Genomic DNA, 57,541 nt, shown 5'->3' with positions numbered 1-57,541 from the left:
CAGACGTGGTCCACCAGTTGCGTCGCGTGCTTCCAGCCTTCGTAGGAAATCGCTTCGCCGTATTTATTGGCCAGATACACCGCATCCATCAGCTCGCCGTAGATATCCAGCTGGGTCTGCTTGTAAGCCTCGTTACCGATACGTACCGGGGTCGCGCCGCCATGGCCAGTCAGGTGTTGCAGATGCTCTTCAGGCAACTCTTCGCGGCCATCCAGGGCATAGAGAATGCCCAGCCTGGTCGAGTCCGCACAACAATCGCCCATGCGCCCCTTGACCCATCCCATGAAGGCATTGGCTTCGTCGGCATAGCCAAGGCGCATGAAGGCGTACACGGTGAAGGACGCGTCACGGATCCAGCTGTAGCGATAATCCCAGTTGCGCTCGCCGCCACGGGTTTCCGGCAGGCCGAAGGTGGCTGCGGCAACGATGCCGCCATGCTTGCGCGACGTCAGCAACTTCAGCGTCAGGGCCGAGCGATTGACCATTTCCCGCCAGCGCCCGCGATACTCCGACTGCCCGCTCCAGCGCCGCCAGAAGGCCAGGGTATCGGTGAAATAGCGGCTGCAATGCCCGGCCGCGACCTGAGGGTCGTCGATGCCACCGAGAATGAACTCGATGATCTGGCCCTGCTCCATGGCAAACTCGGCCACGGCGGTATCCTGCTCAAGACGCAAGCCGGCAGTGGCCGACAGGCGCATGCCCGGCTGGCCCTGGGCAACGAAGCAGACATCCTCGCCGTCCATATAGGTTTCCATCTGCGCGCGGCTGTAGTCCATGCGCACGCGGCAGCGCATGCGTACATTGGCCTTGCCGTAGCGCACCTCGATGCGCCGCACCACGCGAGGCAGATCATCTTCATTGTGACCGACGGGCATCAGGTCAGTGACTTCCACCACCGCGTCCTGAGCGATCCAGCGCGTCTGCAATACGTTGGTGTCCGGCAGGTAAATCTGCTGACGACGAGCGTCGGGCAAATCCGGGGCGAGCTGAAAGATCCCGGCTGCGGTGGTGTCGAGCAGCGCACTGAAAATCGATGGGCTGTCAAAATCCGGCCAGCAACAGAAATCGATGCTACCGGTATCCGCCACCAGAGCAGCGCTGCGCATATCGCCGATGATGCCATGGTTCTCGATGGGGTTCTGCGCTTCTTCGAGGAGATCAGCCATTGCCGCGAAACTCCGGATACAGGCTCATGCCACCGTCGATAAACAGCGTCGTGCCGTGCACATAGTCCGACAGATCGGACGCCAGCCAGACCACGGCATTGGCGACATCTTCGGCTTCACCGACGCGGCCATAGGGGATCAGCTTCAGCATTTTGGCCTCGCCGTCGCCCTGCATCGCCTGTTGATTGATCGCGGTACGGATCGCGCCGGGGGCAATACTGTTTACCCTGATATGCTGCTCGCCGACTTCCTGGGCGATGCTGCGCATCAGCAGATCGACACCGCCCTTGGAAGCCGCGTAGTTGGCATGCCCGGCCCAGGGAATCAGCTGATGTACCGAGCTCATATGAATGATCTTGCCCATGGCCCGGGATACCCCGGGGCGCATGCCCTGGCTGATGAACTGACGCAGGGCGGCACGGGCGCAGAGAAACTGCCCGGTCAGGTTGACGTTGATCACCGTGTTCCAGTCCGCCAGGCTCATATCGACCAGGGGCGCATCCTTTTGCAGCCCGGAATTGGCCACCAGAATATCCAGATGACCGAAGTGTTCCAGCGTCTGGGCAAACAGTTTTTCGACCTGTTCTTCCTGGGAAACATCGGCGCCAATGGCTACCGCCTGGCCGCCCGCTGCACGAATTTCCTCGACCAGTTTTTCCGCAGGCTCGGCGTGGCTGTTGTAGTTGACCACCACTGCGGCCCCGGCAGCGGCCAATGCTCTGGCCGCCCCTTCGCCCAATCCGGAACTGGCACCGGTCACCAGTGCCACTTGCTGCTGCAACGAGATCTGCATGGATTTATCGCCTTATGATCGTCATACAGAGCTGACTGGCGAGCATCGGGCGAAGTTCAGTAAAAGCTTTTGCGCAAACCCTGGCGGCCTTAACTCATCACGCGAACGTTCGGCTGGCTGCAGGAAAAGCACTGCATCGTCAAGCGCGTCGACAAGCTCGCAACAGGTTAGCGATAACTGTCCACTGGCTTGGCCAGTATCAGCTTCACCGGCTTCGACCGATCCAGCATGCAAATCTTGTAGTTAGCGCCCTGATAAGCGCGATAGGCACCTTCGACGGTGACACTGCCTTTTGCAGCAATAACCTTGTCGAGCAATGCCAGTGTCTGCGCATCGAATGAGCCCCGCTCACCCACGACATAATAATCATCCGGGCTGTAGGTTCTGAACATCACATAACCAGCCCACTGACCTTCCCCCTTGTAGGGAGAAAGAGCCATGCGGATGCGCGACTCCCGGATGAATTTGTCGGCGGGGTATTGCCAGCCGCCAATGGGCGAAAGATTGACCTCCCGCGCATCGGTCGCGGGTGCATTGCCCTTGACGATGCTATCGATGGTGCGCTGAGTCAGTGCTCCACTTTTCAAATACCCTTGTGCATAGCCCGGAAGTTGGCTGGCAACTTGTGCAATCACGTTGCCCAGACCGACTTCCCGGGCAAAAAAGTTCTTCTGAAACGGCTCAACACTTTGGTCAGTCAAGTATTTATAAACCGTCTCATCATGGCTGTAGCCGATTTGAGTGAAGACCCAGTTTGAGTAGCGCCCGATGACTTCGGCAGTTTTTTCGGGATCACCTTTCACGGCGTTCAGTTCTCCATTGAACTGATTTTCTACAGGCGCGAAAGCGGCATTGATTTTAGCCACCGTTGTATCGTCCATCGGTGCCGCTGGTAGTGCCGCAAATACGGAAAACGACAGACATGCACATAGCGCAACAACGAAGCTTCGTAGCATTGGGGACGTCCTTGATTGCGGTGATATAGCAAGCTTTAGCCTTGCATCTTAATGAGATAGACCCGCTCACTCAAACTCACCCTGCACCCTTAGACGAGGTATCGTTGACGAAGGAGACTTACACACGTTGACTGTCAACCACTCAAACCCGAACAGCACAGGCCAGACGCATGCGCTGCACAGGGCCAGTCAACCATTCAAATGGTCATTTACGCGCCTCCAGAATCAGATTGAAAGGGGTCTCACAGGCGCGCCGAAAGTGGCTGAAGCCTGCGTCGGTAAATACCTGGCGCAACCGCGCTTCACCGGCCTGTGCGCCCAGCCCTAACCCCACCTCCTGTGACAACGAATTGGGCGTGCAGATAAAGGTTGATGCCGCATAGAAAAGCCGTCCCACCGGGTTGATATTGAGGTCGAGTGTGTCGTTGGCAAAAGGCTCCACCAGCAGGATCGTGCCGTCGTTTTTCAGCGCCTGATGGGCATGTTTCGCCGCACCGACCGGGTCGCCCATATCGTGCAGGCAGTCGAAGTAGCAGATCAGGTCGTAATCCTGGCCGGGAAAGTCTTTGGCCCTGCCCTCGACAAACCTGACCCGGTCGCTGACACCCGCCTCTGCGGCACGCTGGCTGGCCGTGACGATGGAGGGCGCGTGATAGTCGAAGCCGACAAAATTCGAGGCGGGAAATGCCTGGGCCATGACGATGGTTGAAGCCCCGTGCCCGCAGCCGATATCCGCTACCCTGGCCCCCGCCTTGAGCTTGTCGACCACGCCGTCCAGCGCCGGCAGCCATTGGTCGACCAGATAGGCCTTGTACCCCGGCCGGAAAAAACGCTCGGTGCCGCTGAACATGCACGGGTGATGATCGCCCCAGGCCAGGGCGCCATCACCACGCATTGCCGCTACCAGCTTGTCCTTGTCGTGAAACATCGACACCACCACCATCACGCCACCGGCTGCATAAACCGGTGAGTCCTCGATAGCCAGGGCGAGAGCCTGTTCTTCGGGTAATACGAACTGGCCGTCGTGATGCTCCATATAGCCAGAGGCTACGTGGGCGCTGAGCCATTCGCGAAGCAGCCGCGCGTTACAACCGGTCCTGCTGGCCAGGACCTCGGGAGTAATCGGTTGGCTGTCAGCCATGGCCTTGTACAGCCCCAGCTCGTCGCCAACCATCACATTGGCCAGCAGGCCGGCCGCGCCCATATCGGACACCAGCTTGCCCATGAACGCATGAAGTTTTGCCTCGTCCATTGCATAACCTCCTGTCAGAAGGCCACCGTCGGCACGGGCGTAGAGAACCTGACAACTGTTGGCGGTGGTCGAGTGAATAAACCACGTATTGGAAGTCCCTGTGAGGGGGACGGAGTTGAGTTTAGTTGCTGATCAGGCAAGGTGCAGGACCGGCTTTAGCCGCGAGAGCGCTTTAGTGCTTCGCACTCGATCGCCAGCAAGCCGTCTCCTACAAGTTCTGCGTTTGTTGCACGACATCGCAGTATCGCCCTATTCCCCCTATGGCATGTCAGCGCGAGGATTGAGCGTCAGCAGACTGCTTTGAAGATGATGCGCTACTTGTTCTGTCGTACTGCCGAGCCATTTGCTCATCGCACTGCGATGCACCGTTCCCATTACGATCACGTCAACACCATGGGCCCGGGTGAAGGCTTCAATGACTTTCGCCGGGTTGCCCATTAATAAATGTTTGCGGTCGGCAGGCACACCGAAACGGTCGGCCAGGTGGTCAAAGGCCTCCTTGTCCAGATCGTAGATCTGCGCCTGGGCCTCGGAAGAAAACGCCATGTCACTTTCCCAACCAAAAACGGTGGACAAGTCGTAGGCGTACAGCAGGTGCAGGTCGGCGTTGCACTGCTGCGCCAGCTTTTCCGCAGTGGAGATAATCCTGTCGTTCAAGCCGTCATGCTGCTCTTCAGGACGAAAAGGGTCGACCGCCGCGAGGATCTTGCGCGGAATGGCATGGGTCACTTGAGCAACGAGATGCAGGGACACCGGGCAATCATGGAGCAGACGCTCATCCAGAGAGGTGAACATCACACGCGACAGCCAGGATTGCCGTTCCAGATCCTTGATCACAAGGGACGGTTTCATTTCACGAATGTGCTCCATGATTTCGTCAAACGGACGCCTCACCCAGACCACTTCCTGGGTGACCTGAACGCCGGAATGACGCATTGCCACGGCCTGCTGCTCCAACCATTCACGATGACCAGCCAGATACCCCTCCTTGATTTCATGCAGTGCCTGGTCGTTCACCAGCCCGGCCGTCGCCAGGGCTTCCACATAGACAAACGCGACAATGTGCAGGGCGGCTGCCTGCGCCTTGGCCAATGCCAGAGCGCGGTCAAATGCGGGCGTTCTCTCCATCAGCGGCGACGCGACCAGCAGTAAACGTTCGACTTTGGACATTTCACACCTCCTTGCGGGGCTATGTTCTGGCTTATGGGTGCGCAGGGCTCATATTGCCCATGGCAGTGGAGCTATCGGCGCGGTAAAGGTCGTCGAGGTCATCCGGATTGTCGCCAGGCTTGACGATCAACACACTGCAAGGTGAGTGTGTCAGCAACAACTCGGCGGTATTGCCGATGACTTTTTCCAGGCGGGTCCTCGGCAGGCTGCCCATGACCAACAGGTCGATATCCTGCTCGCGGGCGAAGCGACTGATGGTTGGTTGGGGCGTACCGACCAGGAAATGACGGCATTCGACCGGGATTGCGTGGCGCTCGCATAACGCGGCAAACGCCTCGGCATGGGCCTCGCCCAAGGCCTCATGAAAGCCAGTCTCGACCGGCAAGGCGCCAAGCAGGGTCACCCTGGTGGCGTAGAACGCCGACCAGTCAAAGCTGTACAACACATGAGCACTACCTGCACATTGCCGGGCGATGCGCGATGCCGTCTCGATCAACCTGTCGTTGAGTCTCAGATCGGCGTCGTCATAACGATAGAGGTTGACGGCCGCCAGGGTCCTGCGTGGCAAAGGACGATGACCCTCGCTGACAAACTGCACCGCGCACTTGCAGTCGCGCAGTAAATGCCAGTCAAGGGGCGTGGAAAATAGCCGCGCGAAAAGCCGCTCGTGATGGACATCCTTGATCAGCATCTGCGGGCAAATCGCCCTGACACAGGACGCTATCGCGTCGAAGCGGCTATCCGTCCACAGTATCTGCACCGAGCATTCAAGGCCCTTGGCACGTTCCTGCGCAGCCTGTTGCTCCAACCATTGACGGTGGGCTCGCAGATAGTCGTCACGCAAGCGCGCCAGGGCCGTATAGTCGAAAACCCCCATCACATCCAGGGCCTGGAAGTCGTCCAGCGCCACGATCCGCAGTGACACGCCGAACGCTCTGGCCAGCGCAACGGCGCGGTCGAAAGCCGGGGTACGCTGCATCTTTGATGAAGCGATCAACAGAAATTCCGACGATTCGTTCATGGCGCCCTCGCTCACCGCCCCGGCAGCCCTTGTTACGCGCTACATACCGCAGCGCCGACAGGATCCGGCTTGCAGTGTGAAGAGATCCCGGCAGCCGGATCTGATCTAAATCAGAAAACTGCGTCTGCTCAGTCTGACCTGTCATTATTCTGGTCATAATCAGGCGTCGTGCGGTATGACGCCACGCCAATCACCACCGAGCTGAGACGTTTCCATGGTCCTTGTTACTCTGATCAATACGCTGATCATCATCACCGTTGTGATCATCCACTATGAATGCCTGATGCGCCTGAATCTGCTCCTGCCCAGGCTCAAGATCTGGCATCGCTTCAGAATTGTCTTCGGTGTACTGGGCGCACTGGCGGCCCATGCCGTTGAAGTCTGGGTATTTGCACTGGGTTACTACTTGATGACCCGGACCGTGACGCTGGGCAGCCTGACCGGCAACTTTGACGGCAGCTTCATGGATTCGGTGTATTTCTCCTTCACCACCTACACCACCATCGGCTTCGGCGACATCTCGCCCATCGGCCCACTCAAATACCTGACCGGGCTCGAAGCCCTGACGGGCCTGGTGTTAATTACCTGGACAGCGTCTTTTCTATTTCTTGAGATGCAGAAATATTGGAGCATCCAGGACACACCCACCCTGCCCAGCCCATGACCAACCGGCATCGTCCCGACCTGAACGGCTTGCGCCCAGAGCCGCGCAAGGCAGCCTGAAAGCCAGGGGCCAGGGCTGGACGCGGCCGTCCATCCGGCAACCAACGCAGAATGACCTTGAGGGCGTATCGTCATCGCCGGTAGTACCTGCAACTGCCCGAAGGCTTTCGCCATGGCCCACTGTCCATCGCTACGCAGCGAGAGCTGTGTCAACTGTCGAGTGCGAGAGCTTTGTCTGCCGGGAGGTGTCGACTCCGCAGACGCACAACGTCTGGCTAACCTGATCCCGCAGCGTATGAAGATCAGAAAAGGCGCCGCCCTGTTTCATCCCGCAGATCCATTGCGCTTTATCTACGTCGTGCATCATGGTTTCTTCAAGACATCTTTCTTGTCCGCGGACGGACGCGAGCAACTGACAGGCTTTCAGATGTCCGCAGACCTGCTAGGCATCGACGCCATCAGCAGCGGGCGCTACACCTGCGATGCCATTGCCCTTGAGGACAGCGAAGTCTGCCCGATCCATTTCAGCCAGCTAGAGGTTCTCTCGCGAGAACTGCCCTCGCTGCACCACAAACTGAACCGGATCCTGAGCCAGGAAGTGGTGCGAAACCAGCAATTGCTGATGTGGATGGGCAACCTCAACGCAGAAGAACGCCTGGGGGCATTTCTGCTTGATCTATCCGCCCGAATGCAAGAGCGCGGCTACTCACCCCATGCGTTCTTGCTACGCATGACCCGCGAAGACATTGCCGCCCACCTGGGGCTGCGCCTCGAAACTGTGTGCCGTGCTATCGCGTACCTGCGAGGCAAGGGCCTCGTGCGAATATCCGGCCGCGCCGTCGAGATCGTCAGCCATGAACGCCTCAAGGCTCTGGGGACCAGTGGCAGCACACCGCGCAAACTGCGTTTGGCACCGGTGAACGCCGGTTAAGAGGCTCAAGGCGTAATCGCAACCTTCATCACGCCGTCTCGCTGATGAGCGAAAAGGTCATACGCCGCCTCGATATCGTCAAGCCTGAAACGGTGGGTCACCAATGCTGAAAGATCGACGGCACCGCCTCCCACGACAGCCATTAACCGCCGCATCCGCTCCTTGCCACCGGGGCACAGCGTCGTAACGATGCTGACGTCGCCCAGTCCCGCAGCGAAAGCCTGCAAGGGAATGTGCAGGTCCGTGGAATACACGCCAAGGCTGGACAATAGACCGCCAGGTCGCAGAACCCGCAGCGCGGATTCAAACGTGGCCTGGGTACCCAGCGCTTCGATGGCGACATCGACGCCGCGCCCGTCGGTCAACGCCATGATCTGCTCTACCACATCGCCGTTCTTGAAATCGACGACATGGGTTGCGCCAAGGCGCCGGGCGACGGTCATGCGGCTCGCCACCGTATCCACGCCAATGATGCACGATGCTCCTTTGAGACGCGCACCAGCCACCGCGCACAAGCCGATAGGGCCGAGGGCAAATACCGCCACCGTATCACCGATCTGCACGCCGCCTCGTTCGGCGCCGGAAAATCCGGTGGACATGATGTCAGGGCACATCAGCACTTGCTCGTCGCTGAGGCCGGCAGGGATCGGGCACAGATTGACCATTGCATCAGGCACTCTGACGAACTCGGCCTGGCAGCCATCGATGGTATTGCCGAACTTCCAGCCGCCTATGGCACGAAAGCCATGGGCAGTGTCCGGGCTATCCTGGGACGCGCAACCGCACAGGCAGGCATAACTATGGCCGCTGGGGGTAATGGCGCCGGCAATCACCCGCTGCCCCTCAAAGAACCCCCGGACCTGCGACCCGAGCCGCTCGATCACACCCACCGGCTCATGACCTATGGTCAGCCCCCTGGCGACCGGGTATTCGCCGCGCAATATATGCACGTCTGTACCGCAGATAGTGGTCGTGGTGATGCGCACCAAAGCGTCCTGCGGACCGATTTCCGGAATGGGCTTGTCTTCCAGAACGATGCGATTTTTTTCAACGAAAATTGCCGCGTTCATGCTGGCCATGATGATCCTCAAGAGGTCCGCCGGAACATTCCGATCAGCCTTTAGCCTGAACGGGGCCGACCTGAACCGCTTGATCCTTATCAAAGATTTGCGCATTGGCCGGCTCAACCGCCACCGCATGTCGGAATACTCATCAGCCGTGACCATGATCTGATTCAAGTCAAGTCTGCGACGGGCAAAGGCCGCAGCATCAGCCTTCACGGCAAGTCATAACGGCAAAGGCAATGTGATACCAACAGGGGATTCCTGTCATGTATGAGCAACCCCGCTTCATGCTGATCGCCTCATCGCAATTACAAACCAGCGCGATATTGGACAGAGCGGCTGCACTGGCTACAGCTCATGACGCCGCGCTGCATATCGTTGCGTTCGATTACCTCGAAGGTCTGGCGACGGCCGATCTGGTCAGCGAACAGGTCCGGGAGGTGATGCGCGCTAATTACCTCGAGCGACATCGTGACTGGCTTGAACAGCATGCCAGCCTGTTGCGCGAACAGGGCCTGAGCGTGACCACTGAAGTGATCTGGGTCGACAACCCTCTGGATGAGATCCTGATCCACCTCCAAGAACAGCCGATGACCGCGCTAATCAAGCCGATCGAATACCAGTCGCAACTATCGCGACTGTTCTTTACCCCTCTGGATATCCAGCTGCTGCGCAAATGCCCGACTCCCTTGCATTTCGTCAGCGACGTAAAGCATGCCCTGCCCCGCCGGATACTTGCGGCTGTCGACCCCTTCCACCGCGATGGTCGGTATCAGGATTTCAATGATCGGATCCTGCACGAGGCGGTCAAGCTGGCAACCGCCTGCGACGCCACGATCCATGTGCTTTACGCCCATGATCTTTCCTCGATCAGCGCGCAAGAGTTCGGTTTTGACAATGGCTCACCGTTCTTTTCCTCCAAGGGCGCCAGGTCCCTGTTCGACGCGCAGTGTGATGCCTTCACTGAACTGGCCGAGCGCAATCGCATCCCACCGGAACAACGCCACATGATCCTGGGCGCCCCCACTAGCGTGTTATGCAGCTATGCGTCGGCCTATGACATCGACGTGATCGTCATGGGCCGTATCGGGCACGGTGATCAGGGCCATCTGATCGGCAATACGGTCGAGAGTCTGTTGCACAAAATGCCTTGCAGCCTCTGGGTACTGGCACCGCAACCGATGGACTGAGTGTCGCGCGACGGGTTGACCATCGGCCCGCATCATGGCTGCCTGCCCTTGAGGCGCCAGCCTGGTCTGCGTGCTCCGCTGTAAATCAGCTTGGTCAACTCGACAACCGCAACAGGCACTACCGAACAACCAATTATCACTGCCCAGTCCTCGACTTGCAGGGCCGTCGTCCCCAGCACCACACGCAGTGCTGGCACATTCACGGTCAGCAGTTGCAGCCCCAGGCACACCGCCATTGCGCTCCATAGCCATTTGTTGGTGAAGAAGCCCCGTGTCAATGCCGAGCGGCGCCTGGAGCGCACGTTCAACGCATGGAGAATCTGCACCAGTGCGAGGGTCATGAACGCCATCGTGGCCGCGTGTTCGACGTGCTCCGGGTACCAGCGCAGACCGATGTAAAACGCCACCAGCGTAGTAATCGCAAGTAATAAGCCCTGCCACGCAATAACCAGCATCAACATCGGTGTGAGGAGTGCCGAGTCCGGCGATCGAGGACGGCGCTTCATGATTCCGGGGGCCTGAGGCTCCAGCGCCAGGCCCAAGGCAGGGAAGATATCAGTGACCATGTTCAGCCAGAGGATCTGCAGTGGCGCCAATGGCAGCGGCCAGCCAAACATGATTGCCAAAAATACCGTCAGCAGCTCAGCAAAATTGCACGACAGCAAATAGTGAACAAAATGGATGATGTTGGCGTAAAGCACTCTCCCCTGCTCCACGGCACGCACGATGCTGACAAAGTTATCGTCCGTTATGACCATATCGGCGCTCTGCCTGGCAACGTCAGTGCCGCTCCTGCCCATGGCAATTCCGATATCGGCCTGCCTCAGCGCTGGAGCGTCGTTGACCCCGTCGCCGGTCATGGCGACGACATGCCCTGATTGCTGCAAGCCTTTGACGATTTCGAGTTTGTGCCTGGGTTCTGCACGGGCAAATACAGCGGTGCGGGCCAGAAGCGTGTTGAAACGCTGCGGGTCCGGCTGCGCCAGTGCCTGCGCATGGACCGTTTCCAGCACAGAGCCGTCGGCGGCGCGATCAATTCCCAGCCGACTGGCGATGCCCCGTGCTGTTGCCACCTGATCACCGGTAATCATGATCGTCGCGATGCCCGCTTCACGACAACGAGTGATCGCCGACTGCGCTTCGCTGCGCAGTGGATCGATCATGCCGACCAACCCGGCAAACGCCCAGTGCTCGGCCCCATCGCCATGCGGCTCCTGCGGGCTGCTCTCGCGACAAGAGAACCCGAGGACTCGCAATGAATCGTTCGCCAGACGCGTATTGGCATCCTGCCACCACTGCCTGCGCTCGACAGTCAAGGGTATAGCACCGCCCGGCGCGGCCTCGAAATCGCAAAGTTCCAGAATCCGTAACGGAGCACCTTTGGCGAAGCCGATGGGTGGCAGGCCTTGCAGACAATGTTCCGTCATCATCCATTTCTTTTCGGTTGAAAACGGGATTTCGCCGACTCGCGGATACAGGGCGTGGAGAGCCGGGAGGTCAATGTCGGCTTTTTCCGCCAACACGATCAATGCCGCCTCGGTGGGATCGCCCATAACCACGTCATTCCCGGTGCTATGCCTGACACTTGCGTCGTTACATAAAACGCCAACGCGCAAGAGATTGATCACCAACTCATCCTTATGCACATCCACGAAAACTGCAGACTCGGAAAAGTCGCCTTGCACCTTATAGCCATTGCCGGTGACGCTCAGGGTTCGATCGCCAACAATCAGCCTTTCAACCGTCATCTCGTTGCGAGTCAGCGTACCGGTCTTGTCAGTGCAAATAACCGTAGCGGCACCCAGGGTTTCCACTGCCGCCAGGTTGCGGATCAACGCCCCCTTCCTGGCCATGCGCTGCATACCGATGGCCAGCGTCATGGTGGATACAGCCAGCAAGCCTTCTGGAACAGCTGCAATCGCGAGAGACAAGGCGATCTGTAACATCTGCATGAAGGGCATTGCCCGGAGCGTTCCAGCGACAACCATCACGGCACACAACACCACGACGATACCCGCCAGGCTGACACCCAGGCGTTGCAGGCGCCTTTCCAGAGGACTGCTGCGCTTGCTGGCTTCGTCGATCAACCCACCGATTTTGCCGAGTTCGGTCCGGGCGCCGGTTGCCGTCACCAGCATCCGACCATGACCGCTGTTGATAAACGTCCCCATGAATCCCATGTTGACCAAGTCACTCAGGGAAGGCATGGGCTCGGCCAGTACAATCGCTGCCTTTTCGACGCAGATGGATTCTCCGGTCAACGCAGATTCATCTATCTGCAAACCCTGACTCGCAAGGATACGGCCGTCAGCCGGTATACGATCACCCGCTTCGAGTAATACCAAATCCCCAGGCACCAGATCGACGGTGGAAATTCGTTGCTGTGCGCCATCACGAATAACCCGGCACTGGTGAATATCCTGGGCCTGAAGATTGATGAGCGTTCGTTGAGCCCGCCATTCAGTGAAAAAGCCAATGGCGGCATTGATCAACACCACGACCAGAATCATCAGGGCTTCCAGGACGCCATCCATGTAATAAGCCAATACCGTGGCAACCAACAGCAGACCGACAATGAGGCTCTTTAACTGATCCAGCGCAATCTTGAGCGCTGGTCGACCCGGGTGGCGCCTGAGTTGGTTTGTGCCGTAGAGTTTCTGGCGTTGCTCCGGCTCACCGCCTGCAAGCCCCAGGCTGAGGTCGGACTTCAACACAAGAGCTACCTTTTCGATCGACAAAACAGACCAGTTTTGCAGTGTGGGATCCTCTGGCGAATTGCCTCGGCTCGTAGCACTTGGGGTGTCAATCGTTGGCGTTAACCGGATGACCATGAGCACAGGCCCTTGAGCAGATCAGGCTGCTCGCCAGGAGGGGGGGGACAATGAAGAGGGGTGTATCAATGGACAACAGGGCAAAACGCCGCTTGGCGGGTCCTGGTCCTTTGCATCAATCAGTTGCCATGATCGCCCGGTATGTCAGCGGCTGCCTGACTTACATCAACACATCACTCAAAGCCCTGCGCAGCGGGCGACGGATGAGCAAACAGCAAGAGCATCAAGCCGCTGATTTCTGGATCTCTGACAAAGCTCAACGTTTTCTGGCTAAAACCCATATTCAATGGCCCGTCCCCCAACGCATCATTACCCGCAGGTGGGTGGCGGATGGATGACATAGCAGACAGCCAGTTTCCTGCACAACAGCAGGACTCAATCGAGTCTGTAATGGAGCGAGCATGCACTTCCTGGCCCTGGCAGTGGACTACGACGGAACCATTGCTGAGAACGGCAGCGTTGCGCCGCACGTTCAGGCATCACTCATGGTGCTGAAGGCAAGCGGTCGCAAACTGCTGCTGGTGACAGGCCGGGAATTGCAGGCGCTTAAACATAACTTTCCGCAACTCGATCTGTTCGATCTGGTGATCGCCGAAAATGGCGCGCTCCTGTATGACCCGCTGGAGGATGTCGAAGAGCTGATTGCCGAGGCTGCCTCGATCGACCTGGTCAGCCGTCTGCGCGACAAAGGAGTCTCGCCTCTCTCGGTCGGTCGATCTGTCGTCGCGACCTGGCACCCCTTTGAAGAAGCCGTGGTCAGCACTATCCGGGAACTGGGCCTGGAACTGCAGATAACGTTCAACAAGGACGCGATCATGGTCTTGCCACCCAGCGTCAACAAGGCATCCGGCCTCAGTGCCGGCTTGCGCAAGCTGGGGATCAGCGAACTGAATGTGGTGGGCGTGGGTGATGCAGAAAACGACCACTCTTTTCTGTCGATCTGTGGCTGCTGCGCCGCAGTCAGCAACGCAATCGAGTCCATCAAGGCCAGTGCCGACCTGCTCCTGAGCCTTGATCATGGCCGCGGCGTCTGCGAGCTGGTGGACCTGCTGCTGGAGAAGGACGCAGGGCTGGTTCCCGTCGAGCGTATCGGCATGTGCCTCGGCCAGACCGTCGAGGCACGCAAGATGTGGCTGCCCCCGGAGTCGGTGTTGCTGGTGGTGGGCAACTCGGGAGCAGGGAAATCCAGCTACGTCACCTGGCTGACGGAGCGTATGGTCGAAGCGCGCCAGGGGTTTTGTGTCATTGATCCCGAGGGAGACTATCTGACCCTGGAAGACGCAGTGACCATAGGCGGGCTCACCGTCCCCCCTACGACGCAAGAGTCAGTACAACTTCTGTTACAGGCGCAGCTCAATGTCGTCGTCAGCTCTCTTGCACTGGATCCTCCAGCGCGGGTGCGGCTGTTTGGTGACCTGTTGCCGTTTATCCAGAGGCTTCGCCACGCTTCGGGACGTCCCTACTGGCTGGTGGTGGACGAAGCCCACTATATGCTGCCCCACTGTGCGACCTGGCCTCCGGGTTTTCTCGCAGACATCGGCGCCATCATCGTTGCCTTGGACTTTGACCAGGTATGCCCGGCATTGCTGGAGGGCGTGGATGTGCTGGTAACCCTCGGCAGTACGGCCAGAGAGTTGGTCGAGCGGTTTGCCCGAGACAGACGGCGCGAATGTCCCGACTTTCCCGGCCGCCTGCCTGGCAGCGAATATGCCTGCCTGTGGAACGTGCGGGATAACGAAGACGTTGTACTACTTGAGCAGGTACAACCCCATCAGCAACACCACCGGCACAGCGGCAAATACGTCTCGGGTGATGTGGGCGTTTGGCACGCCTTTTATTTCCCTGCTCATGGCCAACGCGCCTGCAACCTCACAGAGTTTGTTTCCTCGGCAGCCCGGCTGGACGACCAAGCCCTGAGCGCGCACATGAACGCCGGAGATTTTTCCAACTGGTTCCGCCAGGTGATTCGGGATGATGTGCTCGCCAACAAGACCCGTCTTGTTGAGGCCAATAAAACGCTGCTCGCGCATAACGCCCTGGAGCACATCGTGCGCCTGGTGCAATCGCGCTATCATCTTCAATGAACCGCGCTTTGCGGCATCAACCGTGTAACTGAACAAACACCCTGTTACAACTGATAACAGCTCGGCAATCCTCGATTGCAGTTCACGGCGAACCTTTAGCCGACCAACGGCGTCCGATCCAGAGCATCTGTGTTTTTGCTCATCGTGAGGTTTCCGTTTGAAAGCTGCCATCGTCAAGAAGTACCGTCTGATCATCAAGACCATGGGTTACGTTGGCTGGGCGCTGTTCTGGCTGTTGCTCTGGGATATCGCCGTCACCGTCGATTTCATGTTGGTGCTCAATACCAAGATCAATCTGCCGCTGATGCCTCTGACCCTGCTCGGTTCGGCACTGGTGGTGCTGATCAGTTTCCGCAACAGCAGCGCCTACAACCGCTGGTGGGAGGCGCGCACTCTGTGGGGGGCGATGGTCAATAATTCGCGCAGCTTTGCCCGCCAGGTGCTGACTCTGCTGGATGATCACGGCGCTGAAGTGAACCCGGTGAAGTCCACTTTGCTACGCCGCCATGTCGCCTATATCAATTGCCTGGCGGCCCACCTCAAGGGTCAGCCTTGCCCGACGGAAATTCAGGCCTTCATTCCCGCCGACGAGTTCGCCCGCAACGGTACAACCAATAATTTCGCCAACGACATTCTCAACGGTTCGGCCGCCCTGCTGGCCCAGCAGTACAAGGCCGGTAGCCTGGACAGCATTCGCCTGGCGCGACTGGAATCGACCATGGTCGAGCTGTCCAACGCTCAGGGCGGCATGGAGCGGATCGCCAATACACCGCTGCCCTACCCCTACGTGTATTTTCCGCGCCTGTTCATTTCGCTGTTCTGCCTGATCGTACCGGTGGGCCTGGTGGAATCCCTGGGCTGGTTCACCCCCCTGGCCTCCACCGTGGTCGGCTTCATGCTGCTGGCCATCGAACGCATCGGCACTGACCTGCAAAGCCCGTTTCACTCCAGCGAGCACCAGATCCAGATGGAAACCATCTGCGAGACCATCGAGAAGAACCTGCAATCGATGCAGCGCGATGCGTTGGGGGGTGGGCGGATGGGGTGATGATCTCACCCGCAATGAAGAGCGTTTTGTGTGCCCTACGCGGGACTTTGCGCCCGTGTCGCCAATGCCTCGATCACCCGCCGCACCACATTGAGCTGCTGAATCGCCGAGCGCGCCAGGGGGCGGTATTCGAGGGTGGAGTTTTCAGCGGTTTCGTAGACGATGGCGGCGACGCCGTCGAGGTACTCGGAGGCGAAGATCAGGGCGTCTTCGGTTTTGATATCCGGGTTCAGGGTGAACAGGTCGTTAATTGAATGATTCATGGCTATTCCTCGTAGAGTGAAGCCACCTGTTACGCGACTAAACGATCGGGTGGCGGCTGTGCACGGGTTAGTCGACCGGTCCGAGGCATCCGGCGCACCCGAAGGTGCCCCGTACACAGCCACCATAAAACACCACTGCGGCATCAGGGACACCGGTGACTAATGGCGACAACTTGCCAACGAAATCGGGCGACTAAACCCTGTCGCTGAGTTCAACGACAGGCGGCAAATTAGTCGCCTGCGAAGGCATCTACAAGCGCTGACAGAGCATATCGGGAAACTTCAGAATCGTCCTACAGCCCTCGATATTCGGGGCTTACAAGTGTTGCGGGTTATGTCGCAGTCCCAACTTGTGGGAGCCGGCTTGCTGGCGATGAAGGCAGGTCGTTCACTGATGATGTTTTGAGCGCTACGCACTCGATCGCCACCAAGGCGGCTCCCACGACCGGCAAATCAGCTCTAACAATTCAAGAGCGCCGAATCATATCCGCCGCCTTCTCGCCGATCATAATGCACACCGAGTTCGGGTTGCCGGAGATCAGCGTCGGCATCACCGAGGCATCGGCCACGCGCAGGCCCTGGATGCCGTGAACCTTGAGGTCCGGCCCGACCACCGCCCGTTCATCCACACCCATGCGGCAGGTGCCGGCAGGATGCAGCGCGGCATGGGCCTGTTCGTGGCAGAACTTCTTCATGGCTTCTCGGGAGCGGACGCTGCCATCCGGGACATGGCGCCGGGCGATAAAGGGCTTGAACGCCGCCTGGGACATGATTTCTTCACCGATCAGGCAGCCGTCGACCAGGCTTTCGATATCGTAGGGGTCAGAGAAATAGTTGGGCACGATGCGCGGCGGTGCCATCGGGTCGGACGAGTACAGCTCGACGTAGCCTCGGGATTTCGGCCGGACCTGCCCCAGGTTAAGGGTGCAGCCGTTGCCGCCAGGCACGCTGTCAACGCCCTCCTCGATGCCCGCGCCGACCACCATGAAATACTGGATATCCGGGTTTACCGAGTCCTTGTCGCCCCACCAGAACGCGCCACCTTCGATCAGGTTGGAGGCCGCCGGCCCCTGGCGGAACAGTGCGTACTGCAAACCGGCGACGGCCTTCCAGTGCAGCTTCTTGTATTTGTCGTAACTGTGTGGACCGGTCAACTCGTAGACCAGTGATATCTCGATATGGTCCTGCAGGTTCTGGCCCACGCCCGGCAGATCCTGAATCACTTCGATACCGTGTTTTTGCAACTGCGCCGCCGGACCTATGCCGGACAGCATCAGCAAACGTGGCGAGTTGATCGCCCCGGCGCAGAGAATCACTTCCTTGTTGGCGTGCATCACCTGATGCTTACCGTCCTGCACATACTCCACCCCCACCGCCTTGCTGCCCTGCATGAGGATGCGCAGCACCTTGCACGAGGTCTTGACGCTCAGGTTCTTGCGCGCCCGGGCCGGCGCCAGATAGGCCACGGCGGCACTGCTGCGCCTGCCGTTTTTGGCGGTGATCTGGTAAAGCCCGCAGCCCTGGGGCGTACCGGAGTTGAAGTCTTCGTTATAGGGCAGGCCGTACTGCTGGCAGGCTTGCAGCCAGGTGTTGGTCAAGGGATGAACGTTGATCGGGTCCGAGACGCCCAGCGGCCCACCAACGCCATGGGCGTCGTTACAGAAGCGCTGGTTGTCCTCGGCTTTTTTGAAGTAGGGCAGCACATCCCGGTATGACCAGCCCGCCGCGCCCTGTTCGGCCCAGCCATCATAGTCAGCAGGCACCCCACGGATATAAATCATCGCATTGACCGAGCTACCGCCGCCAAGCACGCTGGCCTGGACCATGGTCGGGGTTTCGCTGCGGTGCTGCTCGTCGGTGGGTTCCCATTCATAGCGCTTGAGCAACGGCCCCTGGGCAGTCTTGTAATAGGCGCCGGGAATGTGGATGTAAGGGCTCAGGTCGCGCGGCCCTTCTTCGAACAGGACCACGGAGGCTGCCGCGTCTTCGCTCAATCTCGCGGCCACTGTGCAGCCCGTCGAGCCCCCGCCGATGACGATGAAATCTACCATTGCGATCACAACCTTTTTTAAAGTAATTACCCGCGCCTTAGCGCCCGACCAGCTCGCTCATCAGCGCTTTAAGCTGCGTCGCGACCTCGTAGCTGTTGGCCTGTTGTTGCTTCTTGCAGAACAGCTCGCAGCTCCACCAGCCGTGGTAACCCGTCGCCTTCACCGCATCGGTCCACTCCCGCAGGTTCAGCACGCCTTGCCCGGTGGGGATATCGCGCAACACCTCTTCATTGGGAATACCACCGGCGAACGGCAGCGAATCGCAAATATGCACGCCGTAGATACTGTCCTTGTGCAAGCGCGCGACTTCTTCCGGCGTGACCCCGCAGGTGAAGTAGTGCCAGTAATCGACCACCAGCTTGATGTTGCTGCGCCCGGCGCGGTCGATCAGTTGCAGCTGTTGATCGAGGCGGCCCAGGGGCGTCCACGACAGCGCTTCGAGATACAGCAGCACACCGTATTGCCGGGCCAGGTCGGCCAGTGCAGCGAGGTTCTTCGCGGTCACTGCATACAGCTCGGCCTCGTCGCGTCCCAGCAAGCCGCTGTAGTACTGGCTACTGCCGCGTTGTTGATAGTCGATGACGGCCTGCACATTGATCGGCCCGGTCAAAACCTGAACGCCCTTCGCCCCGGCCAGATTGGCCAGTTGGAACAGCCGCTCGGCTTCCTTGAACAGCTCATCGCGCTCAGCCCCCTGGCGCTCGATATCACGCAGATAGCCGATGCCGGTGACCTCGACGTCCTTGAGCAAGGTCTTCAGTTCATCCTCCGAATAACCGGCCTGCAGGTAGGCTTCCAGCTTGCCACCGTACATCTCCACGGCGTCGAAACCCACCGTGCGGGCAATGTCGAGATCCATGGCCAGGGTCGAATGTTTGGCGACGGTGGAATGCAGGGCCAGGGTGTTTTTTACCGATTGCATAGGACCTCCCGAACCTTAGGCCGTCGCCAGGGCGGCGTTGCGGACCTGTTGTGCGGCAGCCAGCAGGACCTCGGCCTTGAGCACGCCCGCTTCAACTGCTGCGACAATCGCTTCGGCGACCTCGTCCAGCCCAGCCTCGCTGGACAACAGCAACAGATGCGCACCGGCTACCAGGGACGCTACCGCCGTTGCCGCCACCGAATTGCCACGGCTGATGGACACCGCATCCAGGTCGTCAGAAATGATCAAACCGCCAAACCCGAGGGTATCGCGCAGCAGGGCCAATACCGCCGGGGACGTGGACGCCGAGTGTTGCGGGTCAATGGCGGTCACCACTGCAGGGCCAGGCATGATCGCCCTGACCCCGGCAGCGATGGTCTTGCGGAACACCTCGATGCCTTCTTCAAGCAACTCAAGGGGGCCGGGCACTTCGGCTTCGGCAATGGCCGGATCCCGCTCGGTGATGCAGTGGCCGGGGAAATGCTTGGCGGTAGCGATCACGCCGCCACGCTGTACGCCGTTGATAAAGGCACAGGAAATCCTCGCTACTTCGGCAGCGTCCGTGCCCAGGTTGCGCCCTTCAAGCCAGGGGTTCGCGCCGGTGACCACGTCGACGATGGGGGCAAGGAACAGATTCACGCCCAAGGCACGGGCAGCCGTTGCCACTTCGAACGAGCGCTGTTCGATTTGCGCCGAACTCAAGCCATGCAGCTCATCCTTATTTGGCAGCGCTGGCACCAGTTCATGCAGACGCTGGATGCCGCCCAGTTCCTGATCCACGGCGACGATGATCGGCACACCGGCCAGTTCGGTGGCGGTACGGGTGATAGCAGCAAAGTGCTCGGCGGTCTCATGACGGCGGCGTTCGATACTCATGCTCCTGGCCAGATACTCGTCACGAGTTTCGCCAAGCAGGATGGACACACCGCCACGCCGCAGAAAGCGGCTGACCGCATCATCCAGCTCAAGGCCGCCGAACGCTGGGAAGAGCACGGCATAAGCCGCTTTTAACAGATCACTGGACATACATACCCTTGAGCAAGTGAGAGGTTGTTGAGGCAAATCATTCATCGGGAAACGCCACCCAGGCACGGGCCCGGCTGGACTCGACACAAGCCTGGGACAGCAGCACCCCACGCACGCCCTGTTGAATATCCGGCAGCGGCATCGTCGTTGCGCCGCGCCAGTGCGCCCCGGCTTCCAGGGCATCGGCAAAATCCGCGTAGAGCACGGCCAGGGCTTCGATATAACCCTCGCTATTGCCGGCCGGGAGGCTGCTGAAGGTCAGGGTCGAGGCGGCGTTATCGCTCTGACCGCGGCGATAAATACGGTCGGCGGCATCGACCGGGGTAAACAGCAAGGTTTCCGGGGATTCCTGCCGCCATTCAAGGGACGCCTTGCTGCCGACGATCTTGAAGCGCAGGCCGTTGCGATGCCCCGGCGCGGCGAAGCTGGCCCAGAGCAAGCCGTCCACGCCACCGTCGAACTCCAGTTGTGCCACGCAGGTATCGTCCAGGCCCCAGCCGGGTACGACGGTGGTCAGCTTGGCGTTGAGGCCTGTACATTTCAGCCCGCTGAGGAACTCCAGCATGTTGAACGCATGGGTGCCGACATCGCCCAGTGCCCCGGTGCTGCCCGCCTTCGCCGGGTCACCGCGCCAGGCCAGGCTGTCCGGCAGGTCGGCAACGCCGTTGGCCAGCCATTCCAGCAAATACTCAACGTACATGAAGCGGACCTCACCCAGTTCACCGGCGAGGATCCGTGTCCTGGCGTCCCGCACCATGGGGTAACCCTGATAGGTGTAGGTCACGGCGAAAAAGGTCCCGCGCCGGGCCGCCAGTTCAGCCAGCAGGCGCGCTTGTGCCGGGTCATTGACCAACGGCTTGTCGCAGATCACCGCGATGCCGGCTTCGAGAAACAGGCGACACGGCTCGAAATGCAGATGGTTGGGCGTGACAATTACCACGACTTCAACCGGGTCGGCGCGTGTTGATTCCTGCTCGGCCATTTCGGCGAACGACGAATAAATACGCTCGGCGCTCAGGGAAAACGCCTCACCGGCTTCTCGAGACCTGGCAGGATCGGAAGAAAAAGCCCCGGCCACCAGCTCGAATCGATTGGCCAGACGCATGGCGGCGCGGTGGAAGCTGGCAAAGTACGCGCCCCTGCCACCGCCGACCATGGCGGCTTTAAGCTTGCGCCGCGCGGGTATATCCCCCGTCAGTCTTGCCATATCTGCGCATCCTCTTCCCGGGTAACTTTCTCGCTATAAAGCCGATATGTAACGCTGCAGGCTTATTAATGTGTCTGGAGTATCCGCCGAGGCACAAGCCGCCTCAATTTCGCATGTGCCGCTCTAACCGACGCAGACTGACGCACCCGCTGCGTCAATGGTTATAAAGCTGTGTTACCGGGAGATTTCTGAGCGTTACCACAAGAGCGTTTATGTAACGAATGTCCAGCCTTGGCAGCGCCTTTCTTCGCTCAGACAGCGGCTGTCGATATTGAAAAAGCCTGAAAATTGCTTATGATCCGACGCACTCAGCCACATGAATTGCCCCGCCAACGAGGAGCTTTGGTCGATTCAACCCGCAGTCGACCCAATCTGCGCCACAACTGCGTCACCTCGCACCAAGAGGATGCGGAGGTTATATTTAATGTTTTCTATAACCTGACTCCATAACGGCAAAGGCCATTAAAAAGTTACACCACGAGCGGCACGATACTTGCTGCATACATAAGGTTAATATCCAACCCGAAATATAACTAAATATATAAGTAAACCTGCTGTCACTCGACACTTTCAGCTGCACGACCCGGAGACTTTAATACCATGCCTTCAACAGGCTCCACTTCTCATCCTGAACGCCAGCAAATTCGCAGCGATGCCCAGGCCAATGTGCAGAAGAACCTGAGCACCCTGGTCGAGTCGTGCCGTTCAGTTGCAGACATGTGTCGCAAGGTCGACGTCAATCGCCAGCAGTTCAACAAGTATCTGGTCGGGCAGCACGTCCCGTCGCAGAAGATCCTGCAGAAGATTGGCCGCTATTTCATGATGGAGGCCGAGGACCTGTTTCGTCCGCCTGGCGAATTCAAGAAGTTCTACGAAGGGTTTGAAAACGAGCTGCCTACTGACCTGCGCGCCTCGACGCAATTCAATCACTTCCTGCCCCTGGCCAAAGCCTCGGCCGACCAGTTGGAAGACTACCTGGGCGTTTATTACCGCTATCACAACTCGTCAATCTACAAGGGCCGCATCCTGCGCTCAGTCACTTGCCTGTATCGCGCCGACTCCATGGTGCAATACGTGACGGTGGAGCGCTTTCCGCTGCTCGATGGCAGTGGAAAAATCGGCTACTCCTTTACCTACCACGGCTTCTGCCTGCTGATGGGCGACCGCCTGTTCCTGGTGGACTTCGAGGGCAAGCAGCGCAACGAGATGACCTTCTCGATTCTCACGCCCCAGCACCGCCGGCCCATCCGCTTTCTTTCCGGACTGGTGACTGGGGTGGCGTCATCTTCGTTCCGTCAGCCGTTTTCCACGCGCATGGTTCTGGGCCTGGTGGACAAGGGCAAGATCCGCAAGCATCACCTGCGCAACGCCACCGTGCTGTTGCCCAGCGATCAATCGTTGCCGCTGGAAGTGCGAGAATACATGACCGGGGAAAACTCGGCGATCATCTGGGGCGGCCAGGCCTGATCGTCAACTGCGCACTTGTGGCTCGTCGGCGGCATTGACCTTGTTCAGGGATACGCCGCCATCGCCATGGGCAACGGCGTCACCGTCTTCGTTGACCGCCTTGCGAAAACCCTTGATGGTTTCGCCGACGTCCGAACCCAGGGTCTTGAGTTTCTTCGTGCCGAAGACCAATACGACGACCACCAGAATCACTATCCAATGCTTGAAATCAAAAAGGCCCATGTGAATCCCCTACAGATTAATCGTGAACGGCAACGTTGCCGCGTGCGGTAATGATCTCGACCAGCGATGGCCCCTTGCTGTTGATCGCCTTGGATAATACCGCTTTGAGCTGCGAGCCGTGCTCGACCCGCCATGCCTCAAGGCCAAAGCTTCTGGCGATCACAGCAAAGTCGGGCGAGTACGGCCTGCCATCGGGCAGATTGAATTCGCCGCCCGGATGGTTTTCATTGCGCTCAAGTTGCAGCTCGCTCATCGACGCATAACCGCTGTTATTCAGCACGACGAAGACTACGGGAATCGTGTGCATCATGCAGACCGCCATTTCCTGCATCGACTGCAAAAAGTCGCCATCCCCCACCACGCATACGACCTGCCGCGCGGGCATCGCCAGCTTGGCGCCGATGGCTGCCGGAACGGCCCATCCCACCGCCCCGGCCCCACCGACGCACAGGTGGCTGCGGGGCATATACACGGGAAAAACCTGACGCACCGCCGCCTGCACGCTGCCAGCGCCCACGACCACAATGGCGTCGCGCTCCAGCAACAGGCGCAGTTCGCGCAGGGGACGCTGGACCGGCAAGGGTGTGAGGTCGATGGCAAGGCTGGCATCAAGACGGCTATCCCGGGCCTTGCACCGCGCCGCGATGGCCTTGCGGTAAGGTCCGCGATGCAGCTTGAGGGCCTTGCGCGCCGGGGCATCGGGAAGCTGCGCGAGATGCTGCAACGCCTCTTTAAGCCCTGTTGAAAGGCTGATCCCGGCAAGCTTGCCTGAACCTGTGGCCGGGTCGCTGCTATCGATAAGGATCAACGCCGCGTCAGTCATGTGAGTCAGCCGCGCGCCGGGCAAGGTTGGCATGACCTCGCTGTCCCGGGCACAGCCGATCGCAATCAGCAGATCGGCAGCACTCAACAGCGCATTGCCAGCGTCGCGGGATTGCCGACCCAGGGTTGCGCCGCTCAGCAGGTGATCTTCCGGGAACGCGCCTTTGGCCAGAGTGGTCGTCACCACAGGCAGCAAAAATGCCTCGGCCAATAGCAGCAATTGCGCACCGGCCTCATCGGCAATGACCCCTGAGCCCGCCAGGATTACCGGCCGTTGGGCCTGGCTGACCTGCTCTGCAATCTGCTCAAGCACATCCACATTCAAGGATACGGGTTCACCGAGGCTGGCCTGACGGCGACTGGCGCCTTTGGCTTCAATGCTGTCGGTCTGGACACGAACCGGGATATCGATGATCACCGGCCCGGCAAGGCTGCTGAGCATGCTGTCGAAAGCCTTGCGCAGGGTTGCCGACAATTTATCCGCCGACGTCACGGCCAGCCGCGACTTGCCGGCCTTTAACCCAGGCGCGGCAGCACTCTGCGTATCCGTAAAAGACTCAAACAAGACAGTCGCCGCCGGTTCGGGCGCCCCGGCGCTGATCACCAGTATTGCCGAGCCATCCACCCGCGCCGTCTCGATGCCGCCCAGGGCTTTGCTGCGGCCAAGGGAGGTGGGCAGCAACGCCGCCATTGGCCGACCACAGGCTCGAAAATAACCGTCAGCCATATGCACGGCGCTTTGCTCCTGCATGACCTGAATGAACGGAATCGCCGTGCCCGGCGCCAATAGCCCGTCGACCAGTGCCCATGAGCCCTGGCCGGGAATTCCGGCGACATAGTGGATGCCGAGAGACTTCAGCTCTTTTGCAAAAACCTGACTACCGGTGAGCTTCACTGGCACCTCCAAGCATGAGGACGATGGATGGGCGCAAAGGCGCTGCAGCTGCGCCTGAGTATTGGTGGACGCCACTTGGTACTCAATTTCGCACTTGGGAGAAAAGCGACGCAGGGTGACGCGTTTTGGCAGTTCTCTACGCCGGGCTTTAGCTCTACACACACCAGCTCTACACACCCGACCGTAGGACCGGCTTTAGCCTGGAGAGCGACATCGACTTCAAAGGCCTCCTCCCGGATAAAGCCGGTCCTACAGAATCGCGCTCCCCTTCAGAGGGTTGAGTTTTGTCCGGCAGGAACCAGCAAGCCTGGCCCCTGCCGGGTTCTGTGTTTACAGCAATACAGCTGCGCAGGTTCGGTCACTTCGATGCGTCAGAGTGCGTCGCTTTTAAAAGCGGTGCGAAATTGAGCGGCCACGGCAACCGGGCCAATACTCGAACCATGAAAACAACAAGCCGAGCCTATCAAGAGCCAGGCGCGAATCCGGGATGTGCCGTGTTCATTCAGCAGTCCCCGCTCGCCGCTCAGCATTAGAAGAGTCAATCGGAACCGTGGAAGCGCACGTGTGCCATCGGGCCACAGACCTGATCGTGACGCACAACGCTCCAGCTGCAGGGATACCAGGCTGGCCATAACACTGCCGATGTAAACCGCTGCAAACGTTGCCGCCTGCCGGACATTCCAGGTCGCAGCGATTGCCAGCCGCTCAACCCTTTCAACACCCCACCCTAGGCAGGAAACTCAGAATGAAAAAAGAATCAGAGATGGGTTATGGATCATCTGGCATCGATCTTCTGGACTCGATAGCGCTCAAGCGTCGTACATTCTTGCTCGGCGCTGCGGCGTCGGCCGCCGGTCTGTATCTGGGCTCGTTCGTGCCCAGCGCCTTCGCTGCTGCGGGCGGTCATCTGGAAATCCTTGGCTGGGAAGGCGAAACCGGCGATGCGGAACTGGCCGAGTGGCGCAAGAAACGCGGGATTACCGTGCGTTCCAGCTATGCCAGCAACCAGGACGACATCACCGCGCGCCTGGCAGGCAGCGATCCGGTGCAGCTCGACCTGACCATGTACGCCCTCGGTTACGAAACCATCTATAAGGAAATGGGCATTCTGCGTGAGATCGACACCTCGAAGATCCCCAATTATTCGGCAGAAAACACCTTCCCGCTGTTCTACAAGGGCAGCCGCTGGTACTGGGACGGCAAGCAATGGGGCATCCCGCTGCTGTGGGGCATGAACACCATTGTCTACAACGTCAAAAACATGAAGAAGCCGACGGTCTACACCGATCTGCTTGATCCCAAGCTCAAGGGCAAACTGACCTTCGTCGACGACGGCACCTCGAACTGGTCGCTGATCGCGATCCTGGCCGGTTACGGTGACAAGTTCCCCAACCTGACACGCGCCGAATTCGACGACGCCTTTGAAAAGCTCAAGCCGTATCGCGATCAGTGCCGCGTGTTCGCCGCATCTCAGGGCGATGCTGTGTCGCTGCTGGTGTCCGGTGAAGTCGACGCGGTGTTCTCGCTGTCCGCCAACGGCCCAAGCGAAACCGCCAAGCGCGGTGTGGAAACCGCCCTGGCCGTGCCCAAGGAAGGTGCCGCACTGTGGTGCGACGCGCTATTCGTCCCCAAGACCGCCAAAGACATTCCCCTGGCCCTGGAATTCATCAACAAGGTCCTGGAACCCGAGACCCAGGCGAAGATGGCCACCACCATGTTCTCCGCAGTCACCAACCCCAAGGCCGTGCCGCTGCTGCCCGCAGAGCTGCGCAACACCTTCGGCTATGACCATCTGGACAGCTTCTTCGAGCAGTCGAAGCTATACGGCCAACCGCCCCTCAAGTCGGACAAATACGTGACCTACGCCGAGTGGATCGATGAGTGGGCCAACTTCAAGGGCTCGTTCTAAACGTCGGCAAAGCTCTGTTTGAGACAACCGTAAAACCCGCGCATGCCCCTGGCATGCGCGGCTCATCCGGGGTCCTCATCTTGAAAGAACACGTATAGGCAAGATCATCATGAACGTAATCAACAACAGCGATTCCGTCGCACTGGATACCCCGACTCAGGAGCCCCGCCAGCGAGCAGCCATGGACAAGAAAACCCTCACCGGCTACCTGCTCGCGTCGCCGCCTTTTGTCTTTCTATTGGTGTTCTTTCTGATCCCGTCGATCCTGCTGCTGGTCGCCAGCTTCTGGAAGGCCCAGACCTTCAGCATGGAGCCTGCGGCAACGCTGATCAGCTACTCTCGTGCACTCAGCGCCAGCGGCTTTTACAGCTCGCTGTGGATCGCCATGCAGAACGGCTTCTTCACCGCCGTACTGTCCACGGTCATCAGTGCGCCGGTGGCTTACTACATCGTCTACCACACCCGCTCCAACGCGGTGTTGTACCTGGCCCTGATCTCGTGGTTTTCCAGCTACCTGGTGCGGGTCTACGCCTGGCGCTCGATCCTCGGCACCAATGGCGTGATCAACTCCACGCTGATGCACTTCGGCCTGATCGATCAACCCATGGAATGGCTGGTGTTCAGCAAGTTCGCCGTGGTGCTGACCCTGGTGCACATCATGCTGCCCTTTACCCTGCTGCTGTTGGTGTCCGGCCTGCGTGACGTGAAGCGCGATTACCTTGAAGCGGCGGCCGATCTCGGCGCCAGCGGTGCGGCGACCCTGTGGCGGGTGATCGTGCCCATGTCCCACAAGAGCATCGTCAGCTCGTTCATGTTCACCTTCGTCCTGGCAGCCAGTGACTACGTCACCCCGCAATTGCTGGGCGGACGCGATGCCATGACCACCGGCCTGGTGATCGCCAACCAGTTCCGCTCGGTGGGCAACTGGCCTTTGGGTGCGGCCATGGCCTACATCCTGCTCGTGGTGTTCATGCTGGTTTATGCGTTGCTCCTTGGCACCTTGCGTATCGCGCGCCTGGCCCCAGGCAAGCGCTATCACGACTGAACATCGCCACATCAACACCTGAGGTAGCTCGCCATGATCAGATTATTCACCTACGTCTACATGCTGTTCCTGTACGCCCCGATTGCGATCATCACCCTGTTCAGCTTTCACGCTTCGGCGTCGCTGTCGTTCCCCTTCGAAGGCTTCTCCAGCCAGTGGTTCGACGAGCTGTTCGGCAGCATCGACTTCATGACCGCGCTGAAGAACAGCGCAATCGTGGCTATTGCTTCGTCGGTCATCACCACCCTGCTGGGGACCTGCTCGGCCCTGGCGTTGATGCGCATGAAGGGCCGCGCCAAGTCGGTATTCGCCTTTCTCAACTTCGCGCCCATTGCCTTGCCGGGGCTGTTTCTCGGTATCGCCCTGGTGATTTTCTTTTCTTTGATCGGCGTGTCGCGTTCGCTGCTGACCGTCATTATCGGTCACACCCTGTTCACCTTTCCGTTCTTCGTCGAATCGGTGCGCTCGCGTCTGGAGTACTTCGACCTGTCCTTCGAGGAAGCCGCCCGGGACCTCGGTGCTTCGCCCTTGCAGGCCTTCTGGCTGGTGACCCTGCCGATCATTGGCCCGACCATCGCCGGTGCTGCGATTCTGGCCATTGCCCTGTCTCTGGATGAGTTCCTGATCACGGTCTTCGTCACTGGCAGCGACACCACCCTGCCACTGATGATCCTTTCCATGATGCGCCGCGCCGTGAGCCCGACCATCAACGCTGCCTCGGTGTTCATGCTGACCGTGACCATCGCCATTATCGCCATCGCCGGCCTGGTCATGACCCTGCGCCGCCGTCGTCTCGAACTTGAACGCGCTGAACCTGCGGAGTAACAGCCATGACCAACAGCATTGAACTGAGCGGCATTTCCAAGAGCTACGGCGGCCTCACGGCGCTGGGCAAACTCGACCTGACCATCAAGCGTAATGAGATTCTCACCCTGCTCGGCCCCAGCGGCTGCGGCAAGACCACGCTGATGCGCATCATCGCCGGCTTCGAAGAGCCCACTACCGGCCGCGTGGTCATCGATGGCAAGGACGCGACGCGCCTTGCGCCGGAGCATCGTCCGGTCAATATGGTGTTCCAGAAATACGCGCTGTTCCCGCATCTTGACGTGTTCGACAACGTTGCTTTCGGCCTGCGCCTGAAGAAGACCGCCAAGGACGTGATCAAGCGTGAAGTGACCCGCGTGCTGGAACTGGTGCAGCTGGAGAGCTACAAAAGCCGCTGGATCTCCGAACTCAGCGGCGGCCAGGCGCAACGCGTCGCCCTGGCCCGGGCCCTGGTCAATCGCCCGGCGGTACTGCTGCTCGACGAACCCCTGGCGGCCCTGGACCTGAAGATCCGTCATCACATGCTCAACGAGATCAAACGCATCCACGAAGAGACCTCGACCACCTTCGTCTACGTCACCCACGACCAGGACGAAGCGATGATTCTCTCTGACCGCGTGGTATTGCTGAACAAGGGCGGCATCGAGCAGATCGGCGGCCCGGAAGAAATGTACTGGTCGCCGCGCACCCTGTTCGCGGCGAAGTTCTTCGGCGACACCAATATCGTCAACGGCACCTACGGCCAGGGCAGCGTCGAACTGCCCTTTGGCCGCTACAGCCATGCCGCAAAAAGCGAAGTGGGCGCAGGCCCCGTCAACGTCTCGATCCGTCCGGAAACCCTGACCCTGGCTCCCGCACAAGGCTACCTCGGTGAAGGCGAATTCCTCGGCAAGGTCAAAGACACCTCGTTCATCGGCAACCGCGTGATCTACCGTGTGGCCGTGGCGGGCGACACCATTGACCTGAAGTGCCAGCAACTGCCGACACCGGGCAGCCATACCCTGACACCCGGCACCCAGGTGGCGATGCGCTGCAAGCCGGAGAGTTTTGTGGTGCTGCCGGTGTGAACTAGAACGAAGGCAGCTGCCTATAAACGCCCAGGTCTTCCGGGCGTTTTTTCTTGGCGGCGATGAGATGTGGGGGCGAGGCTTGCCCGCGAAGACAGATTGCCAGGCGCTAAAGATGCATCGGATGTATTGGCTCATTCGCGGGCAAGCCACGCGCCCACAGATCCGGGGTTACTAAACATGTGGCCGGGGCATCCACACTTCGCGTCAGTGCTCACACAGGCACTATCAACGAAGCGATCAGCCCTCCCGACGTCGCGTTTTCCAGCCTGATCTCCCCGCCCAGGCGTGTCGCTACCGTTTGCACGATCGTCAGGCCCAGCCCTACCCCCTGATCATTCCCGGCGCTGTAGAAACGCTCAAAGAGCCGTTCACGCTCGGCCTCATCGATTCCCGGCCCCTGATCAGCGACGTTGAGGTGAAAGCTGTTGTCCGTGAACGTCAACGCAACGCTGATCTGCCCACCCACAGGTGAAAAATTCACCGCATTGGTCACCAGGTTTTGCAACGCAATGTCGATGGCGGAAAAGTCGGTCTCAACCATGCGGGACTGTTCGTCACAGTCAAATGACAACTCCATCCCCCGGCTTAAAACCCAAGGGGTCATTTGCACCAGACTCTCGCGCACGGCACTGACAAGATCGGCGCTGGTTGTCTTCAAGGCTCCGGCACCGGGCTCCAGCCGTGCGATGGTCAGCAGCTGATTGACCAACCGGGTGGTGCGGTCAACGCCGATGATCAGATAATTCAAAGACTCGCGCCGCTGCTCCTCGTTGCGCGCTTCCAGCACGTTCTGGGCGTGCACCCGAAGCACGGCGAGCGGCGTGCGCATTTCATGGGCGGCATCGGCGATGAAGCGGCGTTCACGGCTCAAGATCTCCTGAATCTGCCCCAGCAGTCGGTTCAAGGCCGCCTGCATCGGTTCAAGTTCGCTGGGCAACGGGGCCATCTGCAGCGGCTCCAGAGAACCCGGATGACGCCCTCGCAAGGTTGCCGCCAGATCAGCCAGCGGCTTGAGTCCCCAACCAATAGCCAGCCAGATGGCCGCCATCAACAACAGGCTGCCGACAAGATTGGGAAGCACGGTATGACGGACGATCCGGTTGACCAGGTCCGAGCGAACGTCGTCGCGTTCGCCAACCCATATCAGCAGATTGTGTTGCTCGTCCTTGAGCACGAACGTGCGCCATTGGTGTTTTTTCAGGTCATCGATGTCGCTGAATCCGGAGTACAGAGGCGCGTGGGTCAGGGTCGGGGCGCTGGGGGTATGCACCAGCAGATTGTTCTGCATGTCCCAGACCTGAAACGCGATCTTGCTCTCATAAGGGTGTCCATCGACCCTGGGCTCTGCCTGCCCCAATGCCTGGTTGAAGGCTTGATACAGCTGCGCATGTTCCTGGCGAGCCACTGGCATGCGCATTACGCCTTGCAGCAACCTGGCGTTGGTGGCGAGTTGGGCATCGTAGACTTCTGCGATTTCGTGATTGCTGTCATGAACGTTGACCAACGTCAGTATCAACAGGCCGATGAGTACCAGTCCGATGATTACAGTCAGGGTGCGTCGACGGATCGAGGTCAAGGACGCTCCTCCACCAGATACCCGACGCCACGGATGGTACGAATCAGCTCGCTGGAGAACTTTTTGCGCAAGTGATGAATATGCACCTCCAGCGTGTTGCTCTCGGCTTCTTCATTCCAGCCATACAACAACTGGATCAGGCGCTCACGCGTCATCACGCGCCCCGGCGGCGACAGCAACTCGTACAGCAGTTGATATTCCTTGGGGGTCAGGGCAACCGGATCATTGTGGTACGTCACCTGTTGGGTCGTAGGATCCAGACGGATGCCTGCATGTTCGATCATCACCCGTGCGCGGCCGGCACTGCGTCGCAGCAAGGCGCGCAGCCGGGCCTTGAGTTCGGCGAGGTCGAAGGGTTTGATCAGGTAGTCATCCGCGCCCGCATCCAGGCCGGCAATACGATCCTCGGTGCCGTCACGCGCGGTGAGGATCAGAACAGGCAACGCGGAGCCGCTCTCGCGCAGGCGCCGCAGGACCGTCAGCCCATCCATTTTCGGCAGACCGAGGTCGAGAATCGCCACATCAAACGCCTCACTTAATAACGCATGCAGGGCGCCGGCGCCGTCTTTCACCCAGTCGACGGTATACCCCTCACGAATCAACGCCTGGTGAATACCCTCACCCAGTGCGACATCGTCTTCGATCAGCAGCAAACGCATGAACGCTCCGTCATTTCAGTTTCTTGTCAACGTCGACCAGCAGTAACTGGATGTCCTTGCGGCGTCCAGCGTCGGCCAGCTCCCGGCCAGGTCGTGGTTGCGCCTGCAAAGCCTTTTCCAGCGCTTGTCTGGCTTGAGCATAGCGCCCTTGTCGGAACAAGTGGTCACCCCAGAAATACAGCGGGTCGATGCCGTCCGGATTAATCTTGAGCGCCTGTTCCAACAACGTCTGGGCTTTATCAGCATCACCAAAACCTATCGGCCAGCCAGGGACGCGGTCATAGAGCGCGGCCAGACTGGCGTAGGCGGAGCCTTGCAAGGCATCGGGATCCAGGCTCAACGCCTTTTCCAGATCAGTCTTGGCCTGCTTTACCTTGCTCAACGCACCGAGCCCGCCTTGAGCCCCGGCCCAACTGCTGGTAACGATGCCTGACCAGATCCAGGCTTCAGCGGCATTTGGACGCTGCTGAGTAAAAGCCGAGGACTGTGACGCCAGCTTTTCGAAAGCACTGACGCGCTGTTCTTCCGGCAATTGGTACTGGATGTGCGCCCACTCCTGCTGAATGGAGGCCAGACGTTGCTGATCGGGGGCATCAAGCGCCCACACCGGCAAGGCGAGAAGCGCAAGCAGCGCTGAAAGTATTCTTTTCATGGTTTGATTTTCTCTTCGTCGGGAGTACTGCTCAGGCGGCGTATCAGGGGTAAATGTTTGCGCAGTCCGCGATCAACGACCGTGGGCAAGAGGCCATTGAGGCGGACGAAAAACCGCTCAGGCCACCCCAGATAAAGTTCGCGCTGATTGCCGACAATCGCGCTGACAACCGCCGCAGCGACTGTTTTCGGATCATCTTCGTTGCTCTTGAGTGCCGTATTCAACGCGCGGGCTGCGGGGCTGTTCATCGCGGTGCGAGTGGCGCGCGGCGCGACGTAGAGCACGCCAATGCGCGTGTCCGCCAGTTCGCGACGCAGGGCTTCGGAAAACCCGCGCAAGGCAAATTTGCTGGCGCAGTAGGTGGCGTACCCGGCGTAACCAATCGAGCCAAAGGTTGAACCGACATTGACCACCATGGCAGCGTTGGCCTGGCGCAATACCGGGAGCATGATGCTGGTGAGCTGTATCGGCGCACTCAGGTTGATGCCGAGCATTGCATCGATCTCACGGCCGGGCAGGTGCTCGAGCATGGCGAAGTGGTTAACGCCCGCCGCATTGATCAGCAGGTTGACGTTGCCCATCGCCTGAGCCTGCATCAATACATGTTGGCGACCTTCTGCGGTTGTCAGGTCTGCCTGGGCCCAACGCAACAAATGGGGGTATTGCGCCTTCAACGCCAGTAGCGGTTCCTGATGCCGAGACACCGCAAGCACCTGCGCGCCGTGGCTGCACAAGGCTTCGGCAATGGCCAGGCCGATGCCGCCGCTGGCCCCGGTCAAGACCACCCGCGCTTCAGAGAGACGCATGAGCGGACTCCTCCTCGGGCTCGGCGTTTGCCACAGGCAGCTGGCGGAACATGTCGCTGTAGAGCCCGTACACCACTTTTGATGCCTTGATCACGGCGGCCTGGTCATCAGGATCATCCAGACGGTCCATCAGCTTGCGGTAGGTTTCCATGTGGCCGATATCCAGGCTGCCATGGGAGCTCAGGTAGCTGAAAGCCTGCGGTGGAAGGCCAAGGCGCTGCTGGATGCTGCTGGCGGCATGGGTCGCCAGTGCGATGCTGGTGCCTTCCAGCACATTGACCATGCCGAACAGGCCCACCGGGTTGCCCCTGGCAATCAAGTCATAGAGGTAGGCGACCATCAACTCGATGGGCAGGCTCGGTGAGCCGTCGCGCACGGCATCGGCGTCGGCGTCACAGGCGCGCAGGTCATTGAGAATCCATTGCTCATGCCCATACTCGTCTTCGATGTATTCGCAGACAGCGCCACGCAGCCATTCAAGGCGGGCAGGCAGTCTGGCACCGCACGCCATCATCAGCGGGACGGTATGGCGAACGTGGTAATAGGCCTGAGTCAGAAATGCCCGATAGCTCTGCAGCGTGACCTGACCCGAAAGCGCCTCACGAATGACAGGCAGGTTGAACAAGGTCTCGCGTTCGGCACGGGTAGCGTCTTGCAATGTCTGGAAAAAACTCATGACTGAAGATCCTCGGCTTGCGTGGGCTCAATAAAGTGATGTTGGTAGTGGGCCAGAATGGCTTCGCGACGGGGTCGACCGTTCGCCGTCGCCATGCCGTTATGGGTGCTGAACGGTTGTTCAAGCCGGGTCCAGGTATGGACACGGGCATAATCGGGCAGGAACTGATTGGCCTGATTGACGGCGTCGGCGACCTGCAGGTCCGTAATTTCCGGGCGCAGCGGCCAGAGCAGCGCGTGGTTATGGGGTCTGGCTTCGCCGTAGACGAACGCCTGGGCAATCTGTCCGCGTTGGGTCAACTCGGCTTCGACCCATTCGGGGTTAACGTTGCGACCGTAGCTGGTGACGAACTGGTGCTTTTTGCGCCCGTAGAGATACAGGTAACCGTCGCCATCGAACTCCCCGAGATCGCCACTCGGCCACCATTCAGGTACGACGCTTCCATCGCCCAGATAACCAAGCATCCCGGAGCCTGCAATCAGTACTTCGCCATCCTCGGCCAGGCGAATCTCTACATGGGGCAATGGCTTGCCGACGCTGCCGGGACGGTTGGCACCGGGCCGGTTCAGCGCCACGACCGATGCACACTCCGAAAGACCGTAGCCCTCATAGACCGCAATGGCTGCGGCTTCGGCACGCCGAAGCAGGTCATGGGAGACTTTGGCGCCGCCCACCGCGACGAATCGCAATTGAGCAGGATCGAACGCGCCGAGCTCGCAGGCACTGACCAACAACAGCAGTAACTGCGGCACCAGAATCATGCTGTGCGGCTGTCGTGCCGTCAGCGTGGCCAGCAACCGTGGCATGTCCACGCCGCTGGCGCCCTGAATCCCCAGGGTCCGTTGAGTGGGCAGGCTCACCAGGGCACCGGCATACAGCGCCGCATAACAACCGACGTTCTCCAGCAAAATAGCCATAGGCAGCAACGAAAGATGATGTTGCGGCTGTTGTGATTCGCTGGCGTGGTACAGCGCTCGCGCCACGGCTAAAACGCTTTCGGCACTCAGGCACACCCCCTTCGGCGTGCCGGTGGTCCCCGAGGTGAACGTCAGTTTTGCTGTACCCGCCGGGAGCGCAGAGGACTGCAGAACGCGGCGCCCCCAGAATCCTTCACTCAAATGGAAGCCGGCCTGCTGCAGCTCCACGGCGTATTGCGGCGCGGCGATAACCAGGTCCGCCTGACTCTGATCAAGGCAATACAGCCGCTGGGCTGAACTGAAAAACGGCGGCAGCGCGAGACACGTCAGACCTGAGAACAGAATCGCCAGGTCCCAGATTAGAATGTCCGGGCCATTGTCAAGCGCCAGGGCAACGACGCGGGCATCAAGATTGTCGAGAATTTGCTGGCGCAGACGAATTTCAGCGTCAAGTTCCGCATAGTTCAGCTTGAGATCATCTCCCCAGAGCGCCCAGGCATGGGGCTGCTCAATGGCCAGATCGGCAATGCGTTGGCGAAAATCGGACAGTTCAGGCGACATGGCAGGTCTGCTCCAGTGTCAGGGGCAAACCGAAGCGCTCGAACAGGCCACTGTTGCTCAAATGCAGGAAACCCGCGCGGATATCGCCGACATGCACGCTGGGCTGGCTGTCGTAATAGCTTCCCCAGGCGTGACGGTCCTCGCCCAGACGCATCGAGTCTGCCGCGCACAGCGTGACCGGACGCAGGCCCAAGCGGTTGAAACTGTTGACCAGGCTGGCATTGCCTGTAAACGCTACCCACTCCAGGCCGCCCATGGCGAGCAGCCAGGTCACAGTGATGATACTCAGGCGAGCGCTGCCAAGATTACTCGCCGCCAGATTGCCCACTTCGACAATGCCCGGGCGATCTACCGGTCTGCATGCAGCAGCCTCAATGACACGCTCGATCGGTTCATCCAGGTAGTTTTCCAGAAACAACGCGCCTGATGCCGCCAGACGCACCCCTGCAACCGCGCAGAGCGTGCCTGCGCCGTCACTCAGACCGAACAGTTCCGGCATGAACTGCCGAATCTCGGCGTTATGGGCTTTACGAAAGCGATGTTGGATAAACGCTTCGAACTCATCGCGCAACGGCTCTTGAACCAGGGCACGATTGAGCGAAAGAGCGGGCGCTCCGGCATTGCCGAAACTCAAGGGTAAACAGATATTCCAGTCCAGACCCTGCATGGGTGAGGCTCCTCCCCAGTGGCGAATGGGAGGACTATCGGCGTCGATTCTTAACCGAATCTGAAGGTGAAGAAAATCGACGTCGCCAGGTATCTTCAGACTTCCTTAAGCCAGTTGCGGCAGAGTCCTGTGGCCTTATGGCAGCCCCTCTCCCACACAGCGAGCATACGCATGACCTCACCCACACACCGCTACGCCAAACTCTCGATTTACCTGCATTGGCTGATGCTCGCGCTGTTTATTGCGGTCTATGCCTGCATCGAACTCAAAGGGTTTGCACCCCGTGGCAGCACCATGCGTTCGTTATTGCTCGGCCTGCATGGCGTGTTTGGCCTTTCGATATTTGCCCTGGTCTGGATTCGCCTGCTGGGCAGATTGATGTACAAGGCCCCGGCAATAACCCCTGCCCCGCCGGGCTGGCAGGTCGGGCTCTCGCACCTGATGCATGCATCGCTCTATGTATTGATGATTGCAACGCCCATTCTGGCGTGGCTGATGCTGGCTTCCGGGGGCAAGCCGATGCCTTATTTCGAATTCTTCATGCCTGCGCCCATCGCTCTTGACCCGGCATTGGCCAAGCAGATCAAGGAATGGCATGAATGGCTGGGAAGTCTTGGCTACTGGCTGATCGCACTGCACGCCGCTGCCGGCCTGTTCCATCATTACTATGTACGCGATAACACGCTGCGACGCATGCTGCCTCGCTAGGTGACGATTGCGCAGTGCTCGCGGCTGAAGCCACTCCTTCATAAGCGACGATTGAGCTCAGATAAAACGACAAGGGCCAGCACTCTGGCTGGCCCTTGATTTCAACCGTTGCGCATAATCACTGCTTATAACGACGAATGCGGATATCCGCCTGTTCCTTGTGCCCGGCAAAGCCTTCCATGGCGCAAAGGCGCGAGCAGTACTCGCCGATCAGCACCGAGGCTTCGTCGGTAAGGACGCGTTGATAGGTACAGGTCTTGATGAACTTACCGACCCACAGGCCGCCGGTATAGCGCGCCGTGCCGGTGGTAGGCAGGGTGTGGTTGGTACCGATGACCTTGTCGCCGTAGGACACATTGGTGCGCTCACCGAGGAACAGCGCGCCGTAGTTGGTCATGTGCTCGAGGAAGTACAGCGGATCGCGGGTCATGACCTGGACGTGCTCGGAGGCGATGCGATCGGCCTCCTGTACCAGTTCGTCGACGGTGTCGCAGAGAATGATCTCGCCATAGTCGCGCCAGGCCACCGAGGCCACCGGAGCAGTGGACAGGATCGCCAGCTGACGCTCGATCTCCGCAGGCAAGCCTTCGGCCAATGCGGCGCTGTTGGTGAGGAACACCGCCGGGGAGTTGACCCCGTGCTCGGCCTGGCCCAGCAGGTCGGCGACGATGATTTCCACGTCGGACGAGTCATCGGCAATGACCAGGGTCTCGGTCGGGCCGGCGATCAAGTCGATGCCGATTTTGCCGAACAGCTGCCGCTTGGCTTCGGCAACATAGGCGTTGCCGGGGCCGACGATCATGTCCACCGGGGAGAACTCATCCGTACCCAGGGCGAAACCGGCAATCGCCTGTACGCCACCGACGCAATAGATCTCGTCAGCGCCACCCAGATGCATGGCGGTAACGATGGCTGGATGCGGTTTGCCATCAAACGGTGGCGCCATGGCAACCACGCGCTTGACCCCCGCCACCTTGGCCGTCAGCACGCTCATGTGCGCGGAGGCCAACAGTGGGTATTTGCCGCCCGGGATATAGCAGGCCACGGAGTTCACCGGGATATTGCGGTGGCCGAGAATGATGCCTGGCAGGGTTTCGATTTCAACATCATGCATAGAGGCTTTCTGCGCCTCGGCAAAGCGTCGCACCTGAGCCTGGGCAAATTTGATATCACCGATTTCCTGCTCGGAAAGGCTGGCGACGCAGGCCGCAATCTCTTCATCGCTGAGGCGAAAGGTCGCCGGCGCCCATTTGTCGAACTTCTCTGAATACTCCCGGACCGCCGCATCACCGTTTTTGGCAACGTTGGCAATAATCCCTTCCACCGTATCGCGGACAGTGGTCGCGATTTCAGCTTGGGCTTCGACAGGTTTGCTTTGCTTGAGGTATCGAATCATCAGATGGCTCCAGGTAGATCTTGATGCACGCGGTATGCATTCAGCATGAGTGCCATCTTTTCCTGTCCCCCTGCACCGGGCAATTTCGCAGCCCTTCTATTGCTGACGCGATATGACGCAGCAGCGACGCATTGGTGAAGCAGCGGCTTTCGCGTGTGTCGCCAACGAGTCGATTATCCGTATAACCCAAATAATTTTAAGCCTGCTCAGCGAATCCGCCTACATGTCGTTTTCATACAGACCCACTGACTTTAAACCGTGAATAAACCTAGCAATATCTCGATTACCAACGTCAAAAACGACAAAGGGGATTGACGTGACGGTTTTCGGTGATAGCTTAAATACGAGAGTTATACGTATAAGCGAATTTATCAAACCAAGAAAACAGGTGACCTACCGTGAGTCGAGTTTTGTATTTATACGGGGGCTGGCCCGGCCACTTCCCCTACGAAATCGCAGCCTGGGCCCGGACCGTGTTCGCGGAGCTGGATTTCGATGTTGAAGAGTCCACCGACATCTTCACCCTGGACCGCGACCTGACCGGCTATGACCTGATCGTCATTGGCTGGAACAACGCGGTAACCACCGAAACCCTCACCGCAGCCCAGGAAAACCGTCTGCTGGAAGCCATCGAGAGCGGCACCGGCCTGGTCGGCTGGCATGGCGCGGGCGCAGCGTTTCGCGCCAGCCTGAAGTACCACTGGGTGCTGGGTGGCTCCTTCCTGGAGCACCCCATGGGCGAAGGTTTCCCTCACCCCTACCAGGTCAATTTCATCGATCGCGAGCATGAAGTGACCCAGGGCGTGGAGGACTTCGAAGTCCGCTCCGAGCAGTACTACATGCAGGTCGATCCCAATATTCATGTGCTGGCCGAAACCACCTTCGACGGCAATCCATTCCCCTGGCTGGCCGGTAATCGCAGCCCGGTGGCCTGGGTACGCAACTGGGGCGAAGGGCGGGTTTTCTATCACTCAATCGGCCACGACACCAGCAACCTGGCCGACCCCAACATCCGCCGTCTGACCAAGCAGGGGCTCAACTGGGCGACCCGTGGTCGCGGGCAGAAAACAGCGATTTAAGCCCGCACAAACACCTTTTCATCCACCTGCTTCATCCACGTAAGGAGCCCACGACATGGCCAAGCTGACTGGCAGCCAGATCGTTGCACAAACGTTGAAAAACTATGGTGTCGAGTACGTCGCCGGCATCCCCGGCCACGGGATCTGGACGCTCACCGACGCCTTTCTCGAAGAAGAGTCGAAGATCAAGTTCATCCAGGTGTTCCATGAACAAAGCGCCGTTCACCTGGCGGATGGTTACTACCGGGTCGCGGGTAAGCCAATGGCGGCTGTCACCTCCATCGGCGCTGGCGCCAGCAACACGGTCATCGGCCTGGCCACCGCCTTCACCGACTCCACCAGCCTGATGCTGATCACCGGCGGGCCACCCACGCACATGCGCGGCCACGGTTTGCTGCAGGAACTGGAGCGCTACACCGACAACGACTTCCCGAAAATCGCCGAGGCGGTGACCAAGCGCCATTGGGTCTCGACCCGCGTTGATGAACTCCCATTCATGATGCACCGCGCCTGGAGCTCCATGGTGACCGGCCGCCCCGGTCCTGTGCACATCGAAATCCCGATGGACGTCCAGGCCGAAAGCGCCGAAGTCACCCTGCACGCCCTTGAAGAGCGTACGCCCATCGGCAAGATGTTCCCGGACCCTGCAGCCATCGCCGCAGCGGTCAAGGAACTCAAGGATTGCCAGCGCCCGGTCATCGTCATCGGTGGCGGCGTGATTACCGGCGAAGCCAGCGCCGAAATCCTTGCCCTGGCCGAAGCCTGGAAAATCCCGGTAGTCACCACCTGGAACGGCAAGAGCGGCTTCCCGGAAGATCACCCGCTGTTCGCTGGCAGCGTCGGCCAGACCGGCACCCTGTGCGGCAATACCGTGGCCTCCAAGGCTGACGTGATCGTCGCCGTGGGCTGCCGCTTCACCGACTGGTCGTCGTCGAGCTACGCCAAGGGCGTGACCTTTGCGATCCCGCCGTCGAAGCTGATCCATATCGATATCGACCCGCACGAAATCGGCAAGAACTACCCGGTGACCGTGGGCATCTGCGCCGATGCCAAACATGCCGTGGGCCATATCGTCGAAGCCCTCAAGGGTCAGACGGTCGATCGCACTGAATACATGCAGGATCTCAAGGGATATCAGGACGAGTGGGAGGCCAAGCTGGCCAGCCGTCGTGATTCGGACCGTTTCCCCTTCACTTCGCAACGTCCACTGGGCGCCCTGCGCAAGATCTTCCCGCGCGACACCATCGTGGTCGTCGGCTCGGGCAACACCCAGGGCGCGGTAAAGCAGACCTTCCCGGTCTACACCCCGCGCACGCACCTGACCTCGGGCGGCTTCTCGTCCATGGGCTGGGCCGTTCCGGCAGCCATCGGCGCCAAGCTGGCGGCACCGAACCAACCGGTGGTGTGCATCCTCGGTGACGGTGACTTCCTGATGACCTCGCAAGAGATCGCCATCTGCGTGACCAATAACATTCCCGTAGTGTTCATGATCCAGAACAACGCCGGGTACATGTCCATCCGTGGCGGTCAGCGCAAGCAGACCAGCCGCCATATCGGCACCGAATTCAACCACCCGGACGGCACGCCATACAGCCCGGACTTCAAGGCAGTGGGCGAAGCCTTCGGCCTGAAATCCTATCGCGTCGAGCGTCCGGAGGATCTGGAGCCTACGCTGCAGGAAGCCCTGGACCTGAACGTGCCGGTGCTGATCGAAATCCCGACCGACCGCGATGCCGCAGGCCCTTGGGTGCCGGGCTGGTGGGACTTCCCGATTCCGGAATACATCACCGACGAGCGTCAGGACGAGTACTGGCAAATCCGCAATTCCGAGCAACACCTATAACAAGTGGAGCGGCTCAATGAGCGATGCACCTATTGCGCCTCACACAGAGCTCGATCCACAACCGAAGGCGCGCGCCCAGCGCGCCTTCGGCGTGGTGCAGCCTGATGCTGAAGGCCATATTGACTGTGATGTAGTGATCATCGGTTCGGGCATGGGTGGCTCTACCTTCGCCCACGAGCTGAGCGACAGCGGCCTGAACGTTGTCATCGTCGAACGGGGCGACTTCCTGCCCCGTGAGATTCAGAACTGGAGCGCCCAGTCGGTATTCGGCGAAGGCCGTTACCGCAACGCCGAACCCTGGCTGGACGAAGCCAATCAACCGTTTTCCCCCGGCGTGTTTTACTACGTCGGCGGCAATACCAAATTCTACGGGGCCATGCTGCCGCGCTTTCGCGAAGAGGATTTTGCCGAAATTCAGCACTACGAAGGCGTTTCCCCGGCATGGCCGATCAGCTATGCGCAGATGGAACCCTGGTACGCCAAGGCGGAAAAACTCTATCGGGTCCACGGCCAGGCCGGCAGCGACCCCTGCGAGCCGTGGCGCTCGACACCCTATCCACACCCTGCCCTGCTGCATGACCCGGCGCTGCACCCGCTGGAAAAGAGCATGCGCAAGAGCGGCCTCAAGCCCTTCGTGATGCCGGCCGCCGTGGATTATGGCGACGGTGGCGACTGTGTGCTGTGCTCGACCTGCGACGGCTACCCATGTCTGGTCGAAGCGAAATGCGATGCCGAGGTCTCGGCCCTGCGCCCTGCCCTGCGTAGCGGCAATGTTCGTCTGCTGACCAATACCCTGATCAACACGCTCAGCACCAGCGCCGACGGCCGCAGCATCACAGCGGCCAACGGCATCCGCAACGGCCAGCCGGTGACCCTGCGGGCGCCGCGCTTTGTTCTCGCCTGCGGTGCGGTCAACACGGCGGTGCTGCTGTTCAAGTCAGCCAACGAGCAACATCCGGACGGCCTCGGCAACAGCTCGGGCCAGGTGGGCCGCAACTACATGGTGCACAACAGCACCTTCATGCTGGCGGTGGACCCGCGGCGGCGCAACGAGGTGATGTTCCAGAAAACCCTGGCGCTGAATGACTGGTACAAGGCCGGCGCGAGCACTCCGTTTCCATTGGGCAACGTACAGATGCTCGGCAAGATTCGCGAACCGATGATCACGCCGATGCGGCCGTGGCTGCCCAAGTTCGCTTCGCGCTACATCACCGACCATAGCGTCGACCTGTACCTGACTTCCGAAGACCTGCCGACCCGGCACAACCGGGTGACGTACGAGGCAAGCCAGGGCGCGGTCAAGGTCTACTGGACAGCCAATAACCTCAAGGCCCACGAAGAACTGGTGAAAAAGACCAGCCGGGTCATGCGCAAGGCCGGCTACCCCCTGGTGCTCAGCGAACGCATGGGGATCGCCACCAACTCCCACCAGTGCGGCACGGCGGTGATGGGCAATGATCCGCTGACGAGTGTGCTGGATACCCACTGCAAGATGCACGATCTGGACAATGCCTGGATCGTCGACAGCTCGTTCTTCCCGTCCTCGGCGGCAGTCAACCCGGCCCTGACCATTGCCGCCAATGCCATGCGCGTGGCGGCGGCGTTCAAGGTGTCGGGAGCGGCCGGTGAACGCGGGGGCTGATCAAACACAACCCGATGTGAACTGCAACAGGATGGAGGAGACCCGGCGGGAGCGAATTCATTCGCGAAGAGACCAGTTCATCCGACGAATTTGTATCGTCTGAAATGGCGCTTTCGCGAATGAATTCGCTCCCACAGTATTCGCTCCCACAGCGCTGCTGTGATTCACTAAGTGGTGAGTTGCCTCAAAGGAGTCGGCTCTCACAAAATCCCGGCTACTTCGACAGTTCGGCCGTGGACTGGCGCACCACCAGTTTGGTCGGGAAGATTTTCTGCACCGGTTCCAGTGGCGTGCCCGGCGCGGCATTGAGTTGTTCGGTGAGCAGCTGTGCGGCGACCACGGCTTTTTCCACCATGGGCTGGGCGATGGTGGTCAGGCCGACCTGAACCGCTTCCGGAATATCATCGAAACCGATCACCGATAACGATCCCGGCACACTGCGTTGCAGCACCGCGGCGGTTTTGATGCAGGCAATGGCCATGACATCAGAACAGGCCACCACTGCCGTCACCTCATTGGAGGTCAGCAGGGTGAAGGCGGCGGCCTGTCCGGAGGTGGAGTCCAGACCGCCCGCCTCGACGACGCACAGATCATCAAAGGCCAGACCGGCCTCGCCCGCAGCTTCCACGTAGCCCGTCAGGCGCTCGCGCACGATACGTTCGCTGGAGCTGGCAAAGCGTTGCTGACTGACCGCACCGCGTTGCCCATCGGGGTTGAGACGATCAATGATGATGCCGATCTTGCGGTGACCGAGGTCGAGGATGTGTTGCATCTGGGCCTTCGCCGCGCCGCGATCATCGATGCCGACAAAATAAGCGCCCTCGATCAGCGGTGAGTCGATGACCACGAACGGCAGGTTCTGCTTGGTGATAGCGAGGATGGCCGGGTGATCATCAGGCAATGTCGAGATGATCAAGCCATCCACCAGGCCGCGCAGGGCCAGGCTGGTTTCAGTTGCTGAATCCTTGCCGGCATTGAGTCGTCGGGTATTGAGTGGAAACAGAGTCAGGGCGATATTTTCCAGCTCGCCGATCTCACTGACCCCGCGCAGCACGGCAATCGCCGACGGATCAGCGAAAGCCACCGATAGCTTGTCCATCATCATCAGGCCGATGGCCCCCACTTTGCCCGAACGCAGACTGCGCCCCATGATGTTCGGGCCCGGGTAGCCAAGCTTTTCGGCGGTCTCAAGGATGTGCTTGCGCTGCGCCTCGGACAGCTTGGATGGACGGCTGTACGCATAGGAAACCGCAGGCTGGGAGACCCCCGCCGCACGCGCAACATCTTTCATTGAAACATTCGCCATAGCGCTTTTTACTCAATCCTTTTTCAAGCCCCGTAGCATACAAGGCTCGAGCTGATAGAAACCAATACGTCAACGATTCGCTTGACCCGCAGCCGCGAACAACCGCGACGCCGTGGCGATAATCACCAGCATTGACAGGGCCGTCATGCACAGCGCCGTACTCAGCGAGGTGGCCTTGGCGGCAAAGCCGATCAACGCCGGGCCCAGCAGGATGCCCAGGTAGCCAATACTCGTCGCCATGCTGATGGCCAACTCACCCGGCATGCTGCGCTGGGCACCTGCCAGGGACAGGTACACCGGGGCGATATTGGCCACGCCAATGCCGATCACGGTAAAGCCAAGCAGGCCGACCAGCCAGTTATCGACAAAGATCACCAGGGCAAACCCGGCCATCGCAATCAAGCCGCTGAGCACCAACACCTTGCGGCTGCCCATGCGCGCCACAATACGATCACCGTTGAGCCGGCCGACCGCCATCATCACCGCAAAGGCGGCATAACCCAGCCCGGCAATGGAATGATCGACGCCGCGATTATCTGCCAAGAACACCGCACTCCAGTCGAGGATCGAGCCCTCGGCAAGAAAGGCCAGCAGGCACAACAGGCCGATCCCCAGCACCTTGGCCGAGGGCCGCACAAACGCCGGGCCGCGTTCCTGATCACCGAGGCCAAGCATCTTGCGGCCGGCGGTGAATACGAACAACGCGAAAGCGACAATCAGCGCGGTAATAGCCAGTAGCGGCGTCGCACCGAGCCACAGTAACAGCGTGATACCCGCAGCGCTGACAATGGTGCCGAGGCTGAACAAGCCGTGAAACCCCGACATCAGCGAGCGCCCGGTGCTGCGCTCGACCATCACCCCCTGCACATTCATCGTCACATCGACCAGACCACAACCGGCACCAAACACCGTCAATGCCAGCATCAACCCGTAGAAGGCGTGCACCGTCGCCAGTAACGGCAGCGTCAGCGAGACCATCGCCAAGCCGACAAACATGGTAAAGCGGCAGCCCTTGCGCGCATTCATCAGCCCGGCCAGGGGCATCATCACCAGCGAACCTAGCCCCAGGCACAGCAGCAGCAACCCCAATGCACCATCATCGACCCCGGCCCGCGCCCGGGCATAAGGCACCAACGGCGCCCAGGAGCCCATGCACAGCCCGGACATCAGAAAGGTCAGGCGATACGTCAGCATGTCCGGAGTGGACTGGCGGCGTGGTAATTCGTGTGACGACACATAAACCTCTTCAACGTCATGAAGCACTGGAGCAACCGCAAACGCTTCAAGCTCCTAGCTTGCAGTCATGAAGGTTATACGTATAATTCAATATCAATTTTTTTTCTATAAAAATTACTAATCCCCTATTCAGACTCGAAATTTAAAAGTTATACGATTAATAAAAACCCTTCACCATGATTGCTGGAGACTCCAATGCCTGCTACCGCCTCCCCCGCCAGAATCATCCACCTGGCCCTCTGGACCCACGATATCGACACCCTGTGCGCCTTTTACGCCAGCCACCTCGACGCCAGGGTCGGCCCCCTGTACGAGAGCCGCACTCGCCCTTTCAGCTCGCGTTTCCTCACGTTCGCCAGCGAAGTTCAACTGGAAGTGATGCACCTGCCCCGACTGGAGCCGGCCGATCCACGCTCAAGGGTCGGCCTGGCCCATGTGGCATTTCAGCTGGGCAGTCGCGAAGCGGTGGATGAGAAGGTCCGGCACATGACCGGACTCGGGATGGAAATCGAAGGCATGCCCCGGCTGACCGGGGATGGCTATTACGAGGCGGTCATCCGCGATCCGGACGGTAATTTGGTAGAGCTGGTTGGCTGATCGCAACGGAAATGCAGTCTGTGGGAGCAGTTGTGGGAGCGAATTCATTCGCGAAAACGGTGTTTCAGACGACGAAAATACACCGACTGTACTGGCCCCTTCGCGAATGAATTCGCTCCCACAATTGCTTTCACACACTCAATCCGACGACCAGGATACGGATTTGCAGACAATCATCTGACGCCTGCCACCGCCCGCGCTGCAGCTTCAAGCCGCTGCGCAGGCAAACGCCCGGTGGCAACAGCCAGGACAATGGCCCGGGCAATCTCTGCGGCCCGTGGCAAAGCCCTGGGAGACAGCAGCAACAGATCCGCCCCGGCATTCAAGGCAGTAATCGCCACTTCCTCAAGCGGTGCATTGCGTTGCACCGAGCGGTGATCCAGGTCGATGGTCATCACCAGGCCGTTAAAGCCCAGTTCGCCGCGCAGCACATTGATCAGCTCTGCCGACAGCGACGCCGCTACCGGCGTATCCAGAGCCTGGACAATCCCCGGGCCCATCATCACCGCATCCGCACCGGCGGCAATGCCGGACTCGAATACCTGCCAACCGCCACGCAATTGCTCCATGGTCTGGGTGAGAAAGGCCTCTTCGACGGCGGGTTGCCGACTCAACTCAGGGTGGCCGGGAAAATGCTTCAGGGTACTTGCCAGTCCGGCCCGACGTACGCCGCGCACATAGGCACCCACCATCTCGGCCGCCTTGTCGACCTCATCGGCCAACGTCCGGCCGGCCAGCCAGACGTTAGGCCCGGTGACCACATCCGCCGTGGGCGACAGCAGCAGATTGACGCCTGCCTCCCCCACGCCAAGGGCCATATGGAAGCAGATTTCCTCAAGCTCTCTGGCAGACATCTCCCGCGCCGCCTCGGGTTGCGGCAGGTCCGGAGCAACGCCGTGCAAACGATGCACTGCGGAAATATCCGCATCCGCCGCCAGAATCAAAGGGCCCGCCAGGCTCTGGGACTCAGCGACGAAGCTTTGCCATTTCTCCAGGGTTTCCACCCGCAAACGCTGGGCACTCATGCGCCCGCTTTTATATTCCTCGGCCGTCTCGCCGAATAACAGGCTGCGCCCACCACTGTCGAGAAACCTGCGGACGTCGTCGGTCATTGCCAGCGGGTCGATCACCGGAAATAACACACTGAAGGCCTTGGCCAGAATTTCGCTCACGACAAACTCCTTTTGGTTGCAGGTAGCGCGTTCACGCGCGGAAATTGCTCATCAACTGTTGCTGATGGTTGGCCAGGTCATTCAAGGCCTGACTGACCCGTGCCGAATCATCGGCCTGGCGGGCCAGGGACTCGGTGACATCACGAATGGCCGAGACATTGCGGTTTACTTCCTCCGAGACCGAGCTTTGCTGCTCGGCGGCGCTGGCAATCTGCAGGTTCATATCAGTAATGACTTCGATGCTCTGATTGACCTTGACCAAGGCGCTCACCGCTTCCAACGCATGACCGGCGCTGGTATCGGCCTGACGGTGCTGTGCCTGCATTGCCTCGACCACATCGCGGGTGCCGCTTTGCAGCGCCTCGATGATTGCCTGGATCTCGCTGATCGAATGCTGGGTGCGCTTGGCCAGGTGCCGCACTTCATCGGCGACCACCGCAAAGCCGCGGCCACTCTCCCCTGCCCGGGCAGCTTCAATGGCGGCATTCAGGGCCAGCAGGTTGGTCTGCTCAGCGATGGACTGAATCACATGCAGGACGCCGCCGATGCGCTCACTGTTCTGCGCCAACTGATGGACATCGCCCATGGAAGCGCTCATATGCAGGGCCAGGCCCTGAATCGAGGACGCCGCCGTCTCGATGGTGGTCTTGCAGAACTGTGAGGCACTGTCGCCATTACGCGCCGCGGTGGCGGCCATGGCGGCATTGCGCGCGACATCCTGGGAAGTAGCGCTCATTTCATTGGCCGCCGTGGCGACCTGCTCGACGTCACGCAACTGTTGCTGCATGCCCGAACTGGTCAGGGCCGCAATGGCCGAAGCGGTATCGGCGGTGCTGCGGGTGTCCGTCACGCTCTCACCGACCTGGGCGATCACCGGTTGCAGCTTGTCGAGAAAGCGGTTGAACCAGCCCACCAGGCGGCCCATTTCATCATCCCGCGCGAAAGTCAGGCGCCGGGTCAGATCGCCCTCGCCGTTGGCGATATTTTCAAGCGTGTCCGCGACCCGTCGAATCGGCCGCACCACACTCAGCGCCATCAGCCACATGAACAGGCAGCCCAGCACGGCCACGGCCAACCCGGCGACCAGCTGCGATACCAGTCCCTGACGACTGGACTGTTCCAGCGACTGCTGCAACTCAAAGACTGCGGCCATCAAAGTCGCCTGGGGCACCTCGATCACTGCCATCCACGGCGCAGATTCAGGGGTGGGCGAAAAAGGCAGCATGACCATCGCGTTGCCATGCCCGGAATCCGCCAGCGCCAGGGTGATGCCGCTGCGGGCACTGTCGGCCATCGCTTGCGCCTGCTCGGGATAAAGGCTGCTCAGGGTGGTGCCGAGACTGTCCGGGGCGCCGCTACGCCCCATGATTGCGCCAGCCGCGCTGACGAAGGTGACTTGGCCCTGCCCCTCGAACAACGAAGCGCTGGCCTTCTGCGCAATGTTTTGCAGGCTGCTCAGTGTCAGGTCGGCACTCGCCACGCCGATCAGCTTGCCGCCATCGAGCAGCGGCACAGCGATACTGGAAATCAGCGTCGAAACGCCGTTGAGGGTAAATCGATAAGGCTCGACCAGACACGGCTTGCGCGTCGTGCGCGGGCAGCTCCACCAAGGCGTGTCGCTATTGAGTTCCGCCTCTTCAAGCGTCAGGTTTTGAAAGGACGAGGCGTAGGCGGCAAAACGACCGGTCGCGTTGCCGGTGTGATCCTTGCCGTTGACCGAGACCGCATCGCCGCCGTCGAGCCCGCCCGGCTCAAAGGCCACGCCTATACCGAGCACCTCCGGCGTGGTCGCCACCATCGCGCGCATCAAGCGGAACAGATCGTCACGTACCTGGGGCGGCGTGAGGTCATTGAGTTTCGCCTGGCGCTTGAGCATGACCAGCTGCGTGGCCAGGGTCCGGCTGAACATCTGGCTGGCGGCAAAGCGTTGCTGGATCACATCCGCCTGCACCTGTGCTTTCGCTTCGAGATAGCGCATCGACGCCTCGCTCAACGAGCGCGTGCTCGACTCGGCGACAAACGCCGAAGTGCGGCGCATATGGACGATGGAGAAGATCAGTAGAAACAGCACGGTGCCAAACAGACAGGCGCCCGCAACCAGAGTAATGCGCGACTTGATGGTCAAACGTAGCGGTTTCATCTCATGCCTCTTTGAATTGTTATTGCGGCAGAAATAATGTGTTCAGGATTGGCTGATAACTGGGTGAATACACCATCAAGGCTGCAGCGCCCGCAGGACCGGCTTTAGCCGGTTGGGCCCTCTCGCGGCTGAAGCCGCTCCTACTACGGTATTGAATCTTTGCGGGAATTCCCGCCCCTCACAATTTCGCAGCCGGGCCATTGCTGACGCACAGTGACGCGCCAGAGACGCAGTTGCCGCAGCAGGTTTTGCACCGCATGTCGGTTGATTTGCCCGCCCCTTGAAAACCCTTGATCCAGCCGTTGACTTTCAATCCGCGGAAGCTGTTGAATGGATAAGCGTTATACGTATAACTCCCCAGCATTACCGCGTCGCCCGTGAAGCTCAATAATTAAAAACAGACAAGGCACCAGGCATGATTGATCACAGCATTCCCCTGATCAGCAAACGCATCCGCAAAGCGCGAATCGCGACCTTTCTCGGCTTCATGATGATTGGCGCGATGATGTATATCTGGTCGACCGGCGTCAGTGTGTTCCGCGAGCAACTGGGCTTGTCCGGTGACCTGGGGGATGGGGATTTCGGTCTGATTGCCCTGGGTATCGGCGTCGGCTCTGCGGCGGGCGCCCTGCTGGTGGGCAAGCTGCTGGATAACTACGGGGCAAAACCGGTGATCGGTTTTTGCGTGATGGTTTATCCGTTATCGATCATTCCCCTGGGCTACGTCAGCGGCTTCTGGTTCGCCCTGGCCTTCGGCATCGTGCTGGGCACTTTCCGGGGCGCCCTGGATACCGCTCTGAATGCCCACGGCGTGCAGGTCGAACGCTTCTATCAACGCTCGATCATGTCGGCGTTCCATGCCTCGTATTCCTTTGGCGGGTTTCTGCTGGGCATGCTCTGCAGCTGGCTGACTGGCTTTTTCACCACCAGCGTGCAGGTCCCCTACACCCTGCTTGGCCTGTTGATGTTCGCGGTGGGTTGCCTGCTCAGTCGCTGGCTGCTCAATAAAGACGATGTGCCGACGCAAACGGCTGAGATCAAAGCCGCTCCGTCAGCCGCACCGACCGGGCAGCAGGCACCAAAAACCCAGACCCTGTTGCTGATGATCGCCTTTGGCGTGCTGTTGCTGGGCAGCATGATGGGGGAAAACGCCATCGGCGACTGGGGCCAGGAATACGTGCGCCGCGAACTGAGCGGCTCCACCTCGTTTTCCGGCATGGCCGTGTCGATTTTCGTCGGCGCCATTACCTTTGGCCGCCTGTTCGGCGACAAGCTCGCGGTGCGCTTCGGCAATGCCCGGGTGGTCTGCGCCTGCGGCGTGCTATGCGTCATCGGCATGCTGATTACCCTCAACGCCGGCAACGCCATCCTCGGCACCGTCGGTTTTGCCCTGTTCGGCCTTGGCCTGTCCTGCATCGCACCACTGATGGTCTCCGCTGCCGGGCGCAAAGACCCACAGAACGCCGGGCGCAATATCGGCATCGTCAACAGCATCGGTTTTTCGGGGATGCTTATGGGACCCGCGGCAATCACCCTGATCGTCAGCCATTTCGGCCTTGGCTCGGTGATGTTCCTGCCGCTGATCATGCTTGGCCTGCTGGCGGTGTTCGGGCCGATGCTGATGACAAAACCAAAGCTTGCTGGCATGGGACTCAGCTATTCTGACCGCCGTCGACATTCAACGTAGTGCCCGTGATATACGCCGCATCAGGCCCGACCAGAAAGGCCACCGCGCCAGCAATCTCTTCGGGCTGACCGTATCGGCCCACTGCGGTCATCTGTTTGACCATTTGCGCCACATCACTGGTTTGCGGATTCATTTCCGTATTGATCGGACCCGGCTGAACGGTATTGACGGTGATTTGTCGAGGACCAAGATCGCGTGCCCAGGCGCGTCCATAGGCGGCGACCGCCGCCTTGCTGGCGGCATAGTCACCGATTCCCGGAAACGGCACCCGGCTGGCAAACATGGTTCCGATGGAAACGATGCGGCCACCGTCTGCTAACAGCGGGACTGCCGCTCGCACCGCCGCCACCACACCACCGACATTGATGGATTGCTGATGCGCCAATTGCGCCAGATCCGCTTGCGAGTCGCCAATGACGCCGGTGGCAAAGACGCCTGCGCTATTGACCAGAATGTCAAGGCGCCCGAAATGATCATGGGCCGTCTTCACCAGCGCCGTCACTGCCTCGCTATCCGCCTGATCTGCTGCAACCGCCAGCACCTTGCCCCCAAGCGCTTTAATATCGTCGGCGACAGCCTGAGCGCGCTCTGGGGATTTTGCATAGCTGAAGACGACATCCGCGCCGTCTGCCGCCAGTCGCTTGGCAATCGCAGCGCCTATACCCCGGGAGCCGCCGGTGACCAGTGCAACTTTGCCTTTGAGTAACTGAGTCATGTGAATTCCTTGATTGCCACGTGGGCGTGTATGTTCGCGGGCTGCGAACCGGGAAATCACAGTAACGCTATCAATATCTGGGATAAACTCCATAAATCTGTACCCTGTATCACCATTTCAGGGATAGTTATATCCTGCCCACACATCCAGAGAATCAGAATGGATTATTTCCTGGCGGTACAAGCCTTCAACCGTATCGTGGAAACCGGCAGCTTCGTAAAAGCCGCAGCGCAGTTGAATCTTCACCCCAACGCCATGACCAAGCTGATTCAGGCACTGGAGTCACACCTGCGCGTCAAGCTGCTCAACCGCACCACCCGCAAGGTGACACTCACCAGCGAAGGCAACGTTTATTACGCACGGATGAGCCGGGTGCTGGATCAATGGCTGGAAGTCGAGTCAGAGGTGGCGGTGGCGCAGTCCAACCCGCGTGGCAAGATCCGGGTGGATATGGGAACGACCATCGCGACACTGTTGGTCATTCCGGCATTGCCGGCTTTTCATGCCCGCTACCCGGATGTACAGATCGATATCGGTGCCAGCGACCGCACTGCGGATCTGGCCAGCGAAAGCATTGACTGCGTGATACGCGGCGGCAATCTGTCCGACTCGTCACTGATTGCCCGCCGTCTGGGCAGCCTGGATTTTGTCACCTGCGCGACCCCGGCTTACCTGGCCGAGCACGACGAACTCTCTCATCCGTCACAGTTGGAGGACGGCCACGTGCTGGTCCGTTACTTTTTCCCCAGTTCCGGAAGGCAGAACAAGCTTGAATTTGTGCGGGGCGACGAGCAGGTCGCAGTGGAGGGAAGCTACGTCGTTGCGGTCAACGACAGCCATGGCTATCTCGCCGCCGGACTGGCAGGACTGGGGGTGATGCATACATTGCGATTCATGGCCCAACCCCATCTCGATGCCGGGACGTTGGTCCCGGTACTGACGGGTTGGACAGCAGTGCCCAACCCGCTATCGGTGGTGTACATGCCCAACCGGCATCTGAGCGTGCGCGTGCGCGCATTCGTCGACTGGTTGGTGGAGCATTTTGCAACCCATCCCCATGTCCTGCACTGACATGCCGTGTAGCGCGAGCTTGTTGAACGCTATTCAGTAACCGACGCCGCGCACACCTCCCGAAGCCCGAATGGATTCGCCGGTGACCCATTGCGAGTCCGTGGAGGCCAGGAATACCGCGAGGGGGGCGATGTCTTCCGGCTCGCCAAATCGCCCCAAGGGCGTACCTGCGATAAGTTTCTCGCCAAACTCACCGGCAAAATTGCCGTCAGTTGCCGGGGTATTGGTATGGCCGGGCAGGATCGAATTGACCCGAATACCTCGCGGCCCCAGCTCCCTGGCCAAGGCAAGCGTCAAGGTATCCACCGCTCCCTTAGTGGCCGAGTAAACGCTCGACGCCAGATAGGGGTCGGTGCTGAGAATAGAGCTGATATTGATGATGCTGGCCGAAGGAGCCAGCAGTTTCACGGCCTCGCGTACCGCCAGCAGATAGCCCAGCACATTGACGTTGAATTGTTGGTGGAACGCCTCTTCGGTCAAGTCTTCAACCATTTGAAACACTGCAACGCCAGCATTGTTGACCAGTATATCCAGCGTTCCATAGTCAGCCTGGACGGTGTCGAACAAACGCACGACGTCCTCGGCACGGCTCATGTCCGCCTGAATGGCGACCGCTTTACCGCCATGCTGGCGGATGCACGCAACCACCGACTCAGCGTCGGTTTTACCCGATACGTAGTTTACTACGACGGTAGCGCCCTCTACGCCAAGTGCCTTGGCAATGCCTGCTCCAATTCCTTTTGACGCGCCGGTAACGACTGCAATTTTTCCTTCAAGCTTCATGATTCTGCCCCTTGTGAATACAGTGATGTGTCTCAACGGCATTGGCGTTCAGGCATCGCCGCCTGAGGTCAATTTGCCGACTACCCACAGTATTCATTTGCAGAGCGCCAGACGTTTGCCGGTTGCTCGCAAATGCTTGCCTATTCTTCTCACACCGCTTGCTTTGCAACGGGTCTGGGCTCATGGTCGAGGTCATGAACAGTGCTATCGATGAATTGCGCAGCCTCGTGATGCGCGCAGAAAACAAATGGACGGACACCGGCCTGAACCGTGTCGCGATGGTCCAGGCCGAGGCGTGTGCGAGCCAGGTCTACCAACCGATGCTGCACCTCGTCCTTCAGGGCAGCAAGACACTGTCCATCGGTGAGCGGCTGCTGCGCTATGAACCCGTCAGCTATTTCCTGGTACCTGTGGACGTGCCCGCAACCGGCGATATTCACTCAAGCGGGCCGGGCCGACCCTATCTTGCGATCAGCCTGACCCTTGAGCCCACAGTTATCGCCACCCTTCTGGAAGGCGAAATCATGGATGCCGGGCAGCCCATCAGACCGCGTTTCGCTGCCGCAACGGCGCAGGCTGAAATGATTGATGCATGGTTGCGCATGATGCGGCTGATGGACCGTCCACGCGAAGCGGCGGTGCTGGCGCCGATGATAGAGCGGGAGATTCTGTTTCGCGTCCTGCAAGGGCCGCTAGGTGCCGAGCTGCGCGAAATTGCTCGACCCGATAGCCATCTGGCGCGGATCCGCCGCACCACATTATGGATCGGTGAACACTACACCCAACCCTTTCGCGTCGAACCGCTGGCAACCATGGCCGATATGAGCGTCGCGGCGTTTTACCGGCATTTCAAGACCATTACCGGCATGACGCCCATTCAGTATCAGAAGCGTCTGCGCCTGCTCCGGGCCCGGTGGTTGCTGCTATTCCAGCCTCAGGATGCGGCTTCGATCGCATTTACGGTGGGTTACGAAAGCGCATCGCAGTTCAGTCGCGAATATGCCCGTCTGTTCGGTTTGCCGCCGGCGCGTGATTCAGCCCGGTTCAGGGCGCCCATTGCCGTGAATGGCGGCGGACCGGCCAAGGCACCAGCTAGCAACAGCCAGCGCCCTGAAACAGCACCAAACATTCAAACCCCGCCAAGCACACCCGGATCCCCTGTACGCCAGACATTGTCCACTGTCACACGCTGAATCACCCAGACTTCACGCTGCCTTACCAGCTCTACGTCATAACGGTTCTTCATCAGATAATGCCCTGAATGGTCGGTTTGTGGCAGGTGCTGCGCTTCTACCATTGCCTTCATTCGGGCAGTGTCACCGTCAATGCAGACTCTAGGATTGCTGACCGAGTGGGTGGTGTCGATCTGGACGATCAGCCATGTAGACGCCGTCACGCAGGCGCAGCGCGCGTTCTATGTGCGGGAAGCTGAACGGCTGTAGCACGCTGCACAAGCGAGTTGGCCACTAACCTTGCAGTCAGCGGCCATTGCCAGGTGAACGCTGAATTACCAAGGTTGCCGTCCATGGCTGCCAAAGAAGCCTGCAGTAGGCCCTTCCGCGCCGATCAGTGCCATCCTGATTGCTGTTGCGGCGCCCTCCTCGGGTGTCAGCGAGCCGCTATTGCCATTGAGGTCGGTGCGCACATGGCCAGGTTCCACAGCGTTCACCTTGATCCCCAGTGGCTCCAGTTCCTTGGCGAACGAAATGGTGACGGCGTTCAGTGCAACCTTCGATGAGGTGTAGTCGAGAATGTTGACGCTCGAATAGATCGACGTCGGATCGGTAATTAGTGTGAGCGAGCCAACGCCACTGCTCATCATCACCACCCGAGCGCCTTGAGCGGCCTTGAGCAATGGCAAAACCGCCTGAGTGACGCGTACGGGGCCAAACAGATTGACCTCGAAAACCGCCTTCATGTCCTCCATGCGAACCTTGCTCGGAGGTGTGGTCACGTCCACCAGGACGCCGGCATTGTTGACCAGCACATCGAGGGCGCCGATTTCCCCAGCGAGTATCGCGGCGGCACGACGCACACTGGCCTCATCCGCGACGTCCAGTTCGAGCAATTGCACATCGAGCCCTTGAGCACGTAATCGGGCTACGGCTTCTTCGCCACGCAAGCGGTCCCGCGAGCCCAGCCACACCGACATTCCGGCCTCGGCAAGCCCCTTGGCAATAGCAAAACCAATACCTTTGTTGGCGCCGGTGACCAGCGCCTGTCGTTTGTTTGTCATGGTTATGCCCCTATCCACTAGCGACCAACAGTCTCGTCGTTCTGACCCTTGACATGATGGCGAAGGTCGCCAGCCAGGCTCAGAGTCACAGCGCGACGGGTGAAGCGCCATTGCCCATGGTGCCGCTCGAATTGATCGAGGTACTTGCCGGTGCAGATCGGCTGCAACGCAAAACCCTCAAGTTGCTGATGCACCGTGTAGTAACTTGCCGAGCTTGCCTTGTCACCTGACGGGTCGATGTCGATGAGCACGTTAGCCATGGTGTGCCAGGTGCGCGGCGTGCCATCTGCATGAAGCTGCAGGCCAGCCTCAAAAAACCGTTGGAGGTTTTCCCGGCCGCAAGTGAGATTGCCGAGCACATCCAGCTCGGCATGCTGCAGCACCTCGGCTACGCCAGCAAAATCTGCGCTGTCGAGACGGTGAATGTAGGTGGCGTGAAGGCGCTGGATTGCGGCTTCGGATGCCAGGCGGGTAAGCATATCAAGATTGTCTGTCATGTCTTTTATTCCGGGGTTCGAGCCTTTCGGGCCAGGTTTTTATAAGGTTTGAGCGGGGCGTCGGGCGCTTGTCTTACACCTGTGAAGCGCCACCGTCGGCAAACAGCTCAACGCCATTGATGTAGCTCGAAGCATCGCTGGCCAGAAACGCCACGGCCTTGCCGATTTCCTGCGCCTCACCGATGCGCCCCAAAGTGCTTTTTTCGCTTAACGAGCGGATCACTTCCTCTGCGTGCTCAGCCAGCATGTTGTGCAGGGATTCGGTGTTGACAGGGCCGGGACTGAGCAGATTGATCCGCACGCCGGAACCTTTGATGTCCAGAACCCAGCTTCTGACCAAGGCTCGCAGGGCGGCTTTGGTCGCGCCATAGACACCCAGGCCCGGGCCGGGATTGATCGAGGCGGTAGAGCCGATAATGACAATGCTGCCGCCGTTGCCCATAAGAGGCAGCGCCCCTTGTACGGTGAAAGCCACGCCCTTCACGTTGGTGTTGAAGACACGATCGAAATGCGCTTCGGTGATACTGCCCAATGGCGCCAGCTCACCCATGCCGGCATTGGCAACCAACACATCGATACGACCGTGACGGGATTCGATCTGGTTGATCAGTGCGTTCAGATCGCCTGCGCTGGAGACATCCGCAACCACTGCTGTTGCGTGGTTTCCAAGCGTGGAGACAGCCTCGTCCAGCTGTTCCTGTCGGCGCCCGGTAATCACCAGATGAGCGCCCTGCCCCGCCAGCTCCTGGGCTATGGCTAGCCCTAGCCCCGAGGATCCGCCGGTGACCAGAACCACTTTGTCTTGAAATTGCATAGCGATAGACACCTGTAAGTACATGGATGATCGAATTTATATAGTGAACACTACATACGGTGAAAAAATATCACAACACTTTTAGTGATCGCTATATAAATTTCAAACCATGGACCTGTATTGAAAGCACTTGTAGCGGTCGCTACACTAGGGTAATCATTGACGAGGTCACCATGAACGAGAAGGCACGGCAACGCCGTCCCGCTTTTGAT

General features: G+C 59.6%; 51 protein-coding genes and 3 pseudogenes (2 of these 54 only partly in view). 20 read left to right on the top strand and 34 right to left on the bottom strand.

Annotation, left to right across the window (positions count from 1 at the left end):
• The 6 genes from M2401_RS26500 to M2401_RS26475 all read right to left on the bottom strand — a co-directional run.
• On the bottom strand, nt 1-1,166 hold the 5' portion of the coding sequence (locus M2401_RS26500) for a glycoside hydrolase family 15 protein (RefSeq protein WP_259107941.1). It extends 661 nt beyond the left edge of the window; only the first 1,166 of its 1,827 coding nucleotides appear in the window; the start codon lies at nt 1,164-1,166; its stop codon lies off the left edge, out of view.
• Nucleotides 1,159-1,959, bottom strand: a complete 801-nt coding sequence (locus M2401_RS26495) for a glucose 1-dehydrogenase (RefSeq protein ID WP_259107939.1) — start codon at nt 1,957-1,959, stop codon at nt 1,159-1,161. The genes M2401_RS26500 and M2401_RS26495 overlap by 8 nt, the downstream gene beginning before the upstream one ends.
• A 167-nt stretch (nt 1,960-2,126) precedes the next feature.
• Nucleotides 2,127-2,915 carry a hypothetical protein gene (locus M2401_RS26490; protein WP_259107937.1) on the bottom strand — a complete coding sequence of 263 codons (789 nt, stop codon included), beginning with the start codon at nt 2,913-2,915 and terminating at the stop codon, nt 2,127-2,129.
• Between the two features lie 205 nt (nt 2,916-3,120).
• Entirely contained in the window at nt 3,121-4,167 is a 1,047-nt protein-coding gene (locus tag M2401_RS26485) for a class I SAM-dependent methyltransferase (protein ID WP_259107934.1), read from the bottom strand.
• Nucleotides 4,168-4,425: 258 nt separating this feature from the next.
• Nucleotides 4,426-5,337, bottom strand: coding sequence for a universal stress protein (locus M2401_RS26480; RefSeq protein WP_259107932.1), 912 nt, complete (start codon nt 5,335-5,337; stop codon nt 4,426-4,428).
• Between the two features lie 31 nt (nt 5,338-5,368).
• Nucleotides 5,369-6,358: a universal stress protein gene (locus tag M2401_RS26475; protein ID WP_259107931.1), complete on the bottom strand. Its 990-nt coding sequence runs from the start codon at nt 6,356-6,358 to the stop codon at nt 5,369-5,371.
• A 214-nt stretch (nt 6,359-6,572) separates the two neighbouring features.
• On the opposite strand from M2401_RS26475, the gene M2401_RS26470 reads away from it, so the two are divergent.
• Together M2401_RS26470 and M2401_RS26465 are read left to right on the top strand one after the other, a co-directional pair.
• On the top strand, nt 6,573-7,022 hold the full coding sequence (locus tag M2401_RS26470) for a potassium channel family protein (protein WP_259107930.1): 450 nt from the start codon (nt 6,573-6,575) through the stop codon (nt 7,020-7,022).
• Between the two features lie 171 nt (nt 7,023-7,193).
• Complete coding sequence (locus tag M2401_RS26465; RefSeq protein WP_259107928.1) at nt 7,194-7,952, top strand: helix-turn-helix domain-containing protein; 759 nt, start codon at nt 7,194-7,196, stop codon at nt 7,950-7,952.
• 5 nt (nt 7,953-7,957) lie between these two features.
• On the opposite strand, the gene M2401_RS26460 is transcribed toward M2401_RS26465, so the two are convergent.
• On the bottom strand, nt 7,958-9,031 hold the full coding sequence (locus M2401_RS26460) for an NAD(P)-dependent alcohol dehydrogenase (protein ID WP_259107926.1): 1,074 nt from the start codon (nt 9,029-9,031) through the stop codon (nt 7,958-7,960).
• Nucleotides 9,032-9,282: 251 nt separating this feature from the next.
• On the opposite strand from M2401_RS26460, the gene M2401_RS26455 reads away from it, so the two are divergent.
• Nucleotides 9,283-10,206, top strand: coding sequence for a universal stress protein (locus M2401_RS26455; RefSeq protein WP_259107924.1), 924 nt, complete (start codon nt 9,283-9,285; stop codon nt 10,204-10,206).
• Nucleotides 10,207-10,238: 32 nt separating this feature from the next.
• Here M2401_RS26455 and M2401_RS26450 read toward each other — a convergent pair whose 3' ends face one another.
• Complete coding sequence (locus M2401_RS26450) at nt 10,239-13,037, bottom strand: HAD-IC family P-type ATPase (RefSeq protein ID WP_259107905.1); 2,799 nt, start codon at nt 13,035-13,037, stop codon at nt 10,239-10,241.
• 68 nt (nt 13,038-13,105) lie between these two features.
• On the opposite strand from M2401_RS26450, the gene M2401_RS26445 reads away from it, so the two are divergent.
• From M2401_RS26445 to M2401_RS26435, 3 genes are all read left to right on the top strand, one after another.
• On the top strand, nt 13,106-13,375 hold the full coding sequence (locus tag M2401_RS26445) for a hypothetical protein (RefSeq protein ID WP_259107903.1): 270 nt from the start codon (nt 13,106-13,108) through the stop codon (nt 13,373-13,375).
• 63 nt (nt 13,376-13,438) lie between these two features.
• Nucleotides 13,439-15,121 (top strand): HAD-IIB family hydrolase, encoded by a 1,683-nt coding sequence (locus M2401_RS26440; protein ID WP_259107901.1) that lies wholly within the window; start codon nt 13,439-13,441, stop codon nt 15,119-15,121.
• Nucleotides 15,122-15,278: 157 nt separating this feature from the next.
• Nucleotides 15,279-16,169, top strand: a complete 891-nt coding sequence (locus M2401_RS26435; RefSeq protein ID WP_259107898.1) for a bestrophin family protein — start codon at nt 15,279-15,281, stop codon at nt 16,167-16,169.
• Nucleotides 16,170-16,204: 35 nt separating this feature from the next.
• Here the strand turns inward: M2401_RS26435 and M2401_RS26430 are convergent, their stop codons facing one another.
• The 5 genes from M2401_RS26430 to M2401_RS26410 all read right to left on the bottom strand — a co-directional run bounded on the left by M2401_RS26430 (nt 16,205) and on the right by M2401_RS26410 (nt 21,638).
• Nucleotides 16,205-16,432: a DUF6124 family protein gene (locus tag M2401_RS26430; protein WP_259107896.1), complete on the bottom strand. Its 228-nt coding sequence runs from the start codon at nt 16,430-16,432 to the stop codon at nt 16,205-16,207.
• Nucleotides 16,433-16,899: 467 nt separating this feature from the next.
• The gene (locus tag M2401_RS26425) at nt 16,900-18,483 is read right to left on the bottom strand and encodes a GMC family oxidoreductase (RefSeq protein ID WP_259107893.1); all 1,584 of its coding nucleotides are present in this window, start codon (nt 18,481-18,483) and stop codon (nt 16,900-16,902) included.
• 37 nt (nt 18,484-18,520) lie between these two features.
• Nucleotides 18,521-19,405, bottom strand: a complete 885-nt coding sequence (locus tag M2401_RS26420) for a sugar phosphate isomerase/epimerase (protein WP_259107891.1) — start codon at nt 19,403-19,405, stop codon at nt 18,521-18,523.
• A 15-nt stretch (nt 19,406-19,420) separates the two neighbouring features.
• The gene (locus tag M2401_RS26415; RefSeq protein WP_259107889.1) at nt 19,421-20,431 is read right to left on the bottom strand and encodes a glycoside hydrolase family 3 N-terminal domain-containing protein; all 1,011 of its coding nucleotides are present in this window, start codon (nt 20,429-20,431) and stop codon (nt 19,421-19,423) included.
• A gap of 37 nt (nt 20,432-20,468) precedes the next feature.
• Nucleotides 20,469-21,638 carry a Gfo/Idh/MocA family protein gene (locus M2401_RS26410; protein ID WP_259107887.1) on the bottom strand — a complete coding sequence of 390 codons (1,170 nt, stop codon included), beginning with the start codon at nt 21,636-21,638 and terminating at the stop codon, nt 20,469-20,471.
• A 600-nt stretch (nt 21,639-22,238) separates the two neighbouring features.
• On the opposite strand from M2401_RS26410, the gene M2401_RS26405 reads away from it, so the two are divergent.
• A complete protein-coding gene (locus M2401_RS26405; protein WP_259107886.1) occupies nt 22,239-23,105 on the top strand; it encodes an XRE family transcriptional regulator in 867 nt (288 codons plus the stop codon).
• A 78-nt stretch (nt 23,106-23,183) separates the two neighbouring features.
• On the opposite strand, the pseudogene tatA reads toward M2401_RS26405, so the two are convergent.
• Nucleotides 23,184-23,327 (bottom strand): annotated as a pseudogene (gene tatA / locus M2401_RS26400) (twin-arginine translocase TatA/TatE family subunit); the annotation flags it as partial.
• A 16-nt stretch (nt 23,328-23,343) separates the two neighbouring features.
• Complete coding sequence (locus M2401_RS26395) at nt 23,344-25,044, bottom strand: thiamine pyrophosphate-binding protein (protein WP_259107884.1); 1,701 nt, start codon at nt 25,042-25,044, stop codon at nt 23,344-23,346.
• Between the two features lie 745 nt (nt 25,045-25,789).
• On the opposite strand from M2401_RS26395, the gene M2401_RS26390 reads away from it, so the two are divergent.
• The 4 genes from M2401_RS26390 (at nt 25,790) to M2401_RS26375 (ending at nt 29,890) form a co-directional block, all read left to right on the top strand.
• A complete protein-coding gene (locus tag M2401_RS26390) occupies nt 25,790-26,953 on the top strand; it encodes a PotD/PotF family extracellular solute-binding protein (RefSeq protein ID WP_259107882.1) in 1,164 nt (387 codons plus the stop codon).
• A gap of 109 nt (nt 26,954-27,062) precedes the next feature.
• Nucleotides 27,063-27,998, top strand: coding sequence for an ABC transporter permease (locus M2401_RS26385; protein ID WP_259107879.1), 936 nt, complete (start codon nt 27,063-27,065; stop codon nt 27,996-27,998).
• A 33-nt stretch (nt 27,999-28,031) separates the two neighbouring features.
• The gene (locus tag M2401_RS26380; RefSeq protein WP_259107876.1) at nt 28,032-28,823 is read left to right on the top strand and encodes an ABC transporter permease; all 792 of its coding nucleotides are present in this window, start codon (nt 28,032-28,034) and stop codon (nt 28,821-28,823) included.
• 5 nt (nt 28,824-28,828) lie between these two features.
• Nucleotides 28,829-29,890 carry an ABC transporter ATP-binding protein gene (locus M2401_RS26375; RefSeq protein ID WP_259107873.1) on the top strand — a complete coding sequence of 354 codons (1,062 nt, stop codon included), beginning with the start codon at nt 28,829-28,831 and terminating at the stop codon, nt 29,888-29,890.
• Between the two features lie 214 nt (nt 29,891-30,104).
• On the opposite strand, the gene M2401_RS26370 is transcribed toward M2401_RS26375, so the two are convergent.
• Genes M2401_RS26370 through M2401_RS26340 form a run of 7 tightly spaced genes read right to left on the bottom strand, consistent with a single transcriptional unit; the run spans nt 30,105 to nt 36,407 of the window.
• Nucleotides 30,105-31,469, bottom strand: a complete 1,365-nt coding sequence (locus M2401_RS26370; RefSeq protein WP_259107860.1) for an ATP-binding protein — start codon at nt 31,467-31,469, stop codon at nt 30,105-30,107.
• A complete protein-coding gene (locus tag M2401_RS26365; RefSeq protein ID WP_259107858.1) occupies nt 31,466-32,128 on the bottom strand; it encodes a response regulator in 663 nt (220 codons plus the stop codon). Before M2401_RS26365 ends, M2401_RS26370 begins: the two co-directional genes overlap by 4 nt.
• Before the next feature lie 10 nt (nt 32,129-32,138).
• Nucleotides 32,139-32,780 carry a tetratricopeptide repeat protein gene (locus tag M2401_RS26360; RefSeq protein ID WP_259107856.1) on the bottom strand — a complete coding sequence of 214 codons (642 nt, stop codon included), beginning with the start codon at nt 32,778-32,780 and terminating at the stop codon, nt 32,139-32,141.
• Nucleotides 32,777-33,586 carry an SDR family oxidoreductase gene (locus M2401_RS26355; RefSeq protein WP_259107855.1) on the bottom strand — a complete coding sequence of 270 codons (810 nt, stop codon included), beginning with the start codon at nt 33,584-33,586 and terminating at the stop codon, nt 32,777-32,779. The genes M2401_RS26360 and M2401_RS26355 overlap by 4 nt, the downstream gene beginning before the upstream one ends.
• Entirely contained in the window at nt 33,573-34,262 is a 690-nt protein-coding gene (locus tag M2401_RS26350) for a TenA family transcriptional regulator (RefSeq protein WP_259107852.1), read from the bottom strand. The genes M2401_RS26355 and M2401_RS26350 overlap by 14 nt, the downstream gene beginning before the upstream one ends.
• A complete protein-coding gene (locus M2401_RS26345; RefSeq protein WP_259107850.1) occupies nt 34,259-35,740 on the bottom strand; it encodes an AMP-binding protein in 1,482 nt (493 codons plus the stop codon). The genes M2401_RS26350 and M2401_RS26345 overlap by 4 nt, the downstream gene beginning before the upstream one ends.
• Nucleotides 35,730-36,407, bottom strand: a complete 678-nt coding sequence (locus M2401_RS26340) for a thermostable hemolysin (RefSeq protein WP_259107847.1) — start codon at nt 36,405-36,407, stop codon at nt 35,730-35,732. Before M2401_RS26340 ends, M2401_RS26345 begins: the two co-directional genes overlap by 11 nt.
• Nucleotides 36,408-36,578: 171 nt before the next feature.
• On the opposite strand from M2401_RS26340, the gene M2401_RS26335 reads away from it, so the two are divergent.
• Complete coding sequence (locus tag M2401_RS26335) at nt 36,579-37,115, top strand: cytochrome b (protein ID WP_259107845.1); 537 nt, start codon at nt 36,579-36,581, stop codon at nt 37,113-37,115.
• 118 nt (nt 37,116-37,233) lie between these two features.
• On the opposite strand, the gene hisD is transcribed toward M2401_RS26335, so the two are convergent.
• Entirely contained in the window at nt 37,234-38,511 is a 1,278-nt protein-coding gene (gene hisD, locus M2401_RS26330) for a histidinol dehydrogenase (protein WP_259107842.1), read from the bottom strand.
• Between the two features lie 398 nt (nt 38,512-38,909).
• On the opposite strand from hisD, the gene M2401_RS26325 reads away from it, so the two are divergent.
• Genes M2401_RS26325 through M2401_RS26315 form a run of 3 tightly spaced genes read left to right on the top strand, consistent with a single transcriptional unit; the run spans nt 38,910 to nt 43,075 of the window.
• Nucleotides 38,910-39,590 carry a ThuA domain-containing protein gene (locus tag M2401_RS26325; RefSeq protein ID WP_259107840.1) on the top strand — a complete coding sequence of 227 codons (681 nt, stop codon included), beginning with the start codon at nt 38,910-38,912 and terminating at the stop codon, nt 39,588-39,590.
• Between the two features lie 55 nt (nt 39,591-39,645).
• Entirely contained in the window at nt 39,646-41,433 is a 1,788-nt protein-coding gene (locus M2401_RS26320; protein ID WP_259107837.1) for a thiamine pyrophosphate-binding protein, read from the top strand.
• A gap of 16 nt (nt 41,434-41,449) precedes the next feature.
• Nucleotides 41,450-43,075 (top strand): GMC oxidoreductase, encoded by a 1,626-nt coding sequence (locus M2401_RS26315; protein WP_259107833.1) that lies wholly within the window; start codon nt 41,450-41,452, stop codon nt 43,073-43,075.
• A gap of 214 nt (nt 43,076-43,289) precedes the next feature.
• On the opposite strand, the gene M2401_RS26310 is transcribed toward M2401_RS26315, so the two are convergent.
• On the bottom strand, nt 43,290-44,366 hold the full coding sequence (locus tag M2401_RS26310) for a LacI family DNA-binding transcriptional regulator (protein WP_259107830.1): 1,077 nt from the start codon (nt 44,364-44,366) through the stop codon (nt 43,290-43,292).
• 84 nt (nt 44,367-44,450) lie between these two features.
• Complete coding sequence (locus tag M2401_RS26305) at nt 44,451-45,575, bottom strand: MFS transporter (RefSeq protein ID WP_259108039.1); 1,125 nt, start codon at nt 45,573-45,575, stop codon at nt 44,451-44,453.
• Between the two features lie 237 nt (nt 45,576-45,812).
• On the opposite strand from M2401_RS26305, the gene M2401_RS26300 reads away from it, so the two are divergent.
• Entirely contained in the window at nt 45,813-46,214 is a 402-nt protein-coding gene (locus tag M2401_RS26300) for a VOC family protein (RefSeq protein ID WP_259107827.1), read from the top strand.
• Between the two features lie 173 nt (nt 46,215-46,387).
• On the opposite strand, the gene M2401_RS26295 is transcribed toward M2401_RS26300, so the two are convergent.
• The 3 genes and pseudogenes from M2401_RS26295 to M2401_RS34760 all read right to left on the bottom strand — a co-directional run.
• Nucleotides 46,388-47,386: a glycoside hydrolase family 3 N-terminal domain-containing protein gene (locus tag M2401_RS26295; RefSeq protein ID WP_259107824.1), complete on the bottom strand. Its 999-nt coding sequence runs from the start codon at nt 47,384-47,386 to the stop codon at nt 46,388-46,390.
• Nucleotides 47,387-47,417: 31 nt separating this feature from the next.
• Nucleotides 47,418-47,930: pseudogene (locus tag M2401_RS34765) on the bottom strand (methyl-accepting chemotaxis protein); the annotation flags it as partial.
• 345 nt (nt 47,931-48,275) lie between these two features.
• Nucleotides 48,276-49,193 (bottom strand): annotated as a pseudogene (locus M2401_RS34760) (HAMP domain-containing protein); the annotation flags it as partial.
• A 748-nt stretch (nt 49,194-49,941) separates the two neighbouring features.
• Between M2401_RS34760 and M2401_RS26285 the strand changes: the two are divergent.
• On the top strand, nt 49,942-51,213 hold the full coding sequence (locus M2401_RS26285; RefSeq protein WP_259107818.1) for an MFS transporter: 1,272 nt from the start codon (nt 49,942-49,944) through the stop codon (nt 51,211-51,213).
• Here M2401_RS26285 and M2401_RS26280 read toward each other — a convergent pair.
• Nucleotides 51,179-51,928 (bottom strand): SDR family NAD(P)-dependent oxidoreductase, encoded by a 750-nt coding sequence (locus tag M2401_RS26280; RefSeq protein WP_259107815.1) that lies wholly within the window; start codon nt 51,926-51,928, stop codon nt 51,179-51,181. The genes M2401_RS26285 and M2401_RS26280 overlap by 35 nt on opposite strands.
• Nucleotides 51,929-52,087: 159 nt before the next feature.
• Here M2401_RS26280 and M2401_RS26275 point away from each other — a divergent pair, with 159 nt between their 5' ends.
• Nucleotides 52,088-52,999, top strand: coding sequence for a LysR family transcriptional regulator (locus M2401_RS26275; RefSeq protein ID WP_259107812.1), 912 nt, complete (start codon nt 52,088-52,090; stop codon nt 52,997-52,999).
• Nucleotides 53,000-53,032: 33 nt separating this feature from the next.
• On the opposite strand, the gene M2401_RS26270 is transcribed toward M2401_RS26275, so the two are convergent.
• Nucleotides 53,033-53,782, bottom strand: a complete 750-nt coding sequence (locus M2401_RS26270) for an SDR family NAD(P)-dependent oxidoreductase (protein ID WP_259107810.1) — start codon at nt 53,780-53,782, stop codon at nt 53,033-53,035.
• Nucleotides 53,783-53,976: 194 nt separating this feature from the next.
• Between M2401_RS26270 and M2401_RS26265 the strand changes: the two genes are divergently transcribed.
• The gene (locus M2401_RS26265; RefSeq protein WP_259107807.1) at nt 53,977-54,975 is read left to right on the top strand and encodes an AraC family transcriptional regulator; all 999 of its coding nucleotides are present in this window, start codon (nt 53,977-53,979) and stop codon (nt 54,973-54,975) included.
• Here the strand turns inward: M2401_RS26265 and M2401_RS26260 are convergent.
• The 4 genes from M2401_RS26260 to M2401_RS26245 all read right to left on the bottom strand — a co-directional run bounded on the left by M2401_RS26260 (nt 54,912) and on the right by M2401_RS26245 (nt 57,329).
• On the bottom strand, nt 54,912-55,088 hold the full coding sequence (locus M2401_RS26260) for a hypothetical protein (protein ID WP_259107804.1): 177 nt from the start codon (nt 55,086-55,088) through the stop codon (nt 54,912-54,914). The genes M2401_RS26265 and M2401_RS26260 overlap by 64 nt on opposite strands.
• Nucleotides 55,089-55,289: 201 nt before the next feature.
• Nucleotides 55,290-56,018: an SDR family oxidoreductase gene (locus M2401_RS26255; RefSeq protein WP_259107801.1), complete on the bottom strand. Its 729-nt coding sequence runs from the start codon at nt 56,016-56,018 to the stop codon at nt 55,290-55,292.
• A 17-nt stretch (nt 56,019-56,035) separates the two neighbouring features.
• The gene (locus M2401_RS26250) at nt 56,036-56,515 is read right to left on the bottom strand and encodes a nuclear transport factor 2 family protein (protein ID WP_259107799.1); all 480 of its coding nucleotides are present in this window, start codon (nt 56,513-56,515) and stop codon (nt 56,036-56,038) included.
• A 73-nt stretch (nt 56,516-56,588) separates the two neighbouring features.
• Nucleotides 56,589-57,329, bottom strand: coding sequence for an SDR family NAD(P)-dependent oxidoreductase (locus tag M2401_RS26245; RefSeq protein ID WP_259107796.1), 741 nt, complete (start codon nt 57,327-57,329; stop codon nt 56,589-56,591).
• A gap of 173 nt (nt 57,330-57,502) precedes the next feature.
• On the opposite strand from M2401_RS26245, the gene M2401_RS26240 reads away from it, so the two are divergent.
• On the top strand, nt 57,503-57,541 hold the beginning of the coding sequence (locus tag M2401_RS26240; protein WP_259107793.1) for a TetR/AcrR family transcriptional regulator. Its footprint extends 558 nt past the window's final position; only the first 39 of its 597 coding nucleotides appear in the window; it begins with the start codon at nt 57,503-57,505; the stop codon falls past the right edge of the window.

This window comes from Pseudomonas sp. JUb42, assembly GCF_024807945.1.
Lineage (GTDB): Bacteria > Pseudomonadota > Gammaproteobacteria > Pseudomonadales > Pseudomonadaceae > Aquipseudomonas.
Note: the sequence above shows the minus strand (reverse complement) of the source record. Positions and strands in the feature narration are given on the sequence as shown.

Coding starts and splice junctions, on each gene's coding strand:
- M2401_RS26495 (WP_259107939.1), bottom strand. CDS start 1,959: ATGCAGATCTCGTTGCAGCAGCAAGTGGCACTGGTGACCGGTGCCAGT.
- M2401_RS26490 (WP_259107937.1), bottom strand. CDS start 2,915: ATGCTACGAAGCTTCGTTGTTGCGCTATGTGCATGTCTGTCGTTTTCC.
- M2401_RS26485 (WP_259107934.1), bottom strand. CDS start 4,167: ATGGACGAGGCAAAACTTCATGCGTTCATGGGCAAGCTGGTGTCCGAT.
- M2401_RS26480 (WP_259107932.1), bottom strand. CDS start 5,337: ATGTCCAAAGTCGAACGTTTACTGCTGGTCGCGTCGCCGCTGATGGAG.
- M2401_RS26475 (WP_259107931.1), bottom strand. CDS start 6,358: ATGAACGAATCGTCGGAATTTCTGTTGATCGCTTCATCAAAGATGCAG.
- M2401_RS26470 (WP_259107930.1), top strand. CDS start 6,573: ATGGTCCTTGTTACTCTGATCAATACGCTGATCATCATCACCGTTGTG.
- M2401_RS26465 (WP_259107928.1), top strand. CDS start 7,194: ATGGCCCACTGTCCATCGCTACGCAGCGAGAGCTGTGTCAACTGTCGA.
- M2401_RS26460 (WP_259107926.1), bottom strand. CDS start 9,031: ATGGCCAGCATGAACGCGGCAATTTTCGTTGAAAAAAATCGCATCGTT.
- M2401_RS26455 (WP_259107924.1), top strand. CDS start 9,283: ATGTATGAGCAACCCCGCTTCATGCTGATCGCCTCATCGCAATTACAA.
- M2401_RS26450 (WP_259107905.1), bottom strand. CDS start 13,037: ATGGTCATCCGGTTAACGCCAACGATTGACACCCCAAGTGCTACGAGC.
- M2401_RS26445 (WP_259107903.1), top strand. CDS start 13,106: ATGGACAACAGGGCAAAACGCCGCTTGGCGGGTCCTGGTCCTTTGCAT.
- M2401_RS26440 (WP_259107901.1), top strand. CDS start 13,439: ATGCACTTCCTGGCCCTGGCAGTGGACTACGACGGAACCATTGCTGAG.
- M2401_RS26430 (WP_259107896.1), bottom strand. CDS start 16,432: ATGAATCATTCAATTAACGACCTGTTCACCCTGAACCCGGATATCAAA.
- M2401_RS26425 (WP_259107893.1), bottom strand. CDS start 18,483: ATGGTAGATTTCATCGTCATCGGCGGGGGCTCGACGGGCTGCACAGTG.
- M2401_RS26420 (WP_259107891.1), bottom strand. CDS start 19,405: ATGCAATCGGTAAAAAACACCCTGGCCCTGCATTCCACCGTCGCCAAA.
- M2401_RS26415 (WP_259107889.1), bottom strand. CDS start 20,431: ATGTCCAGTGATCTGTTAAAAGCGGCTTATGCCGTGCTCTTCCCAGCG.
- M2401_RS26410 (WP_259107887.1), bottom strand. CDS start 21,638: ATGGCAAGACTGACGGGGGATATACCCGCGCGGCGCAAGCTTAAAGCC.
- M2401_RS26405 (WP_259107886.1), top strand. CDS start 22,239: ATGCCTTCAACAGGCTCCACTTCTCATCCTGAACGCCAGCAAATTCGC.
- M2401_RS26390 (WP_259107882.1), top strand. CDS start 25,790: ATGAAAAAAGAATCAGAGATGGGTTATGGATCATCTGGCATCGATCTT.
- M2401_RS26385 (WP_259107879.1), top strand. CDS start 27,063: ATGAACGTAATCAACAACAGCGATTCCGTCGCACTGGATACCCCGACT.
- M2401_RS26380 (WP_259107876.1), top strand. CDS start 28,032: ATGATCAGATTATTCACCTACGTCTACATGCTGTTCCTGTACGCCCCG.
- M2401_RS26375 (WP_259107873.1), top strand. CDS start 28,829: ATGACCAACAGCATTGAACTGAGCGGCATTTCCAAGAGCTACGGCGGC.
- M2401_RS26365 (WP_259107858.1), bottom strand. CDS start 32,128: ATGCGTTTGCTGCTGATCGAAGACGATGTCGCACTGGGTGAGGGTATT.
- M2401_RS26360 (WP_259107856.1), bottom strand. CDS start 32,780: ATGAAAAGAATACTTTCAGCGCTGCTTGCGCTTCTCGCCTTGCCGGTG.
- M2401_RS26355 (WP_259107855.1), bottom strand. CDS start 33,586: ATGCGTCTCTCTGAAGCGCGGGTGGTCTTGACCGGGGCCAGCGGCGGC.
- M2401_RS26350 (WP_259107852.1), bottom strand. CDS start 34,262: ATGAGTTTTTTCCAGACATTGCAAGACGCTACCCGTGCCGAACGCGAG.
- M2401_RS26345 (WP_259107850.1), bottom strand. CDS start 35,740: ATGTCGCCTGAACTGTCCGATTTTCGCCAACGCATTGCCGATCTGGCC.
- M2401_RS26340 (WP_259107847.1), bottom strand. CDS start 36,407: ATGCAGGGTCTGGACTGGAATATCTGTTTACCCTTGAGTTTCGGCAAT.
- M2401_RS26335 (WP_259107845.1), top strand. CDS start 36,579: ATGACCTCACCCACACACCGCTACGCCAAACTCTCGATTTACCTGCAT.
- hisD (WP_259107842.1), bottom strand. CDS start 38,511: ATGATTCGATACCTCAAGCAAAGCAAACCTGTCGAAGCCCAAGCTGAA.
- M2401_RS26320 (WP_259107837.1), top strand. CDS start 39,646: ATGGCCAAGCTGACTGGCAGCCAGATCGTTGCACAAACGTTGAAAAAC.
- M2401_RS26315 (WP_259107833.1), top strand. CDS start 41,450: ATGAGCGATGCACCTATTGCGCCTCACACAGAGCTCGATCCACAACCG.
- M2401_RS26310 (WP_259107830.1), bottom strand. CDS start 44,366: ATGAAAGATGTTGCGCGTGCGGCGGGGGTCTCCCAGCCTGCGGTTTCC.
- M2401_RS26305 (WP_259108039.1), bottom strand. CDS start 45,575: ATGCTGACGTATCGCCTGACCTTTCTGATGTCCGGGCTGTGCATGGGC.
- M2401_RS26300 (WP_259107827.1), top strand. CDS start 45,813: ATGCCTGCTACCGCCTCCCCCGCCAGAATCATCCACCTGGCCCTCTGG.
- M2401_RS26285 (WP_259107818.1), top strand. CDS start 49,942: ATGATTGATCACAGCATTCCCCTGATCAGCAAACGCATCCGCAAAGCG.
- M2401_RS26280 (WP_259107815.1), bottom strand. CDS start 51,928: ATGACTCAGTTACTCAAAGGCAAAGTTGCACTGGTCACCGGCGGCTCC.
- M2401_RS26275 (WP_259107812.1), top strand. CDS start 52,088: ATGGATTATTTCCTGGCGGTACAAGCCTTCAACCGTATCGTGGAAACC.
- M2401_RS26270 (WP_259107810.1), bottom strand. CDS start 53,782: ATGAAGCTTGAAGGAAAAATTGCAGTCGTTACCGGCGCGTCAAAAGGA.
- M2401_RS26265 (WP_259107807.1), top strand. CDS start 53,977: ATGAACAGTGCTATCGATGAATTGCGCAGCCTCGTGATGCGCGCAGAA.
- M2401_RS26260 (WP_259107804.1), bottom strand. CDS start 55,088: ATGAAGGCAATGGTAGAAGCGCAGCACCTGCCACAAACCGACCATTCA.
- M2401_RS26255 (WP_259107801.1), bottom strand. CDS start 56,018: ATGACAAACAAACGACAGGCGCTGGTCACCGGCGCCAACAAAGGTATT.
- M2401_RS26250 (WP_259107799.1), bottom strand. CDS start 56,515: ATGACAGACAATCTTGATATGCTTACCCGCCTGGCATCCGAAGCCGCA.
- M2401_RS26245 (WP_259107796.1), bottom strand. CDS start 57,329: ATGCAATTTCAAGACAAAGTGGTTCTGGTCACCGGCGGATCCTCGGGG.